The following is a 57,671-nucleotide window of genomic DNA, read 5'->3' on the forward strand; positions in this document are numbered from 1 at the left end:
AAAGAACCTCGCGTGCAACTGGAAGATCTTCTGGGAAAACTACAACGAATGCCTGCATTGCCCATCGGTTCACCCGAGCCTGTGCGACATGGTCCCGATCTACAAACAAGGGATCATGTCTGCCTCGGAAGCACCCGACTGGACGCCCGGGGCGCCAAGCGCGGATCAGGTGCTGAAGCAGGGAGCCAGCAGCTGGACCGTCAGCGGCAAGCCGTGCGGGCCGGAATTTCCGAACCTGACAGCGCAGCAGCGCGCGAATGGCTTCAATTTCGTCACGCTCTATCCGACGATGTTCATCGTCGCACATGTAGACTATGCACGTGCGGTCAGCCTGACACCGGTCAGCCCCGAGGAAACGAAGCTGACGATCGAGTGGTTCTTCCCGAAGGAGACCCTCGCTCAGCCCGGCTTTGAGCTGGCTTCGGTGACGGATTTCGCGACGACCGTCGTGCTGGAAGACGGTGAGGCCTGCGAGATCAACCAGCGCGGGCTGAAATCGTCGCGCCACTCCAAAGGCCGTCTGATGCCGCAGGAGTTCGACATTCACAACTTCCACAAATGGGTCTTGGGCCGACTGGCCGAGGCGGAGGTATAACATGAACATTCGGACCGTTCCGAACGACTGGGACCGTCGTGGCTTGCCCGGCTGGGCTTATAGCTCCCAGGCGCTGTTCGACCTCGAACGTATGCATGTCTTTCTGAACCACTGGCAGCTTGTCGGCCATGTGAACGACGTTCCGTCCCCCGGGGACTGGTTCACGTTCGACCTGCTTGGCGAACGCGCCATCGTGATGCGCGGCAAGGACAACATCGTGCGGTCGTTCCACAACCTGTGTCGCCATCGCGGCGCCAGGGTCGTTGACGGCGGGCAGGGGCACTGTAAGGGCGCCCTGGTCTGCCCGTTCCACGGCTGGGTCTACAACCTGGACGGAACCCTGCGCGGTCCGGCGCGGCCCGAGACCTTTGGCGACATGGATCGGTCGAAGTTCAATCTCAAGCCCATCGAGATGGACATCTGGCACGGTTTCATCTTCCTGCGCTTCCTGCCGGGGCCTCAGCCTTCGGTTGCCGAGTACCTCGCCGACTACGATCAGGACTTCTCTGATTTCCGTGCAGAAGAACTTCTCCCGGTCGCGCAGGCGGGGTGGGAAACGATCCTTCCGGTCAATTGGAAGTCCGTGCGCGATGTCGACAACGAGGGCTATCACGTCGCCATGGCGCATCCTGGACTTCAGGATCTTTATGGCCGGAGCTATCGGGACATCGTCCACGCAAACGGCCTCGCGAGTTCATACGCGACGTTCGGAGACACGCCCGGCCGTCTGTGGTCCGTCAGAAACTACATCAAGATGTCCCCCGTTCAGGAATGGCTGCCAGAGCGCCTGCAAAAGGCCTGGAACTACTATGGCGTATTCCCGAATGCGGTCTTCATCTTCACGCCGGAAAGCGTGCAGTTCTACCATGATCTTCCGATTTCGCCGGGTCAGACGCGCCTCACCGGCCGAATCTATCGGCGGCAAAATGAATCCCGGCAGCAGCGATTGGCGCGCTATCTCGTCTACCGCATCGACCGTGAAACCTCGGCAGAGGATCAGCAGCTTTCGATCTGGTCGGACGAATCGATGAAATCCACCGCCTTCGATGACTTTCACCTGTCCGATCTGGAATTCGGGGTCAGGAATCACCACGAAAATCTTCGCAAGATCCTCCCGGTCCTGAACCATCGGGAACCTATGCCCGAGGAGCGCATTGCTTCCCTTAACAAAGAATTGCTTGGCGCGGGCAACCACGACGCTTAACATCTCGTTAAGAAAACAGGACCGGCGAAGTCGGCCACTTCAACAGGGGAGAAATGCGATGAGAGTAAACAGACGGGGGGCGCTGACCGTCCTTGGCGGGGCGCTTGCACTTCCTTACGTACGCCCGTCCTGGGCGCAGGCTGGAACGGTCAATGTCTACAACTGGGCCGACTACATCGGCGAGACGACCCTGGCCGATTTCGAGGCTGCCACTGGCATCGGCGTGGTATACGATACCTATTCCTCGGCTGAGGAAATGCAGGCCAAGATGCTGGCAGGCGCAACGGGTTACGACGTTGCCGTCACCGCCGGGATGAGCCAGCCGCAAATGATCCAGGCCGGCGTCTATGCCAAGCTCGACAAGTCGAAATTGCCCAACTGGAAGAACCTCGATCCGGAAATCCTGCGGATTGTCGATGGATAGGATCCCGGCTCGGACCATTCGATTCCCTACATGTGGGGCTCGGTCGGATTCACCTACAATGTCGACATGGTGAAAGAACGCATCCCAGATGCCGACTTCCAAAGCATGGATCTTGTGTTCAAGCCCGAGAACGCAGCGAAGCTTGCCGATTGCGGGATCTCGATCCTCGACAGCCCGACCGACATCATGCTGATGGTGCTGAGGTACCTCGGCCTCGACGGAGATACGACGAACGTCGCCGATTACGACAAGGTGGTCGAGGCATTCAAGCCGATCCGGCAGGACATCCGCACCTTTGACAACCAGAACTATCTGAACGCAATTCCCAACGGCGAGTTGTGCGTGATCAACAACTGGTCTGGCGACTATGCTGTCGCTAAGTCGCGCGCCGCCGAAGCCGGCATCGAGATGAACCTTGCCTATTTCGTGCCCAGAACCGGGGCGCCGGCGTGGATCGATGTGATGTCGATCCCGTCTGACGCACCCAATGTCGACAATGCCTATGCCTTCCTCGACTACCTCTTGCAGCCAGAGGTGATCGCGGCCTGCACGAACTACACCGCCTATGCCAACGCGAACCTTGCATCGAAACCCTTCGTCGATCCGGCGATCCTTGCCGACCCCGCCGTCTATCCTGATGAAGAGACGATCAAGCGTCTCTGGGCCCCGAAACCCCTGAACGAAGAGCAGGACCGCGCCATCACGCGGGCCTGGACCGCGATCAAGACCGAATGATCGGGTGAAGTATGCAAATGCCCAGTCCGCAACCTGTCTCCGCGCCAGTGAACACCGCTGGCGCGGACCCCTTCGTTCGTATTGAAGCTGTCACGAAAAGGTTCGGCAGCTTCACCGCCGTCGATGACGTGTCTCTCTCTATCTACAAGGGCGAGATCTTTGGACTTCTTGGTGGATCCGGCTGCGGGAAAACCACGCTGCTCAGGATGCTCGCGGGATTCGAAGATCCAACCTCGGGCCGCATCTGGCTGGACGGACAGGACATGACGGGTGTCCCGCCTTACGAGCGCCCCGTGAACATGATGTTCCAGTCCTACGCGCTCTTCCCGCACATGACCGTCGAAAAGAACGTGGCCTATGGGCTGAAGCACGAAAGGATGACGGATGCGCAGCGCAAGGACCGCGTGCGCGAGATGCTGGACCTTGTTCAGCTGACCCAGTTCGCGCATCGCAAGCCGCACCAGATTTCCGGTGGACAGCGGCAGCGAGTGGCGCTTGCACGCGCGCTGGCGAGGGCACCGAAGCTTCTTCTGCTGGATGAACCGCTCGCGGCGCTCGACAAGAAACTGCGTGAACACACGCAGTTTGAATTGATGAACATTCAGTCGCAAACTGGCGTTACCTTCGTCGTGGTCACCCACGACCAGGAGGAAGCCATGACCCTGTCCGACCGGATCGCGGTCATGGACAAGGGACAGGTGCGCCAGATCGGTACCCCGAACGATGTCTACGAGTACCCCAACAGCCGCTTCGTTGCCGGCTTCATCGGGTCAATCACGACCTTTGAAGCGACCGTGCGCAAGATCGAAGGGCAGAACGCGATACTGGATGTGCCGGCCATGGGCGGGGTCAAGATCGGGCGTAGCGTTCCCGGCCTGACCGAAGGCGAGAAAGTGACGCTTGCCCTTCGGCCCGAGAAAATCAGGCTCGGCCGCGAGCGACCCGATGACCCGAATTCCTTCAGCGGCGTGGTCTCGGGCCTCGGCTACCTCGGCAAGGATTCGCTCTATCGCATCGCGCTCCCGGATGGGCAGATCGTGACCGTCAACTCTGTCAACGCCCGCCGTGTGGGCGAGGACGAGCGTGTGGCCGACTGGGAAGACCAGGTCTGGCTGAGCTTCGATCCGACTTCTGCAATCCTGCTGCGGAACTAGGCCATGGCTGCGATAGAACAGTCCGACGTGCCACCGCACCGCAAGGGTCTGGTCAGCTGGTTCAACCGACGGGGCTGGTCCGACATCATCATCGCCACGCCCTATATCTGGCTGCTGGTCTTCTTTTTCCTGTCCTTCATCATCGTCGTAGCGATGAGCTTTGCGACAAGGACGCCGACCGCACCTCCGTTTTCCTTCGGGGGTGAGCATCCGCTGATCAACCTGGATGGCTACAAACGGCTGTTCCAGGACAGTCTCTATATTCGTGCTTTCCTGACTTCCGTGGTCAATGCGCTGATTGCCACGGCGCTTTGCCTTCTGATCGGCTATCCGATGGCTCTTGGTCTGACGCGTGTGTCGCGGGCATGGCGGAACATCCTGCTCATGCTGGTCATCCTGCCGTTCTGGACCTCATTCCTGCTGCGCGTCTATGCATGGATGGGTCTGATGAGCAACAACAGCTGGTTCAACCGCGGCCTGACCTCGATCTGGAACTGGGTCGTCCCCACGGACTGGGCGCTGCGGTCAATCCCGATGATGAACACGAACTTCGCGGTCGTTCTGGTCATGGTCTATTCCTACCTGCCCTTCATGATCTTGCCGCTCTTTGCAAATCTGGAAAAGCTGGACCAGACGCTGGATGAAGCGGCAATGGACCTGGGTTCGCGTCCGTTTCAGGTCTTTCGTGACGTGACGCTGCCTTTGTCGATCCCTGGCATCATCGCCGGCGGCTTGCTCGTTTTCATCCCTGCAGCGGGCGAACTGATCATCCCTTCGCTGGTCGGCAATTCCTCGCAACCGATGATCGGCCGCGTGATCTCGGATGAATTCGCCAGTGCGCGCGACTGGCCCATGGCATCCTCTGTCGCGGTCGCCCTGCTGCTGCTGCTGGTCTTGCCGATGATGCTTTACACGCATTTCGACGCCAAGGCCCAGGAACGGATGAAGGACGAGCCATGAACCGCCGCCCCATCTTCCTTATCACCGTGCTGTGTTTCGGGTTCGCGTTCTTCTACATCCCGATCCTGTCGATGATTGTCTACTCCTTCAACGCCTCGCGCCTGGCGACGGTCTGGGGCGGCTTCTCGACGAAGTGGTATGCCACGCTGTTCAGCAACAAGCAGGTAATCAGTGCAGCGATCCTGTCGCTGCAGATCGCGCTCCTTTCCGCCACCTGCGCCACGATCCTAGGCACGATGGCTGGCATCGCCCTGGCGCGGTTCAAGAAGTTCCGTGGACGCGTGCTGTTCTCGGGGCTGATCACCGCGCCGCTTATCATGCCCGAGGTCATCACCGGCATCTCGTCGCTGATGCTGTTCATCCTGATGGCCCAGTGGATCGGCTGGCCGGCGAGCCGCGGCTTTACCACGGTTACCATCGCCCATATCACCTTCTCGATGACCTTCGTTGCGACGATCGTCAGTTCGCGCCTGATCGCTGCCGATCAGGCGATCGAAGAGGCGGCGATGGACCTTGGCTCAAAGCCCTGGCAGGTGATGAAGGACATTACCCTGCCGATCATCAGCCCCGCGATCCTGTCGGGTTGGCTTCTGGCCTTCACCATCTCGCTGGACGATGTGGTCATCACCAACTTCACTACCGGGCCCGGCAACACCACGCTGCCACTCCTGATCTGGTCGAAGGTCAAGCTTGGCGTAACGCCTGACATCAATGCACTTGCCACAATCATCGTCTGCATCGTCGGCTTGGGGGTCATTATCGCCGGGATAGTCATGAACCGCGCCGAGAAGCGCCGTGATGCAGATATCCGCCTGGCTTATCGCGCAAACGAGTAAGGCATGGACGACGCTGTTCTCGCACAACTGATGCTGCCTCCTGGACTGCCCGGCTCTGGCCGTCTGCGATACGCCGCAGCGATGCAACTGAACCGGGCGGGCCGACTTTCACCAGAGGCGCTCGAGGTCTTCCGGATCTGCTCGCCTCGCGATGGTGAAGACCCAATGATCCTGCTTGGTCAGCGGGGGCTTGCAAGGGAATTGCCCGCTCCCTCCGCATCATCGCCGGAACAGTCGCTTCATGCCCTTCTGGATGAGGTGGATGTCTATCTGTCTGGTCTTGCAGGCCCGGGGACTGGTGAGTTGCGCGCGGGGCTTGCAATGGCGCGTGGCAAGCCGATCAGCCTTCCAAAACCGCAGAAGTCGGCGGTGGTGGACGCTCATCTGCAGCAAGCGCTCGTCCAATTGCGCGCAACGCACCCGTCGCTGGCGCTGGCCATCGCGGCGGCGGCCCCGCTGCTGAAATGGGTCACTTATGACGCCTACCCGGCGGAGTTGATCGGCGAAAGTTTCCGAACGGGGCACGCCTTTGCGAGCCTCGTTGGAGAAGAGGCGCCCTTCCGGGCCGAGGATTTCGACATCGGTCTGTTCCTGATCGCGCCGCACGTGCTCTACCGCGACCACAATCATGCTGCACCAGAGCTTTACGCACCTCTCACAGGCCCCCACGGTTGGCGCTTCGGACCTGATGCATCGCTTGTCATCAAACCCGCGCATGAGCCGGTTTGGAACGACCCGTTCGCGCCACATCTGACCAAGGTTGGCCCTGTCCCCTTCCTGTGCCTCTTCGGGTGGACCCGCGACGTGATGCAACCCGCTACTGTCCTGCCGGCCACTGACTGGCCGCAGCTTGAATCCCTGCGCATCACACCCACCGGAACCTTCGAATGACCTCCGACCTTCTCATCGTAAATGCCCGCATCCGGACGATGGATGCGGCGCGACCCACTGCCGATGCCTTGCTCATCCGGGCAGAGCGCATCGTTGCCCTCGGTACGGAAGCCGAGGTGACGACACTGGCCGCTCCAGATGCGCGCAGAATCGATGCCGGAGGCCGGCTGGTCCTGCCGGGCTTCCAGGACCCGCATATCCATCTTCTGTCCGGGGGCACCGACCTTGCGACAGCCGCGCCTCTGTATGAGGTCTCGACAATTGCGGAACTCCAGGCAGCCATGGCCGCCCATGCGCAGAAGGTCCCACACCTCGAGCTGGTCGTAGGCTCCGGGTGGCAGCCGGGCCATTTCGGCGACGACAATCTGACGCGCCACGTCATCGATGCGGTCATCGCTGATCGCCCCGCGGTGCTTTACGACAGCTCCTTCCACAATGCCTGCCTCAACTCTCGGGCTTTGCTGATGGCAGGGATCACGAAGGGCATCGCTGACCCGATGAACGGGCATTTCGTTCTGGACGAAGCTGGCGAGCCGACCGGCATGCTCCATGAAGACGCAATCCAATGGGCGCTGGAGCGGCTTCCCCAGCTGACCGACGCGGACTATCTTGATGGTCTTCGCGCAGGCCAGGCGCATGCGAACCGCCATGGTATCACCGGCGTGATCGATCCCCGCGTGACCGAGCTTGAAACCCGCATCTATGGCATGGCGGTCGAACGGGGCGAACTGACCCTTCGGGTCTGCGGTGCCGCACTGGTCAAGGAGCAAGATACGCCGGAAGAGGCTGTCGCGCGGCTTTCGGCCATGCGCGCCGCCCATCCCGGACCGGATTTCTGGGTCCAGTCCGCCAAATTCTTCATGGACGGCGTGTTCGAAAACCGCACGGCCGCTCTGCTGGCACCCTATGCCGACCCTCCGGGCGGCAACTGCCCGACCATGTTCACGGCCGAACAGACCAAGGCGCTGATGGTTGCCCTCGATGCCGCGCGGTTCCAGATTCACGTCCATGTCATCGGCGATGCAGCCGCACGTACGTCAATCGAGGGGCTTGAGGCTGCGGTCGCCGCGAACGGACGTTGGCCGGCCTGCCATCAGCTGACTCACCTCCAGCTTGTCGATCCTGGCGACTTTGCCCGAATCGCAAAGGTCGGGGCGATGGCAAACATCCAGACACTCTGGGCGCAACTGAGCCCGACGATCCCGGACATCGCGCTGGACATGATCGGCCCCGCACGCCGCAGTGAGGTCTATGCCTTTCGGCGGATGCTGAACGAAGGCACCGGCTGGTGCCTGTCCTCGGACTGGCCTGTTTCAACGCTCAATCCCTTCGAGATCATCGAAACCGCTGTGACCCGGCAGGCCCGCCGAGACGAAGGGCCGAAAGAGCCGTTTCTTCCTTGGGAGCGGCTGACAGTCGAAGAGGCGGTCCTTGGCTATACCGCCCATGCGGCCACGGCCTGCTGGCGCGGCGACTTCACCGGGCGACTGCTGCCCGGTTTCTCTGCGGATCTCATCGTTCTGGATCAGGACATCTTCGCTTGCGCGCCAGACGAGATTTCGGCGACGAATGTGCTGCTCACGCTCTTCAAGGGGCGTGAAGTCTGGCGGGCGGAGGTGTTCGATGGCTGAGCAGGACGAGGAGCTGTACGGCGACAAGCTGGTCCGTATCCTTGCAGCGATCTGGGGTGAAGGCTTCCTCTCGCCGGGTGGCCGCGACGAGGTCGCCCGGCTGGTGGCAGGCTGCGACCTGATCGGCAAATCCGTGCTGGACATCGGTTGTGGTGCGGGAGGAATCGATATCGCGTTGGTCGAGTCCCATGGCGCTGGCTACGTCACCGGGATCGACGTCGAGGATGGCGTGATCGGTCATGCCCGCCGTCTGGTCGAGCGGCGTGGGCTGACCGACCGGATCGGACTGACGAAAGTCGCCCCGGGGCCCCTGCCCTTTCCTCCCGGCACATTCGACATCGTGTTCTCAAAGGATTCGATCGTCCACATTCCCGACAAGCACGCCCTGATGCGCGAGGTGTTCCGCGTTCTGAGGCCGGGTGGATGGTTCATCGCCTCTGACTGGCTCATCGGCCACGACGGGACGCCCAGCCCGGCAATGGCGGCTTACATTGCCGCCGAGGGCCTCGACTTCGGCATGGCGTCGCCTGCACGCTATGCGGATGCGATGCACAAGGCAGGTTTCGAGCAGGTCTCGACCATAAGCCGGAACACCTGGTATCGCGACGTCGCGAAGGCCGAGTTGGAGCGGCTCAGGGGCCCCCTCGGCGCGGAAGTCACCCGTGAACTCGGGGCAGACTTCGTGGCCCACAATGTTGAAATCTGGGAGCGAATGGTTCCGGTCCTCGAAGCTGGCGAGCACTGCCCGACCCACCTCAAGGCGCGCAAGCCAGCCTGACAGGCATCGCTCGTGCGTTAAGGCTTTCTTCACCAAGCACCGCGAGGCTTGCGCCATGACCCGCAGCCGCGCCTTCTCGGATCGACCACTGCCGCTCTTCTCCGACATCGGGGACGAAGCCGATGCGGCCCCGCTGCCACAGCGCTTGCCATCCTATGTCGCAGGTCACCGTGAGCGTCTGCGTACGCGGTTCATCGCCGGAGGCGCGGATGCCGTTCCGGATTACGAACTGCTGGAACTCCTTCTTTTCGATGCAATGGCCAAGAAGGACATGAAGCCGCTGGCACATCGCCTGATCGAGGCCTTCGGTGACCTGAACGGCGTCATCACCGCCAGCGAGGCGCGCCTGCGCCAGCAGGAGGGCGTGGGCGATGCAGTGCTCGTCCGCATCAAGCTGGCCGAGGCGATTGCGCGGCGAATGGCACGGTCGCGCGTCATCAACCGCCCGGTTCTGTCCTCTTGGGATGCGCTTCTCGACTATTGCCATACCGCCATGTCACACCGAGAGACCGAACAGTTCCGCATCCTGTTCCTCGACCGAAAGAATGTCCTGATCGCCGACGAGGAACAGGCACGGAGCACGGTGGATCACGTGCCAGTCTATCCGCGCGAGGTGGTGAAACGGGCGCTGGAGTTGAACGCGAGCGCGCTGATCCTCGTCCACAACCACCCCTCTGGCGATCCCACCCCGTCCGAAGCCGACATTGCCATGACCGCACAGGTGCAGGATGCCGCGGCGGTTCTTGGCATCGTTCTGCACGATCATCTGATCGTTGGCCGCTCACGCGAGGTCAGTTTTCGGGCACGGGGCTTTCTCTAGGCGCGCGCAGCCAGACCTCGACGCGCCGGTTGATCTGACGCCCGATCGCAGTCTCGTCGCAGGCCATCGGCAGCGCCTCGCCAAATGCGTCGATCGAGGTCTTGACCCGCAGGTCGCCCAGATCGGGCACCGCATCGGCGACTGCGTTGAAGACAACCTCGGCCCGTTCGCGCGACAGTTCAAGGTTTGCAGCCGGATCACCTGATCCGTCCGAGAAACCGACGAAGACAAGCTCCCGGTCGCTGAAGTGACCGGTCTCGATCAAGCGGACAAGATCAACCAGGTGATCCCGTGACGAAGCGTCGAGACGGCTTGTACCGTCCTCGAACCGGAAGGTGGCCGAAATCCTCTCCGCTCCATGCATGGAGGAGGTCAGGCGCTGAGCTTCTGCCAGGCCTGCGTCACCAGCAGCGCGGATCACGTTCACCAGGCGGTGACCGTCGCTCACAAGATCGGTCTGCTCCATCCCGCGGCCAAGAAGGCCGCCTTCGGCAAGTGCGGCGTTCGCCGAGGGCGAATTGACGAACTCGAGAAACTCGCGCCCAAGCAAGGGCAGATGCCGCTTGGCGGTCAACAAGTAGAATGGTTGAGCCAGGGGATAGTCTTCGGCCTTTACCGAAAGAGCGGACGGCTCGAGCAGGAAGCCACAACTGTCCGTCAAGGGCATGACCCGTGCCATCCCTGCATCGGCAGAAGTAGTTACCGCAATCCCCCAAGGATCGCGCGTAACCGCAGCCGCAAGGGCGGCCGCATCTTCGTGAGTTTCGCCGACGATGAGGGGCTGACCCAGTCGCGTTTCCAGCGCGGCCCGGAAGCCGGACTGCGGCGCCAGCGCATGCACGACCACCGGCATGTCGGGCCCACCCAGCTCGGACCAGTTCGTGACCTTGCCAGACAGGACGCGCGCAAGGTCCGCCGTCGCCAGTTGCGCAATGGGGTTCTTGGGCGATACCACGGCGACGAGTGCCTGTACGCCAAGGGTCGTGGCAATCAATCCGGGTTCCGGCAGATCGGCCAGATCGAAATCGGCAGCAGCGCTCCTCAAGGCTTCGACCGCGGGGCCAGGCGCTGCGGGCGTAAAGCTGAACCGAGCCAGAACGATCTCTTCGTCCGGATCGTAGATGGTATGGACAGCTCCTGAACCCGTCACTTCGGTGCGCAGCGCCAACCCGCGTGCCTGGGCAAAGGCAGCCAGCAGACCGGGCAGCAGCCGCGCGCCCTTGTCCGGGCTGCCGGTTACGCGCAACTCTGCGACATAGCTCGTCAAGTCCGGGCAGCCCGGACCATCGCAGATGACGCCCTGTGCATCGACAGTCAGCAGGCCGTAGCGGGTCATGATGCGATAAAGTTCGCCGTCGAATCCCTGCAGACTGCCTGACAGCGCCAAAGTGCCATCCCGCGACGTCAGCGTGATGTCTTGGGCCGCAGCAGCAACAGGAAAGGCGATCAGCGCGGCAAGGATTGCCGCGCAACGCATCAGGAAAACTCTCAAGAAGTGCTGCCTCTGCCCCGGTTCGAATGCCCGCCAGCGGTATCAGTCCGCCGCAGCGAGTTTCGTTCCCGGACGCAGATTTTTCAACTCAAGATACTGACCGATTGCATCGCAGCCGGGCATGGAGACAGCGAGGTCAGTGGTCGTTACTTCACCCCGGCCCGCCTCGAGCAGTTCGCCCACGAGATCTCGATTGCAAGTTTCTCGTGTCACTGCCGCTTCGACCAGGACCGGAACCTCGGATGCTCCCGTCGGGAAGGTATAGATCTCTGCCAGCAATGGTGCTGGAACCTGATCGTTCCCCAGCACAGACAGGAATCCGTGCCGCGGCAGAAGCCGGTTGTCCGGCTTGCCCGGATTTGCTGCCGAGATATGACCGGGATCGCCGAAGTCGGCGCCATCCTCGAACGCGTTCACCTGGAACGCCTGCGCGCCCAGCCATTGCACCCCGAAGCGGCGATAGGCATCGGCCTCCGGCACATTGACCGTTGCGACCGCGCTGGTGCCGTCGTGGAACAAGGCCGTAACGTCAGCGGATTCTGTCATGGCCGGAAGCGAGGCGGCGAGAATTCCGGCGGCATTCGTGCGGTAGGTGACGGTCAGCGCCGCGTGGCGCAGGACGACACGCTGATCAGCATGGCAGGGCGACGACAACGAGATGTCCAGCATCGCTCCAGCCACGACCGCGACATCAAGACGAGTCTCGCAATCGGGGGACGAAAACTCGGACCGGGCTTCAGGCTCCGGAAGAGCCATTGGCGGCAAGACCAAGGGCTGCTGTGTATTCCCGGGCACGATCAGCGGCAGTTCATCACCGATCCCGGGTTCGACCATCGAGTTCGATTTCGGCAACTCGGCCGAGAGTTGGACGATATCCTTGGGGATCGGCTTTGCGTCACGTGCAGTTTGCTGCGATGCCGGCGTGTTGCTTTGCACCACATGGCCAGATCCGATTGCAATGCCGATCACGACGGCAATGCGAACGATCCGTTTGTACCTGTCTTCCATCGGACACCCCAGGCCCACCCAGATTGCGACGCTAGGGCGTGAATCCGGCTGATCCGTGGCTTAAGGGCGTTTTGATTCCATCATCGAAACGCGGAATGCGGCAGGTTTCCCCGCCGAATCCCGATTCTGGTCACGTTTTCGTCAAATAGAGGCGCGTCAGACAAGCTTGCCGTGGCAATGCTTGAACTTCTGGCCAGAGCCGCACGGGCAGGGGTCGTTGCGCCCCGGATTGCCCCATGTCGCGGGGTCGGATTCGTCAAATCCGGCAAGTCGCGTTCCCGCCGGCTCGGCATCGCCCGCCATCGCCGGTTCAGGTTGAGGCTGTGGCGCCTGCGCGCGTTGCATCGCCTGCTGCTGCGCGATCAGTTGCGCCATCATCTGCTGCTGCTCTTCCGCCGTCAGCGGACGCACCTGCGCCAGCTTCTGGGTAACTTCGCTACGCAGCGAGTTCAGCATGCTTTCGAACAGCTGGAAGGCTTCGGTCTTGTATTCGTTCAATGGGTCACGTTGCGCATAGCCGCGGAACCCTACGACCGAGCGCAGGTGCTCGAGCCGCAATAGGTGCTCGCGCCACTTGCCGTCGATGGTCTGCAGCAACAACTGCTTCTCGATGCTGCGCATGGTCTCGGGACCGAAAGCCTCGAGCTTTTCCGCCATCATCTTGTCAGCGGCCTCGGTGACGCGCTCGCGGATCACATCTTGGTCGACGCCTTCTTCGGCGGCCCAGGAGGCGACCGGCAGATCGAGGTTCAGATGCTCGCGCAGCGAAGCCGCAAGACCGGCCGCATCCCACGAGTCGGCATAGGACTTTGGCGGCATGTGCAAGTCGACCAGATCGTCGATCACCTGATCGCGCATATCCGCTACGATTTCCGACAGATCCTCGGCCCGCATGATATCCAGACGCTGGCCAAAGATCGCCTTGCGCTGGTCGTTCATCACGTCGTCGAACTTGAGAAGCTGCTTGCGGATGTCGAAGTTTCTACCCTCGACCTTCGCCTGCGCCTTTTCCAGCGACTTGTTCACCCAAGGATGAACGATCGACTCGCCTTCCTTCATCCCGAGCGTCGACAGAACCTTGTCCAGCCGCTCTGACCCGAAGATGCGCATGAGGTCATCTTCCAGCGACAGGAAGAAGACCGACCGGCCCGGGTCACCCTGACGGCCCGAGCGGCCGCGCAGCTGGTTGTCGATGCGTCGGCTTTCGTGCCGTTCGGTCGCAAGAACGAACAGGCCTCCGGCATCCTTGACCTTGTCTTTCTCTTCCGCGTGCTCCGCCTCGATGCGGGCGCGCACCTCGTCAGGGTGCAGATGCGGATCGGCGGCAATGGCCTCGAGCACCTTCATCTCGACGCTGCCGCCCAACTGGATGTCGGTCCCACGGCCCGCCATGTTGGTCGCGATTGTTACCGCGCCCAGACGGCCCGCTTCGGCCACGATCTTGGCTTCCTGTTCGTGCTGGCGGGCGTTCAGCACATTGTGCGGAATGCCCTCTTTCTTCAGCAGGTCCGACAGGATCTCCGATTTTTCGATCGAGGTCGTGCCCACAAGGATCGGCTGGCCCTTGGCATGGGCCTCCTTGATCTCCTTGACGATCCCCTCGTACTTCTCGCGCGCGGTTCGGAAGACCTGGTCGTGTTCGTCCTTCCGCTGGACCGGGCGGTTCGTCGGGACCTCGACGACACCAAGGTTGTAGATCTCGGCGAATTCCTCGGCCTCGGTCGCCGCAGTACCGGTCATGCCGGACAGCTTTTCATAGAGGCGGAAGTAGTTCTGGAAGGTGATGCTGGCCAGAGTCGTGTTTTCTGGCTGGATCTTCACGCCTTCCTTGGCCTCGATGGCCTGATGCAGACCATCCGACAGGCGACGACCGACCATCATGCGGCCAGTGAATTCGTCGATCAGCATGACCTCGTCGTTGCGCACGATGTACTGCTGGTCCTTGTGGAACAGCGTATGGGCGCGCAGGGCCTGCGTCACGTGATGGACGATGGTTGTGCTTTCCGGGTCGTAGAGCGACTGGTTCTCGGGCAGGATACCGGCCTTCTGCAGCAGTTGCTCGATCTCTTCGTTGCCCTCTTCGGTATAGGTCACGACGCGGGTCTTTTCGTCGACCTTGTAATGCTCGGGGTTCAGGCTGGGGATGAGCTTGTCGACCGCGACGTAAAGCTCGGACCGGTCCTGCGACGGGCCCGAGATGATGAGCGGCGTGCGGGCTTCATCCACAAGGATCGAGTCGACCTCGTCGACGATGGCGAAGAAGTGTCCGCGCTGAGCCATCTCCTCGATCGACCCCTTCATGTTGTCGCGAAGGTAGTCGAAGCCCAGTTCGTTGTTGGTCGCATAGGTGATGTCGGCCTTATAGGCGACACGCTTTTCCGCGTCGGGCTGCTGCGGCACCACGACACCGGTGGTCAGGCCAAGTGCGCCATAGACCTTGCTCATCCATTCGGCGTCACGACGGGCAAGGTAGTCGTTGACCGTCACGACATGCACGCCCTTGCCGGGCAGCGCGTTCAGGTAGGCCGGGAAGGTCGCGACAAGGGTCTTGCCCTCGCCCGTCTTCATCTCGGCGATGTTGCCCTGATGCAGGAAGATGCCGCCCATCAGTTGGACGTCGAAGGCGCGCAGGCCAAGCGCGCGCTTCGCGGCCTCGCGGCAATTGGCGAAAGCTTCCGGAAGAAGATCGTCAAGGCTTTCGCCTTTGGCGATGCGTTCCCTGAACTCAGCCGTCTTGGCGATGATCTGTTCGTCGGTCAGCGCGGCGAACTCCGGCTCGAGCGCGTTGATCTTCGCCACGATAGGGCGCACCGACTTGACCTTGCGGTCGTTCGGGGTGCCAAAGACCTTCCGCGCGAGCGTTCCGAGACCCAGCATTTCTTCTCCGCCTGGCCGTTCCTGACAAGATCGTGTGAGGCCCGGGCCTTGCCCGCCCTCACCGGCTTCCATAGAAGAGCCAACAAAGGCGCAGGCGCCCCGTCTCACGCGACCAAGGCGATGTAAGGGGCATGGGCCAGAGTGTCAACGTCGCTTAGGGAAGCGGCCTGTTCAGGAGAAGGTGAATATGCGGAAACTTGCAGGTTTCGGGGCTGCTCTGGTTCTCGGCACGGCGCTTGCCACGGGCACGGTCGCCCCTGCTCTGGCCGAAGGCGAAACCGCCGATACGGTGGTGGCCACGGTCAACGGCACCAACATCACCCTCGGACAGGTCATCGCCCTGGGTCAGCGCCTGCCCCAGCAATACCAGAACATGCCGGACGATGCGCTTTTCAACGGCATCGTCGACCAGCTTGTTCAGCAGACGGCACTTGCCCAGTCGCTCAACGGCAAGCTGACCAAGGCGGACGAGATCAACCTCGAGAACAACCGTACGGGCTATCTCGCCGGCAACGTCATTCAGGCCGCAGCAGCTGCGGCGGTGACGGACGAAGCGCTGCAGAAGGCCTATGACGCAAAGTACGCGTCGGTTACCCCGGGCACCGAGTATCACGCCGCCCATATCCTCGTCGCTGACGAGGCAAAGGCAAAGGATCTCAAGGCGCAGATCGATGGCGGCGCTGACTTTGCAGAGCTTGCCAAGGCCAATTCTTCGGACGGCTCGGCCGCCAACGGCGGTGATCTGGGCTGGTTTGGTGTTGGCATGATGGTCAAGCCGTTCGAGGATGCTGTGGTCAAGCTGCAGCCCGGCCAGGTGTCCGACCCGGTGCAGACCCAGTTCGGCTGGCACATCATCAAGCTCGACGAAACCAGACCCGCACCCGTTCCGACGCTCGACGAAGTGAAGGCCGAACTGGCCAACGAACTTCAGACCCAGGCGGTCGAGGCGAAGGTCAAGGAAATCACCGACGCAGCGAAGATCGAGAAGGTCCAGGGGATTGACCCCAAGCTGCTGCGCGATCAGAACCTCATCGCGAACTGATCCGGCGCGGAGGAACGGGAATGGGCAAGACCGACTGGAAGGCTGAAGCCAAGGCACTGAAGAAGAAGGTGGCCAGGCTTCGTGAAAAGGTCGGCGAAGTGGTGCAGGATCTGCCCAAGATCAAGACACCCAATCCCGTTTCTCCGCTTGCCCCGGCTGGCGGTTTTCCCGATCTCCCGGTGATCGACGGAGTGGAATTCGCCGCCGTCGCCGCAGGAGTCCGCTATGCCAACCGGACAGACGTGATGCTGGTGCGGCTTGCTCCGGGTACCGCGATTGCCGGGGCCTTCACCCGCTCTTCTACCCGCGCGGCCTGCGTGCTCGACTGCCAGGACAAGCTGGCATCGGCGGTTCCACCCCGCTCGGGGGCGGCAATCGTGGTGAACTCGGGCAACGCCAATGCTTTCACGGGAAAAGCCGGGGTCGCCTCGGTCAGGGCCGTCACAGGAGCCGTTGCCAAGGCTCTTGGCGTGCCTGCCTCGCGGGTCTTTTCCTCGTCGACCGGCGTGATCGGCGAACCGCTGCCCCATGACCGTATCGTTACAAGCCTCGACGAGGCGGTTGGGGGGCTTGATGCCGGCGGCATCTCGATGGCCGCCCGTGCGATCATGACCACCGACACCTTCCCAAAGGGGGCTTCGGCGACCGTGGCCGGTGATGGCGGGACGATCCGCATCGCAGGAATTGCCAAGGGCTCGGGCATGATCGCGCCCGACATGGCGACCATGCTCGTCTACATCTTCACTGACGCAAAGATCGCCGCGCCGCTCTTGCAGAAGATGGTGTCACGGCAAGTGGACGACACCTTCAATGCGATCACTGTGGATAGCGACACCTCGACTTCGGACGCGCTGATCGTTGCCGCAACCGGCCGCAGCCCAGCAGCCGAGATCACGGCCCGCTCTGCGGTCGCCAAACCGTTCGAAGCGGCGCTGAGGGCGGTCATGCTTGACCTTGCCCAGCAAGTGGTTCGCGACGGCGAAGGCGCGACGAAGTTCGTAGAGGTCCGGGTCACGGGTGCGGCCAGTGCGGAAGATGCGCACAAGGTCGCGATGAGCATCGCGAACTCGCCTCTGGTCAAGACCGCGATCGCCGGACAGGACCCGAACTGGGGCCGGATTGTTGCCGCAGTGGGGAAATCCGGGGCGAAAGCCGACCGCGACCGTTTGTCGATTCGGTTTGGCGACATTCTGGTCGCTGAAAAGGGCTGGCGCGCGACGAGCTACCATGAGGAAGACGGTGCGTCCTACATGAAACTGCCTGAACTGGTCATCTCCGTGGACCTCGGTCTGGGCAAGTGCGCCAAGACGGTCTGGACTTGCGATCTGACGCATCGCTACATCGACATCAATGCCGATTACCGGTCCTGAAGGGGCTGGGATGAGAGTCGTCCTTGTCTCGGCAGTCGCCTTGATCGACAGCGAGGGGCGAGTGCTTCTCGCGCAACGGCCAGAAGGCAAGTCCTTGGCAGGTCTTTGGGAATTTCCCGGCGGCAAAGTTGAGCCGGGAGAGACACCGGAGGCGGCGCTCATCCGTGAGTTGAAAGAAGAACTTGGCATCGACACCTGGAAAAGCTGCCTCGCGCCTCTGACCTTCGCCAGCCATTCCTACGAGGATTTCCACCTGCTCATGCCGGTTTTCGCCTGCCGCCGGTGGGAGGGAATCACTTCTCCGCGAGAGGGTCAAAAACTCGCTTGGGTCCGCCCGCAAGCGCTGCGGGATTACCCCATGCCCCCGGCCGATTTGCCGCTGATACCGATCCTGCGCGATTGGCTTTGATACGAAAGTATTGGTTTGGCGGTCCTTCGCCTTCTTTTTTTGCTTACTTTCTACTAATAGATGAAATTTTGGTGATGATTTCTTGAACGATCTCTGGCTAGATTGTTTCCAGAATGACGGCAAAAGGGGGAGAGGAATGCTGAGGACGATTTCTTTGGGGAGCTGCGTTTCAGTTCAGGGTGTTCTGGTCAACCAACTCGCTGATGGGAAGGTTGTGGTTAAGGTCGACGAGAAGACATTTGTCGGCTTTCCGGTGCAGACGATCCGCAAGTCCTGAACTCGCGGCAAACGAGCAGAATGAAAAAGGCCGGGTGTTGGGACCCGGCCTTTTTCATTGTCTGTCAGGCGTCGATCAGGCGAGCTTGCGCTCGACTTCCTCGCGCTCGAAGATTTCGATGACGTCGCCTTCGCGGATATCTTCGTAGTTTTCGAAAGCCATGCCGCATTCCTGGCCCGAGATGACTTCCTTGACCTCGTCCTTGAAGCGCTTGAGCGTCTTGAGCGTGCCTTCGTGGATGACGACGTTGTCGCGCAGCAGGCGTACGCCAGCAGAACGACGCGCCACACCTTCGGTGACAAGGCAGCCCGCGACCTTGCCCACGCCAGAGACCTTGAAGACCTCCTTGATCTGGGCATAGCCGATGAAGTGCTCGCGCACCTCGGCCTTGAGCAGACCCGACGCGGCGGCTTTCACATCGTCCACAAGGTCATAGATGACGCTGTAGTAGCGAATCTCGACACCCTTCTGGTTCGCGCTCTGCCGGGCCGAGGCATTGGCCCGCACGTTGAAACCGATGATCGGGCAGTTCGAGGCTTCCGCCAGACCCACATCGGTATCGGTGATCGCACCGACCCCGTAATGGAGCACGCGCACGCGCACCTCTTCGTTGCCGACCTTCTCCAGCGCCTGCACGATGGCTTCCGCCGAACCTTGCACGTCGGCCTTCACGATCACTGGCAACTCGGCCACGTTGGCATCCGCCTTGGCCTTGGCCATCAGCTGTTCCAGCGTTGTCGCCGCACCAGCCGCCGCACGCTTGTCCTTGGCCGCCTTCTCGCGATAGGTGGCGATCTCACGCGCCTGCGCTTCGGTTTCGACCACGTTCAGCGTATCACCGGCTTGCGGCGTGCCGTTCAGGCCCAGGACCTCGACCGGAACCGACGGGCCGGCTTCGCCAACCGTCTCGCCTCGATCGTTGATGAGCGCGCGCACCTTGCCCCACTGTTCGCCGACAACAAAGATGTCGCCGCGCTTCAGTGTACCGCTCTGCACCAGAACGGTGGCGACGGGGCCGCGACCGACATCGAGCTTGGCTTCGATGACGGCGCCTTGCGCCGGCCGCTGCGGGTTGGCCCGCAGGTCCAGAAGTTCCGCCTGAAGCGCGATGGCATCCAGAAGGTCATCCAGGCCTTGCCCGGTTAGCGCCGACACCTCGACGTCCAGCACATCGCCCGACATCTTCTCGACGATGACTTCGTGCTGCAGCAGGTCGGTCCGCACCTTGTCCGGGTTAGCCGAATGCTTGTCGATCTTGTTGATCGCCACGATCATCGGCACCTTTGCCGCCTTGGCGTGGTTGATCGCCTCGATCGTCTGCGGCATGACCGCATCATCCGCAGCCACAACCAGCACGACGATGTCCGTCACCTGAGCGCCCCGCGAGCGCATCGAGGTAAAGGCAGCGTGGCCCGGGGTGTCGAGGAAGGTCAGAACCGCGCCCTTGTCGGTCGTCACCTGATAGGCGCCGATATGCTGGGTGATCCCGCCAGCCTCGCCCGAGACGACGTTGGTCTTGCGCAGCGCGTCAAGCAGCGACGTCTTGCCGTGGTCGACATGGCCCATGATCGTGACGATCGGGGGCCGCGGTTGCAAGTCCTCGGGCTTGTCGGCAACGCTGTCGATTGCCTGTTCGACGTCTGCATCGGTCACGCGCACGGCGTGGTGGCCGAATTCCTCGATCACCAGTTCGGCGGTATCGGCGTCGATGGTCTGGTTCATGGTGACCATCATGCCCATCTTCATCAGCGCCTTGACCACATCCGCGGCCCGTTCGGCCATGCGGTTGGCAAGTTCCTGCACGACGATGGTTTCCGGCAGCTGCACGTCGCGCACCTGCTTCTCGGCCTTTTGGCCAAAACCCATCGCCTTCTGGCGAGCTTTTTCCTGCTTGCGCTTCATTGCGGCAAGGCTGCGGGTCCGCCCGCCTTCGCCATCAAGCGCGGCCGTCAGGGTCAGCTTGCCGGCGCGGCGATCATTGTCGCCCTTCGCCTTGGCGCGGGCATCACGGTCGCCGCCACGGTCATCGCGTTCGCGATCGGTCTTGCGCGGGCTGAGGCCGGGTTTGGCCGAACCGGGCGCAGCTGCACCGCGCGCCGGGGCTTCCTCGGCAGGAGTCGCAGCCGGCGCACGTGCCTCCGTCTTGGCAGGACGTTTCTGTTCCTCGGCTGCACGGCTGGCGCGAATCTCGGCCAGCTGGCGCGCGCGCTCTTCCTCTTCGGCCTTGGCACGCGCTGCGGCAGCGCGTTCGCGCTCTTCGCGTTCCTTCGCCTCGATTTCTTCCCGCTTGCGCTGACGTTCCTCTTCGCGCGCAGCTTCCTCGGCAGCACGTTGCGCGGCTTCGCCGGCCTCGCGCGCCTTGGCGTTCCGCAGCGCCGCGAGGCGGCGTTCCATTTCGGCATCCGAGATGCCGGCCGGCCGTTTCGACGGATCGCCCAGATGCGCAGCACCGGTTGCCGCCCCGGTTCCGGCCGTGCCGGGCTTGGGCGGGGCAACCACGCGCTTGCGCTTGGTCTCGACCACGACGCTCTTCGTCCGGCCGTGGCTGAAGCTCTGCTTCACCTGACCTGAACGGGGGCCGCCAAGGCCAAGAGGTTTCTTGCCGTCAGTATCGCTCATGCGTTCTTCGTATCCTTTTCGACGGACTTACCGTCGGTCTGCTTGCGTAGTCCTGCAAGCTTTGCCGCTTCCTCTACAACACGCTCGGTGAGTCCGCCAGCCGCAAGCGCGCCGTGTATGGCATGATCCCGGCCGAAGGACAAACCCAATTCCCGGGATGTCAGACAACCGATGAATGTATCGGGGCCTTCAGGCGGGCGGAGCTTGGATTTGCCGCGCTCCGATCCGTCACTGGCCTGGATCAGGATCCTGGCTTCACCTTTGGTCAGCCAGTCCTTCACCTTCTCGAAGCCGGTCACCGCAGATCCAGCCTTTCGAGCAAGAGAGATAAGATCGATAACACGCCGCGCAAGCTGCGCCTCGATTTCATCCACCAGATCGGGCGGAACGGTTACGCTTGTCTTTGCCGCACGGCTGAACAGCCCCTTCTTCACCGCCTTCTCAAGCGCGGCCCGGTCGGCGCTGACATAGTAGCCCCGGCCGGGCAGCCGGCCCAGGAGATCGGGGACGACCTGCCCCTCCGGTCCCGTGACAAAGCGGATCATTCCAGGCTTCGGCTGGCTGTCGCCCGTGACGATGCACCGGCGTTCCGGCCCATCCTCACGATCCTTTTCCCGACCTCCGCGTGTCACGGGGTACACCTCCGAGGCCTGAAATCAGGCCTCGGCCTCCTCATCTTCGCCTTCCGCGGCATCTTCGGCCTCAGTCGGGTCGACCCAGCCCAGCATCACGCGGGCGGTCATCACGAGGTTCTGCGCCTCTTCCAGGCTCATGTCGAACTTCTCGAGCAGGCCCTCATCTTTCACCCGCTGGCCGTTGACCGTGGTCCAGCCGCCGGCCAGTTCCCAGTCGGCGCAGGTGGCGAAATCTTCCAGCGTCTTGATCCCGTCCTTGCCGAGCGCTTCCAGCATCTGGGGCGTCAGGCCCTCGAAGTTGATTAGGCTCTCGTCCACTCCAAGGGCGATAGCGTTCTCCATCGCCTTCTTGTTTGCGGCTTCAAGGTAGTCGCGGGCGCGAGCCTGCAGTTCCTCGGCCGTGCCCTCGTCGAAGCCGTCGATCGACAGAAGTTCGTCGATATCGACATAGGCCACTTCCTCGAGGTTGGTGAAACCTTCGGAAACCAGCAGCTGTGCCATCATCTCGTCGACGTCCAGCGTCTCCATGAACAGGTTGGTGCGCTCGGTGAACTCGGCCTGACGGCGGGCCGATTCGTCGGCTTCCGTCATGATGTCGATGTCGAGACCGGTCAGCTGGCTGGCCAGACGCACGTTCTGGCCGCGACGGCCGATGGCGAGCGACAGCTGCTCGTCCGGCACCACGACTTCGATCTTGCCGGCGTCGTCATCGATCACGACCTTGGAAACTTCAGCGGGCTGCAGCGCGTTCACAAGGAACGTCGCCTGGTCCTGGTTCCACGGAATGATGTCGATCTTCTCGCCCTGAAGCTCGTTCACCACGGCCTGCACGCGGCTGCCACGCATACCCACGCAGGCGCCGACCGGGTCGATCGAGTTGTCATAGCTGATGACGGCGATTTTCGCGCGCGAACCGGGGTCACGGGCGACGGCCTTGATCTCGATGATGCCGTCGTAGATCTCCGGCACTTCCATCTTGAACAGCTCGGCCATGAACTCCGGCGCGGTGCGCGACAGGAAGATCTGCGGCCCACGGGCCTCGCGGCGAACGTCCTTGATGTAGGCGCGGATGCGGTCGCCGATGCGATAGGCTTCACGGCCGATCTTCTCGTTGCGGCGCAGGATGGCCTCGCCGCGACCGTTCAGGTCGATGATGATGTTGCCGTATTCCTCGCGCTTCACGGTGCCGTTCAGGATAGTGCCCTTGCGGTCCTTGAATTCTTCGTACTGGCGGTCGCGCTCGGCTTCGCGGACCTTCTGCAGGATGACCTGCTTGGCCGACTGCGCGGCGATGCGGCCAAGATCCACGGGCGGAACTTCATCGATCACCTCGTCGCCGACCTTCGGATCGGCGAGGTAGTTCTTCGCCTGCTTGACGGTCAGCTGCGCCTGATAGTTCTCGACCGCGTCATCCTCGACGACGGTGCGGATGCGGGCAAACGTGGCGCGGCCGGTCTTGCGGTCGATCTTCACGCGGATGTCGAGCTCACTGCCGTAGCGCGACTTGGCGGCCCGGGCGAGGCTTTCTTCCATCGCCTGGATGACCAGGTCGGGGTCGATCATCTTCTCGCGCGCGACGGCCTCGGCGGTCTGGAGAAGTTCAAGCTGGTTGGCAGAGGTGATCGCCATGTCGGTTCTCCCGGGAAGGTCTCAGTGTTTCGTCTCGGGCGCGTCGAGGTCATCCTCGCCGTCGTCCCCATCGGTTTCTTCGATCTCGTCGTACTTCGACTCGTCGATCACGCCGCTGGCCTTTCTCTGGCGCAGCATCTCGGCAATCAGTTCGTCGGTCAGGATCAGCTTGGCATCCGACAGCCAGTCGAACTTCAGGCCGATGGTCAGCGTCTCGGCGCCTTCCTCGATCTCGATAAGGATCTCGTCGCCTTCGGTGCCACGCAGGAACCCCTTGAAGCGGCGGCGGCCGTCGATCAGTTCGCTCGTCTCGACGCGGGCCTCGTAGTCGCGCCACATGTCGAAATCCTTCAGCCGGGTCAGCGGCCGGTCGATGCCGGGCGAGGACACTTCGAGGATGTAGTTGTCCTCGATCGGATCCTCGACATCGAGGATCGCCGAGACGGCCGTCGAGATCTTCGCGCAGTCCTCGACCTCAATCCCGCCTTCGGGGCGGTCGGCCATGATCTGCAGCGTGCGGGTCTTGCCGCCCATCAGGCGGATGCGCACGAGTTCAAAACCCAGATCCTCGATCGTGGGGGTCACGATCTCGGCCAGGCGGCGGTCGATGGCAGTTTTCGCGATGAGATCGGTCATCGGTGTTCCAGAAATGAAAAAACGGGCACAGCGGCCCGTTGCGACTTTCGGTAGTCTCGGGTTTGGACCCCGAAACAGCTGTTGGAGGCGTTATAATCCCCTGTCGGCGAATCGACAAGGGGAATTCCGCCCTGATCTTTTCAGCGTTTTCGGAACACGATCACCAGCCCGCGATCATCCCGGTGCGGATGGTTCGCCCCCTCGTAAATCGGAATGTCACGGAACCGGACCGGCTCAATCCGCCCCTGCGCCACCAGTTTCGCCAGTTCAGAGCCGAAGCGCGCACCGTCCAGCACCGCGGGGATCGTTCCGCAGACGAACAGTGCCCCGGGCCTCGTGATCCGCAGCAGTTCCGGCAGGCATTCCGGGCCGACATGGCCATGGGTGAAGGTTCCGCACGAAATGACTGCACCATAGACCGAATCCGGAAGGGCGATGGGCTTGGTCAGGTCGCCAAGAATGTAGTCCCGATACAGGCCTTTGGCCTTGGCCTGCTCCAGCATCTCGGGCGTGATGTCGAAGGCATCGACCGTCAGGCCCTGCAGATGCTCGCCGACCAGTCCGGTCCCGGCGCCGGCATCAAGGACAGGCTCGTCACCGGCGAACTCAGCTTTCAGGATCGCGGCAATTTCCCGCGGGGCGACATAACCCCAGGCGGCACCGAAGCTTTCGTCATAGGTTTCGGCCCAGTCGCCATACATACGGCGGGCATCCTCGGGTCCGTTGATTTCGTAGGCTTCCTCGAGGTCGTATCCCGCTTGGGTCATCTGCTGTCTCCGCATCGCCATACGGGACGCGGTCTAGACCCGAAACGGTGACAGGGCGATGACAGGCAGCTCAGCCGCGGAGCGCATCCATGACACGGACCAGCTCCGAGCTGATGCCAGGTTCCGAAAGCGCATGGCCTGAAAGCGGGACAAGCCGCAGGTCGGCCCTCGCCCATCCCTGACTAAGCTGCCATGCTGCCAGGGGTGGGCAGATCATGTCGAAGCGGCCTTGGATGATATGGGCTGGGATGTGTTCGATCCGGCTGCGGTTGGCGAGGATCCAGCCGTCATGCTCAAGGAAACCCGCGTTCTGGAAGTAATGGTTCTCCAACCTTGCAAAAGCGCGGGCATACTCCGCGGGACTTTCCCCCAGACCGGCTTCGAAATGAACGGAAGCAAGGGCATTTTCCCAATTGGCCCAGTACCGCCCAAAGCGCGTCTCTTCCATCAGGTTGCCGGAGAAGAGACGGCGGTGATAGGCGCCGATCAGATCGCTGCGTTCGTCTTCGGGAATCTGCCCGATGAAGCGCGTCCAGAGATCGGGAAAAAAGGCCCCCGCCCCTCCGCCATAGAACCAGCGAAGCTCGGCCAGGGTCATCAGGAAGACCCCACGCAGAACCAGATGTTCCACACGGTCAGGATGGCTGATGGCATAGATCAGCGCGAGCGTGGCGCCCCAGCTGCCGCCAAAGGCCATCCAGCGATCGATGCCCAGAGTTTCGCGGATCGTCTCGATGTCCGAGACAAGATGCCAGGTAGTGTTGTCGCGGACGCTGGCATGGGGGCGCGACCGGCCGCAGCCCCGCTGGTCGAACAACACGACACGATAGACCGAAGGGTCGAAATACCGCCGCATCGCCGGGCTGCAGCCGCCGCCCGGACCACCATGCAGCACGATCACCGGCTTGCCCGCGGGATGGCCGCATTGCTCGACGTAGATCCGGTGCCCGTCGCCCATGTCGATAACGCGCTGATCGAAGGGCTCGATCGGCGGATAAAGGTATTCGACTGCGCGCTTTTGGCCTGATCTCTGGTCCATGTTCGCACTATATAACGCCGAAAGTTCTTCTCGCTACAAACCAAACGCAGGGAATTGCCATGTCCGTCAGCTCCATTGACCCAGGCGAAGTCGCCAAGTTCGAAGCGATGGCGGCTGATTGGTGGGACCCGACGGGCAAGTTCAAGCCGCTCCACATGCTGAACCCATGCCGGCTGGACTACATCACCACCCAGATCGCCGCGGAATTCGACCGGGATCTGACCGCCCCACGTCCCTTCGCCGGCCTGCGCCTTCTCGACATCGGCTGCGGCGGAGGGCTCTTGTCCGAACCCATGGCAAGGCTCGGAGCCGATGTCGTTGGCGCGGACGCAGCGGCGCGCAACATCCCTGTCGCGGAACTGCACGCCAAACAGTCGGGCCTCTCAATCGATTACCGCCATACCACGGCCGAGGATCTGGCCGAGGCAGGCGAGCGTTTCGATGTGGTCCTGAACATGGAAGTGATCGAGCACGTCGCCGACCCGCTCGCCTATCTCACCGCCTGCCAGACCCTGTTGAAGCCCGGCGGGCTGATGATCTGTTCGACGCTGAATCGTAACCCCAAGAGCTATCTGATGGCGATCATCGGGGCCGAGCAGGTCATGCGCTGGCTGCCGAAGGGCACCCATGACTGGTCGAAGTTCATTACACCAGACGAGCTTTACGATCTGATCCGCAAGGCGGGACTCGATCCGGTGGACCGCAAGGGCATGGTCTTCAGTCCGCTTGGATGGAGCTGGCACCTTTCGGCGCGTGACCTTTCGGTGAACTACGTGACCGCAAGCATCAAACGCTAGAATATCCGCGTCAGGCTGACTCTGCGTCGTCCGGAACGAACTGGGCGACGATGCCTGCCCGATCCGTTACCACGAAATCGGCGCCCAGCTGCTTTGCCTCACGCTCTTTCTCCGGCGCGCTTTGCGGTCCGGCTCCGTGTTCGAACTGCCAAAGGACGACCCCGATACGCAGGTCCGGAGCTGCGGCCCGCAACCGGCGCAGATGGATCAGAGAAACACGCGACGGATTGGGGTCGAGAAAACACAGCATGACGCATTGCATTCCGGCGAAATCGGAGGGTCGGCTGCGCCCGGTCGTAAGGCCCAGGCGCGATTGAACTCGCCCGTCGATACCGTAGGATCGAAGTGTCTGTGCCAGTATCGCCGCAGAAACCTCGTCCAGCCTGCTTCTGCCTCCGATGCAGATGACGGTCACGCCGGCACTGTCTGACCGTTCGCGCGCTGCGAATTCCTCGGTCGCCACGACCTCGAGATCCTCGATCATCGCCATCGCCGCGCCGGCAAGCCGATCCTGCTGTTCCGCCGTGAGCAATCCGCGATCCAGGTCGAGCTGCCCCAGCTGCAGCGCTGGCAAGCCAACCTTTTCGTAAAAGTCGGCAAGCGGCATCTGTTCAAGCTCTTCTTCGGCGCGACTGGTCGCCTCGACCGCATCGCCGGCGAGCAGTCGCTGGTAAAGCCGTGCCTTCGGCTCCAGAACCGGGTCATCGCCGAAGAGAATGCCGAACAGCTCGAACTGCGGAATGTGGCGGCCCAGAACCACAAGGCAGACGGTGAGCGGTGTGGACAGAACAAGGCCGGGCGTCCCCCAGATGAACGTCCAGAAGATCGCGGCGATGATGATGGCGAGCGGGCTGACCCCGGTGCGCGAACCGTAGAGCCACGGCTCGATCACGTTGCTAGTAACAAGCTCGACCACCGCGAACAGAGCCGCCGTCCAAAGCACGGCCTCCCATCCCGGCGACACTGCGAAGGCCAGAAACAGCGGAAACACTGCCGCCAGCACCGAGCCGATATAGGGTACAAAACGCAGAACCAGCGTCAGCATGCCCCAGAGCAGCGCATTGGGAACGCCGATGACCCACAATCCGATGCCGATCGGAAGCGCGTAGATCGTGTTCACCAGAAGCTGCATCACAAGATAGTTTGCGACCCGCCCGCCCGCCTCTTCCAGAAGCTCGGTTGTCCGGTGCAGGTCATTCGAACCGACAAGACGAATGAACCTGTCGCGGAGTTCGTCCTGTTCGAGAAGCATGAATATCACCAGCACGAACACCAGACCAATCGTCGCGATGGGGCTGATGAGCGGCAGGACAAGGCTCGACAGAAGCTCGAGCGGGTGCTGGGATTCGATGATCTCGACTGGCAAAGGCTGCCTGGGATGCGTGAGCGGCGCAGAGGGTTCTGTCGCCGATGGAACCGCCGCCCCGATTTCCTGGTTGATGGCAGACAGCATGTCGGTCAGGCGCGATACGACGCCGCTCCCGCTTCCTGCGTCCCGGATCGCATCCACCTTGGTTATGATATTCGCTTGGAATGTCGGCAGGTTGGCGGCCAACTCGCCCAACTGACCGACCACGACCAAGAGGAATAGCGAGATCACGACAAAGGCCGCGACCACGACGGCGATCACCGTCAAGAGCTGTGGCATGCCGGCGCGCCGCAGGTAGGCCACCGCGGGGCTCAGGGCAAAGGCGATCAGCATGGCGATCGCAAGCGGCAGAAACACCTCGTGCGCGACGTGCAGCACGGCAGCGACGCCAGTGATGGCAGCCAGTTGTGTCAGAGTGATCCGGCGAAAATCGCCGGACCAGGCCGGAATGGCATCGATGCTCTGACTAGGAATCTGGACCACCTCGCAAGGGCGAGTGATCCGCCCCTGGAAAAGGCTAGATCAGAGCATCGCGCCCGTCCATTGCTGCGTCATTCCGTTTGCGAGGATTTCGCCCAGAGGTTTACGTCCTTCTCTTCGGCGATCTGGTCGATCTGGGCCAGTTCCTGTGACGTGAAATCGAGATTGGCGATCGCACCTGCGCAATCCACGACCTGTTCAGGTTTCGATGCGCCGATCAGGGCCGAAGTGATGCCGCCCTCACGCAGGACCCAGGCCAGCGCCAGTTGCGCCAGCGTCTGGCCGCGCGTCTTGGCGATCTCATCGAGCTTTCGCACCGACTCGATCGCACGGGGCGTGATGATCGCCGGATCAAGGCTTTTTCCTTGTGAAGCCCGGCTGCCTTGCGGGACACCCTTCAGATACTTGCCGGTCAGAATGCCTTGCGCCAGTGGGGTAAAGGCGATCGACCCGATGCCAAGTTCCTTCAGCGTGGTCTTGAGCCCGTCGGTTTCGACCCAACGGTTGAGGATGTTGTAGCTCGGCTGGTGTATCAGGCACGGGGTGCCAAGATCCCTCAGGATCGCGGCCGCCGCGCGAGTCTTCTCGGAGTTGTAGGACGACAGCCCCACATAAAGCGCCCGGCCAGACCGAACGATATGGTCCAGCGCCATCATCGTTTCTTCGAGTGGCGTGTCAGGATCGAAGCGATGGGAATAGAAGATGTCGACGTATTCGACGCCCATGCGCTTCAAGGACTGGTCGCACGACGCAATCGTGTATTTCCGGCTGCCAAACTCGCCATAGGGCCCGTCCCACATCAGGTAGCCGGCCTTCGACGAGATGATGAGTTCGTCTCTAAAGCCGCGGAAATCAGTCCTTAGTATTTCACCGAAGGCCTCTTCTGCGCTTCCTGGCGGGGGGCCATAGTTATTGGCCAGATCAAAATGGGTGATGCCATGATCGAAGGCCGCCTGGCAGATCGCGCGCTTGGTGTCATGCGGCGTGTCATGGCCGAAGTTGTGCCACAGTCCCAGAGAGATCGCGGGCAGCTTCAATCCGGATGTGCCACAGCGGCGATAGATCATCCGGTCATAGCGGTTGGCGGCGGGGATGTAGGTCATGCGGCTCTCCCAAAAAGGCGCGGGCGGCAGCCGGGTGGCCGCCGCCCCGTTATTCCTGTTCTAGCGATCAGACGAAGCGGTTCCAGAGATTCTCCAGCCGCTCTTGCCGGCCAGAGCGCGGCTCGGGACGGATGTTCTTCGCGAGAACGTCCGCTGCGATGGCATCCAGACTCGAGCCAAGCATCGTCTTTGCCGCCGGAGTGTCCCAGCCTGCGTAACGCTCTTTCCTTGCCGCTTCCATCTCGCCCGATTCCAGCAGCGCCGCCGCCGCCTTGAGCCCGCGGGCGCAGACATCCATGGCGCCCATATGCGCAAGGATCAGGTCGGCCGGGTCGATCGACTGGCGGCGGATCTTGGCATCGAAGTTGGTGCCGCCAGTGGTGAACCCGCCCGCGCGGAGCACCTCATAGTAGGCAAGCGCCACTTCGGGCACGTTGTTCGGGAACTGGTCCGTGTCCCAGCCCGACTGGTAGTCGTTGCGGTTCATGTCGATCGACCCGAACACGCCCAGAGCGGCGGCTGTGGCGATCTCGTGCTCGAAGCTGTGGCCGGCAAGGATTGCGTGCCCCTGTTCGAGGTTCAGCTTCACTTCCTTCTCGAGACCGTACTTCTGCAGGAAGCCAAAGCAGGTCGCCGCGTCATAGTCGTACTGGTGCTTCGACGGCTCCTGCGGTTTCGGCTCGACCAGGATCGTGCCCTTGAAGCCGATCTTGTGCTTGTAATCGACAACCATGTTCAGGAAGCGGCCCATATGGTCCAACTCCTGCTTCATGTCGGTGTTCAGCAGGGTCTCGTAACCCTCACGCCCACCCCAGAGCACATAGTTCTCGCCGCCCATCTTGTGCGTCGCGTCAAGGCAGGACTTCACCGTCGCGGCGGCAAAGGCAAATACTTCGGGGTCGGGGTTGGTCGAGGCGCCGGCCATCCAGCGGCGGTGGCTGAACAGGTTCGCCGTGCCCCAGAGCAGCTTGACGCCTGTCTGGACCTGCTTTTCCAGCATGTAGTCGGTGATCTCGTTCAGCGTCTTGAGGTTGTCGGCGAAATTGCCGGTCTCGGGGCGAACGTCGGCGTCGTGCCAGCAGTAAAACGGCACATCGAGGATGCGGAACATCTCGAAGGCCACGTCGGCCTTGATCCGAGCGGTCTTCATCGAATCCTGCGGATGCCAGGGCCGCTCGAAGGTCTGACCGCCGAACGGGTCGCCCCCTTCCCAGGCAAAGCTGTGCCACCAGGCGATTGCAAAGCGCAGGTGATCCTCAAGCCGCTTGCCCAGCACTACTTCGTCCTTGTTGTAGTGCCTGAAGCCGAATTCCTTGTCGGAGTCCGGTCCGACATAGCTGATGGCCGGAATGTCTTTGAAGAAGTTGGTCATGTCAGTCCCTTGATGGCAGATTGGGAGGCGCGGTAGCGGGCATGTCCCGCGTCAAACGTGGAAGTCAGCGCAGGATCGGGGTCGATCGTGCGGGCGATGGCGGGAAGTGTCGCGATTTCGGCACCGGCACCGGTCGCGGCCATGAGGCCAAGACGGGCTGCCCCGAATGCGCCGCCGAAATCCCCCGCGACCGGCAATTGCACTGGGCAATCAAGTGCCGTTGCGATCGCCTTCAGCCAGTAATCCGAACGCGATCCACCACCGACAGCGAGCAGCCGGTCAAAGCGGGTTCCAGTCGCGGCCAGCGCGTCGCGGCAATCGCGGAAGGCGAAGGTCACCCCTTCGAGAACCGCGCGGGTCGCCGCGGACCGGTCTGTCGCATGCTCCAGCCCGATGAATGCGCCTCGGATCGCCGCATCGTTCAGCGGTGTGCGCTCACCCCCCAGATAGGGCATGAACAGGGTCTTTCCTGGTGCCTTCAGGTCTCCCAGGCTTCCCGTCAGGCTGGCCGCCGACTGCCCTACCAAACCAGCAAACCAGTTCAGCGCATCCGTCGCCGCAAGGATGACGCCCATCTGGTGCCATGTTCCGGGCAGCGCATGGCAGAAGGTATGCACCGCAGTCGCCGGATCAGGCTGATAGCCGTCATTGGCGGCGAAAAGCACGCCCGACGTCCCGAGCGAGACGAAGGCATCCCCGGCTCGCACGACCCCGACACCCACACCTGAGGCGGCATTGTCACCGCCACCGCCTGCAACGACCACGTCGGAGGGCAAGCCCCATCGCACCGCGAGGGGTTCCCGCAGGATGCCAGATACCTGCGATCCCTCGACAAGCCGCGGCATCGCCGACCGGTCCAGGCCGGTAACTGCAAGCAGTTCGTCCGACCAATCGCGACGGCCGGTGTCGAGCCAGCTCGTCCCGGCGGCATCCGACATTTCGGCAACGTGTTCACCTGTCAGCCACAGCCGAAGATAGTCCTTCGGCAGCAGCACTTTCGCCACCCGTTCGCGAATCTGCGGTTCGTGACGCTCGACCCACAGCAGCTTGGGTGCGGTGAAGCCGGGAAAGACGATGTTTCCCGTCAGTCGGCGGAACATCGGATCGCCATCCAGCTCGGCCGCCTCCTCATGGCTGCGCGTATCGTTCCAAAGGATGCAGGGCCGCAGCACCTCGTCGGCGGCATCCAGGAGGGTCGCGCCGTGCATCTGGCCCGACAGCCCGATGCCGCGCACCTTGCCCAGACCATGTGCCGCGAGCTGGTCCATCACCGACTCAGTCGCGGCGATCCAGTCGGCGGGGGACTGTTCGCTCCACCCTTCATGGGGTCGCGAAACGGTCAGAGGGGCCGTGGCTTCCGCCACGACCTTCTGCGCATCGTCAATGAGAACCCCTTTGACACCCGAGGTTCCCAGATCAAGACCGATATACATCACACGGCCTGCGGGGGTTTCTTGCCCATGATGATCATGCCGAGGATGTCATCATCGGTGACCTCGTTGACATTGACCGTTCCGACCCGCTGACCGTTCTTCATCACCACGGCACGATCGCACAGCTTCATCACGTTGTGGATGTCGTGCTCGATCAGGAAGATGCCGAGGCCCTGGCGCTTCAACTCCTGAATCAGCTCGGACACCATCTGCGTCTCGTGCGGGCCAAGAGCAGCAGTAGGTTCGTCCATGATCAGGATCTTGGCGTTGAAGTAGACCGCACGTGCAATGGCGACCGACTGCCTCTGCCCGCCGGACAGCGCCGAGACCGGCTCCTTGAACTTGCGGAAGTTCGGGTTCAGCCGCCCCATGATCTTGCGGGTTTCCGCCTCCATCTGGGAATCGTCGACGAAGCCGAGCGGCGTCACCAGTTCCCGGCCCAGAAAGAGGTTGGAAGCGGCATCGAGGTTATCCGCCAGGGCAAGGGTCTGGTAGATCGTCTCGATGTTCAGAGCCCGCGCATCGCGCGGATTGCTGATGTTGACCTTCTGCCCGTTGATGAGGATTTCTCCCGAGTCGGCGTGATAGGCGCCCGAAAGGCACTTGATCAGGGTCGATTTGCCGGCACCGTTGTGACCGAGCAGACCTACGACCTCGCCGGGGTAGAGGTCGACCGATACATGGTCGACCGCCTTGATCCCGCCGAAGGCGATCGAGATGTCGCGCATCTCGACCAGGGGGGTTCCGCGATTGCTTGTCATGGCGTCATCCCCTCTCATTTCAATGCTCCAGAGCGCTTGCGGTACTGGATGTCGATCCAGACGGCGACCACCAGAACCAGCCCGACGACAATGTTCTGGAACGGGCTGTCGACGCCCACCATCGCCATGCCGGATTGCAGCGACTGCATGATGAGCGCACCGAGCAGCGCGCCATAGATCGTGCCGATGCCACCCGATAGTGCCGTGCCACCGATCACCGCAGCAGCAATGACGCGCAGTTCGTCCAGCGTGCCGATGTCGTTGGTGTGGTTCTGCAGGCGGGCCTGCGCCACGATCGCCGAGAGGGCGCAGAGGAAGCCCATCAGCGCAAAGACCTTGACCGTCAGAAGGCGCGTGTTGATGCCGGAAAGCTCCGCAGCATCTGGGTTACCCCCCGCGGCGAAGATGTAGCGGCCAAAGCGCGTCTTCCTTGCGACCACGGTCATGACGATCGTCAGCACGATCAGCATCAGCACCGAAATCGGCATGCCGAACCCTTCGGTATAGCCTTCGGGCATGACCTCGCCGCGGGCCTCGAACATGCGCTGCAGCCGGGCAGTCGGTATGTCGTAGCTGTTCAGGATCCCGACGAATCCGAGGATGGCGCCGACAAAGATCACCGACATGGTGATTTCTGCCCAAATCGGCTTCACCGCGAATCCGTGGCGGGCCTTGCTCTTGCGGGCCTGGAACTGGGCCAGGATCGCCGCGACGGCGCCGAGGCCCCCGACAATCCACGACAGGGTGGCGCCGAGCGTCCCTTCTGAACCGCCGAGCTTGAGGAAGGTCGGGTCCAGCGGACCAAGCGTCTGGCCCGAAGTCATGTACCAGCCGACGTTCCGCCAGATCAGCAGACCGCCGAGGGTCACGATGAAAGCGGGAATCTGCTGGTAGCCGACAAGCCAGCCGTTGAACGCCCCGATCAAGGCGCCGGTCAGCAGACCGGCGATGATGGCCAGCGGCGTGATAGCCACGCTGCCCAGCGGAAGCCCCATGACCTGCGGCAGGATCCACACCTGCATCAGCCCCATGACAGCCGAGCACAGCGCCAGGAGTGCACCTACGCTCAGGTCGATGTGGCGCATCACGATGATGAACACCATCCCCGTCGCCATGATGGCCACGCTGACAGTCTGGATCGTCAGGTTGAAGATGTTCCTCGGCGAAAGGAAACGACCGTCAGTGACGAAATAGAAGACCGTGCAGATGAGAATGAACGCGATCACCATTCCCAGAAGCCGGGTGTCGATTCCCAGCGTCTCGAACAGATTCCGTCTGGATTGGGGTGGGGGAGTGTGGGTTGCCACTTCGGACATGTCCATGCCTTTCGAAAGACCGGAGCCTCGCGTGGGCCGCGCGACGGCTGTTGAAGAACGCCCCGGCCAGCGGGGGCCGGGGCGTTCCGTCAGTCAGATCGCGGGGATCAGTTGCAGGGGGCCGGGCCGTTCGAGACGCCCTGGCAAAGTTCATCCTTGGTGATCCAGCCCGCATCAACCACGACACCCAGATTGTCCTTGGTGATCGGGATCGGCGTCAGGAACACCGCGTTCACCTCATTGCCACCCGGGGTCTTGAAGGTCTGGACATTCGGGATGGCCTTCGGATCGGTCTTGTTGGCAAGCGCCACCGCAACGGTCGCGGCCTCCTTGCCGAGTTCGCGCGCATCCTTCCAGACCGAAACGGTCTGCGTGCCGGCGGCAACGCGGTTCAGAGCGGCCTTGTCGCCGTCCTGACCCGAAACCGGGATGCCCTGCATGCCTTGGGCTGTCAGCGCCGCCACGACACCGCCGGCGGTCCCGTCGTTCGAAGCGACGACGGCGTCAACCTTGTTGTCGTTCTGCGTCAGGATCTGTTCCATGTTCTTCTGGGCGTTCGCCGGCAGCCAGCCATCGGTATAGGCTTCGCCCACGATCTTGATGTCGCCGGCATCGAGCGCCTGCTGCAGCACTTCCTGCTGTCCGCCGCGCAGGAAATCGGCGTTCGGATCGGTGTTCGAACCCTTGATCATCACGTAGTTGCCCTTCGGCGCGGCGGCCAGAACGGCACGGGCCTGCATCCGGCCAACCTCGACGTTATCGAACGTGATGTAGAAGGCGCGCGGATCCTCGATCAGGCGGTCATACGAGATAACCGGGATGCCGGCATCGATGGCTTCCTGAACGGCCGGGCCGATCGCGGTGGTATCCTGACCCAGGATGATGAGGGCGTTGACGCCTTGCGAGATCAGCGACTCAACGTCGGCCAGCTGCTTGGACGAGGACGACTGAGCGTCAGTCGAAACATAGCTTGCACCAGCGGCATCGAGGGCTGCTTTGATGGCGGCCTCGTCGGTCTTCCAGCGCTCTTCCTGGAAGTTCGACCAAGACACGCCGACCGTCAGCGCCATGGCGGCATTTGCAGCCGAGAAGCCGACAACGGCGACCACGGCAGCAAGAATGGATTTACGCATTTATATCCTCCCTGTGGATGTGGCCTGCGAATGGCCGGTCCGACGGATTCGTCGGCACGCGGGGAAAATCGCTCGAATAATTTCAGTTGTCAAAATAAAAATTGCCAGCAATTCTCACCATGCTGGCAAATTGAGCAACCCTTCGCTGCTTTGCGGCATGACGCAACCGCAATTTGGGTCAAAACTGCTGTCTTTACTTCGGGGGCCGAATAAATGAAGGCGCGGATGCGGGTGGCAACTGAGGGTCGATCGGGCTGTGGTCCGGTCATCCCGCCTCTGTCCGAAGGGCTGCGTCCGCTCCGCCAGCAGGTCTTCGAACGCATCCGCGCAGCAGGAACGATCGCCCGTGTCCAACTCGCCAAAGATCTGGATGTGAGTCCGGCATCGGTCACGACCATCACCTCCGAACTCATCGCGGTCGGGTTGATCCAGGAGGTCTCGGCCCCGCGCGAGGGCGGCGAGGGCCGGGGGCGTCCGGCGGTCGCGCTCGGGGTGCGGCCGACCGCGCACTATGTCGTAGGACTGAAGATCTCGGATCAGGACTTGTCGGCCGTGATCGTCGACTTCGCCGGAAATCGTTTGGCCGACCATCGGATCGATCGCAGGCCTGTCGCATTGACGTCGGCCGAAGTGCTGGATGCAATTGTAGGTCTTGTCGACGCCGCCACCCTCAAGGCGGGCATGACTCGCCGTGACCTGTCGGCTGTCGGGATCGGGATGCCGGGATATATCGATAGCCCGGCCGGACGGGTGATCTGGTCCTCGGTCCTGTCAGACCGGGGTGTGCCGCTGGCTTCACTGGCTTCGGCGCACCTGGGCCTGCCGGTCACGATCGACAACGATGCCAATCTCTGCGCCATGGCCGAGCTTTGGTTCGGGGCAGGGCGGATGCTGCCAGACTTCGCGGTGGTCACCATCGAACAGGGTCTCGGCATGGGCATGGTGCTGAACCACAGGCTCTATCGTGGCGCACTCGGGCTTGGGATGGAACTTGGCCACACCAAGGCTCAGCTTGACGGCGCCCTCTGCCGATGTGGTCAGCGCGGCTGCCTCGAGGCCTATGTCGCAGACTATGCTCTGGCGAGAGAGGCGACGACCGCGCTCAACTGGGTTTACAAGGACGGGCAATCGATGATCGTCCTTCTGGAAAGCCTCTACGACCACGCCAAGGCCGGCAATCATGCGGCGCGCTCGATCTTCCGCCGCGCAGGACGCTATCTGGCCGTCGGTCTGGCGAATGTCGTGAACCTGTTCGACCCGCCGCTGATCATCCTAGCCGGGGCCAGGCTGAGGTTCGACTACCTCTACGCCGCAGATACGCTCGCCGAGATGGAAGCGATGGTCATCGAAACCGGTCGGCCGCTGCCGCGGATCGAGGTTCATGCCTGGGGAGACATGCTCTGGGCGCATGGCGCCGCGGCACTTGCCCTTTCGACCGTTACCGAACGCCTGCTGTCAGCGACATCGGATATCGCGGCACAATAGGCGGGCGAATTCCGCTCAAGCCTACCACATCTTGGCGTCTGGCAATTGCCGCGAACCGGGCGACATGCAATTGTCGATCGGAGTGGATGGGGGCTGATTTGACGCAGCGGCGGGCAAGGGATTTGGCCTTGGCATGGGGCAGCGCGACAATTCTTGCGCTGTCACTTGTCGGTGCTGCCCAGGCGCAAGACACCATCACCTTTGAGACACCAGGCGCCCCGCCAGAGCTTGCCAAGGAACTGCGCGCCGCCTCTGTCGTCCTGCAATCGCAGCGCGACGGCGCGACTACCGCTCAGGACCTGTTTTCCGCGGCCAGGGCCGAGTATGCGCGCCTGATCGGAACGCTGTACGCACACGCCTATTACTCTCCCATCATCAACGTCAGGATCGACGGACGCGAGGCGGCGTCGATCGCTCCCCTCGACGCACCGGCGCGCGTCAACCGCATCGCCGTCACGGTTACCGCCGGACCGCAGTTCGAGTTCAGTCAGGCCCGGATCGCACCCTTGGCGCCCAATACTGCGCTACCCAAAGCATTTGCCACGGGCAAGCCCGCAGAAACAGGCGTGATCGTCGATGCAGCGGATGCCGCTGTGGGTGGCTGGCGGGATGTCGGCTACGCCAAGGCAAAGGTGGGCGACCAGTCTCTGACGGTCGATCACCGCCAGGAAACGCTCGCCGCCGACATCCGCATGGCCCCGGGGCCGCAACTGCGGTTCGGCAAGTTCAATGTCACGGGACAGCAACGCATGCGCGAAGAGCGCATCCGTGCCATCGCCGGTTTCCCCGAAGGCCAGGTCTTCAGCCCCGAGGCCCTGAACAAAAGCGCCGACCGCCTGCGCCGGGCAGGGGTGTTCCGATCCGTCTCGCTGACCGAATCCGACGCGATCGGCCCTGGCAACACCCTGGATGTCGACACCTTGCTGGTCGAAGACCGTCTGCGCCGCTTCGGCTTCGGCGCAGAAGTGTCGAACTCCAGCGGGCTTGACGTGACCGGTTACTGGCTGCACCGCAACCTGTTCGGTGGCGCCGAGCGGCTGCGCTTCGACTTCCAGGTCGACAATGTCGGCGCGCAGGATACCGGCGAGGATTACATGATCGGCGTGACGCTTGAGCGTCCCGCCACATTCACGCCCGACACGCTCGCCAGCCTTTACGCCAACGCCTCGCGCATCAACGACGAGGATCAGACGATCGACCTCTTCGTGACGGGCTTTGCTGCCACGCAATTCTGGAGCGATGCTCTCACTCTCCGGGCGGGGCTGGAGTACCGGGCAGAACGTGTCAGTGACATTACAGGCGACTATGACTTCGATGTGCTCGCTGCCCCCTTGGGCGCGACCTACGACCGGCGCAACAGCAAGTTCGATCCGACAGACGGCTATTTCGTGAATGGGCAGATCAGCCCTTTCCTTGGTTTCGGCGACACGGATTCCGGCGGGCGGCTGACGGTCGATGCCCGCGCCTACAAGGGCTTCGGCGCAGAAAACCGCGTAGTCCTGGCCGGTCGCGTGCAAATCGGATCGATCCTTGGCGCCGCGATCGAAAACACGCCGCGGGATTACCTGTTCTATTCCGGCGGCGCCGGCACGGTGCGCGGTCAGCCCTATCAGTCGCTCGGGGTCTATGCGATCGCGCCTGACCTTTTGACGGGCGGCAGCCAGTTTCTGGGGGCCTCGATCGAACTTCGCACGATGATCACCGAAAAGATCGGCATTGTCGGCTTCTATGATTTCGGAAGCGTCGGCGTGACCCAGCTCATCAACGACCCCGAAGGCGGCGAGCAGGCAGGCGCCGGACTCGGCCTTCGTTACGCCACGAGCATCGGCCCTATCCGCTTCGATATCGGCTATCCAGTGTCGGGCGATACCGGCGATGGCGTGCAGTTCTATCTTGGCATAGGGCAGGCCTTCTGATGCGGCGCGTATTTGCCTTGGTCCTCTGCCTATTCGCGTCGCCGGTTCTTGCGCAGTCCGAGGATGACCAGGGTATTCTGACCCGGTTTCTGCAAAACCAGCTCTCCGGCGCCGGACGCGAGGTGCGCATAACCGGTTTTCAAGGGGCATTGTCGTCACGCGCGACGATGCAGCAGCTTACCATCGCGGATTCCGAGGGCGTCTGGCTGACTCTGAACGATGTGACGCTTGACTGGAACCGCGCTGCCGTCCTGCGCGGCAACATCTCGGTCAACGAACTGACCGCGCAAGAGATCGTCGTTGCCCGTCGGCCGGTCAGCGAACCCAGTCGGCCCTCGCCAGAAGCTTCGGGGTTTTCCCTGCCGGAACTGCCGGTCTCGATCGACATCGCCAAGCTCGGCGTAGCCCGGCTGGAACTTGACGAGCCGGTGCTTGGAACTGCGCTCGAGGCGACGCTGAATGCCTCGATGAAGCTCACGGGAGGTGAGGGGCAGACGGACCTCTCGCTGATGCGCACCGATGCCGGACCAAAGACCATCATCAGGTTGAAGGCCAGCTATGCCAATTCGACGAGGCTCCTTTCCCTGGATCTTGATGCCCAGGAAGCGGCTGGAGGCTTGGTCGCGACGCGTCTCGGCCTGCCAGGCGCACCGGCGACGGAGTTTTTTGTCAAAGGCGACGGTCGCATCGACAATTTCGCCGCAGACATCCGCCTGGCAACTGACAGCGTCAATCGACTGACCGGCAAGATCACGCTTCAAAGCCCGCAAGGAGGTGATTCTGCATTCACCGCCAGCCTTGGTGGAGATCCGGTGCCGCTGTTCCTGCCGGAATATGCGGATTTCTTCGGACATGATGTCAGCCTCAACTTGGCCGGTACGCGGGCGACAAGCGGGGCGCTAGACCTTTCGCAGCTGTCGGTGCGCACCAAGGCAATGACGATCGACGGCAATCTGGCACTGGGCTCCGACGGGTTGCCCGAGCGCTTCTCGCTTCAGGGCCAGATCGCGCATGACGACGGTTCGATCGTGGTCCTGCCGGTTGGCGGCGGCTCACCACCGTCGCTGCGCAAGGCTGACCTGACGCTTCGCTTCGATCCTGCGGTGGACGAGGGCTGGCGCGGACAGGCTACGGTCGCCGGATTTGCACAGCCGGCCATTGCCATCGACCAGCTGATGCTGACCGGATCAGGGCGGATCGGGCGAGGTCCGGCCGGCAACACCGTCGGCGCAACGCTCAGCCTGATCGCATCGGGCATCAAGGCCAAAGATCCAGGCCTAAACCAGGCACTTGGCGGAGCAACCACCGGCCAGATCAAGCTTGCCTGGCAGGAGGGACAGCCGCTGCGCCTGTCAAACCTGACGCTTGCCGGATCGGATTACACGCTGAAGACCCAGGGCCGGATCGGCGGCCTCGATGCCGGTATCAGCCTTGATGGGGCTCTGCAGGCCGATCTGCGCGATTTGACGCGCTTCTCCGGTCTGGCCGGGCGGCCGCTTGGCGGGGCGGCGATCCTTCACGCAGATGGCAATGGCAGCCTGTTGGGCGGAAACTTCGATGTCACCGGAACGCTGTCTGGGACCGCGCTGCGCATCGGCATTCCCGAGGTCGACAACCTTCTGGCAGGAACATCCGCTATCGATTTTTCGGTTGCCCGCGACGGTTCGGGCACGGCCATCCGGCAGTTCGATCTTGCTGCCGCTAACCTTTCCGTTCGGTCATCCGGGGAACTCAAGAGTTCCGGAAGCGACCTGACGGCAGACCTGGCCTTTGACGATCTCCGGACACTTGGCGCGCCCTATCGTGGCGCGCTGAAGGGACAGGCTCGCTGGACCGGAACGCTTGACAATGGCCGCGCGACCCTCACCGCCCAGGCAAGCAATCTTGGCATTGGCGAACCGACCGCCGACCGCGTTCTGGCCGGTGCGACGGCCCTGAACATCGACATGCGGACTGTGAATGGTACGCCGCGGCTGGATGGTTTGAAGCTCTCCAATCCGCAGGTTGCAGTGAATGTCACACAGGCCAAAGGCGATACCCCGCGACGGCTGAATGTCGACGGGCGGCTGAAGGACCTTGCCCTGCTTCTGCCGGAGTTCCCTGGACCGGCAACTGTCAGCGGAACGATCACGGAAAGGCCCGATGGCTACGCAGTCGATCTTGGCGCAAAAGGCCCCGGCCAGATTGATGCGGGTGTAACCGGAACCGTCGCTCAACGATTCGATCGCGCCGACCTTGCGCTTCGCGGCACGGCACAGTCAGCGCTCGCGAACCCGTTCATCACGCCTCGAACCGTAGCAGGGCCCCTGTCCTTCGACATGCGGCTGAAGGGTCCGCTCGCCCTTCGCTCGCTCTCTGGGCGCATCAGCCTCGCGAATGGCCGCGTCTCGGCGCCTCTGCTTCGGTTCATCGTCGAAGGCATCAGTGCCCAGGCCGATCTGGCCGGTGGCCGTGCCAAGATCGAGGCCTCGGGTCGCATCAATGCCGGCGGGCAGATAACCGCCAGCGGCACTGTCGGGCTTGAGCCGCCGTTCCAGTCGGATCTGGCAATCGCGCTGCGCGAAGCCGTGCTGCGCGACCCAGAACTTTACGAGGTTCGCGTCAACGGCGATGTCCGGGTGACCGGCCCGTTGACCGGCGGCGGATCGATTTCCGGGCGGCTGTTCCTGCCGGAAACCGAGATCCGCGTGCCGAATGGCAGCATTGCCGGAACCGCCGAGATTCCCGACTTGCAGCACGTCAACGAACCTACTGCCGTGCGGGCGACCCGCGAGCGTGCGGGTCTGGTTGCCGGACCGGGGGATCGGGGGAGGTCGGGCAGCACGCGTCCCTTTGCGATGGACGTGACGATTGACGCCCCCAACCGAGTTTTCGTTCGCGGACGTGGGCTTGATGCCGAGCTTGGCGGTTCAATCCGCCTGGGCGGAACCACGGCCAATCTTGTACCCAGTGGCAGGATCGGGCTGATCCGGGGGCGGTTCGACATACTCGGCCGTCGTCTTGATCTCACCGAGGCCGAACTGACACTTGAGGGCGACTTCAATCCCCAGCTGCGGGTCGTTGCCTCGACTTCCGGCGACGGCATCACGAGTTCGGTCGTGCTCGAAGGCCGGATCAGCGAGCCGACCGTCACCTTTACCTCTTCGCCGGAGTTGCCGCAGGAAGAGGTGCTGGCGCATCTCCTGTTCGGTCGCGACCTGACATCGCTTTCGCCGTTTCAGGCGGCACAGCTGGCAGGTGCCGTGGCGACGCTGGCGGGGCGCGGCGGCGAGGGGATCCTAGGGTCCCTGCGGCGCGGATTCGGTCTGGATGATCTGGATGTAGGCTCCGATAGTACTGGCGGGACATCGCTGAAGATCGGCCGGTATTTGTCGGACAGGATCTACACCGATGTGGCTGTCGGTTCGAAAGGGACGACAGAACTGAACCTGAACCTCGATCTCGGGCGAGGTGTGACCATCCGAGGGTCGGCCGATTCGGAAGGCGACACCTCGCTCGGCATGTTTGTCGACCGCAGCTACTGAGCGCCGGGCTTCGGCGCAGGCGGGTCGGCCTCGGGGCGCAGCACGGAATTGAGCGCTGCGCCAAGAAGAACAGAGTAGACGCTGAGCCAGAACCACATCAGCAGCACGACCACCGCACCGATGCCGCCATAGATGTGGTTGTAGCCGGCGAAGCGGGCCAGATAGAACATGAAACCGCGCGAGGTCACGATCCATAGCACACCCGCGAGCAACAAGCCCGGCCAGATCAGCGGACGGACGTTCTCGGGGTGGTTTGGCCCGAAGCGATAGGCGATCCACACGCCGACAATCACAACCGAAAGCCCGAGCGCTTCGTTTGCCCGCTCCAGCCATACCGCTGCAGTTTCACCTAGCGGCAGGATGGCCAGTGCAAGCGGCACGATGACGCCAGCGAGAATCGAGGCCAGCGCCACCGTCATCAGCACCAAGGTCAGCATCACCGCCTGCAGCACGTGCCAGATACCCTCGCGATGAACATGGCCGTAGGCTTCGTCCAGCCCCTGGATGAGGGCTCCGGCCCCGGCACGCGCCGACCACATGGCGAACAGGGTCGAGAGGACTGTGGTCCAGCCAAGGGTGCCGCCATTGGCAGCGACGAGGGCGCGGACCTGCGATTCGATCAGCTCGTAGGACTCCTTCGGAAGCAGATCCTTGAGTGCCACCATCTGGTTGTAGATGACCTGCGGGTCCGAGGCGAAGCCCAGGACCGCGATCAAGGCTGCAATCGCCGGGAAGATCGCCAAGAAGCCGAAGAATGCCACCCCGGCAGAGGTCAGCCCCAGCTTCGCCTCGGCGTTGCGGAGCCAGAGCCGCCAGACAACACCCAAGAGGACATGGATTATCCGCATGTTTCCGCTGTTGGCGCCGTGGGGAGGGCGTAAGCCCTTGATGGCGATACCGCCTCAGTAAATGCGATGCTGCGCCGCCGCGTCAATTGTCGCCCGGAACTTTACGTCAACGGGTGTGCCGAAACGGAACGACTCCAATCCTGTTGCTTCCGGCCCTGGGGCCCGATCTGGGCCGAGGCACCCCACCGGGCCAGCCTCGACCCAGCGAAACAGCACGCGGCGCAGGGCCGGCGTATCGTTTTCGGCAATCGCGAACCGCAATTGTCGCAAGGCCTGCCGCATATCGGTTGAAGGCAAGCCGATCTCTCTGGCCAGCAGAATGCGGGGATGCTGTGTCGGTTGGGTTTCGACGTCGATCAAGAGCTCTTCGTGGAGCTTGTCGCCGGCCCGGAGGCCGGTCATGCGGATCTCGATATCGCCATCTGGGCAACGATCGTCGCGAACCGTCATTCCCGACTCCCTGATCATCCGCCGCGCAAGGTCGGCGATCCGCACCGGATGCCCCATGTCGAGAACATAGACCCCGGCTCGTGTCGCAGACGGGAAGCCGAGCACCGCAAGAACCAGACGGGCAGCCTCGGCTGGGGTCATGAAATAGCGCGTCACTTCGGGATGGGTTACGGTCACGGGGCCGCCCCGCTCGATCTGTCGGCGGAAAAGCGGAACGACAGAGCCGGATGAACCAAGGACATTGCCGAAGCGCAAGATCGAAAAGCCTGTTGCGGGATGGCGTCTGGCAATGTCCTGAACCACCATCTCGGCAAGGCGCTTGCTTGCGCCCATCACGCCAACAGGTCGTACCGCCTTGTCCGTTGAAATCAGCACGAACCGCCGCACGCCCGCCTTTACACTGCATTCGGCCAGGATACGGGTACCGAACACGTTGTTCGCAACTGTCGCAGCGGGGTTGGTTTCGGCAATCGGGACATGCTTGTAAGCGGCTGCGTGGATCACCGAATGCACGGAATGCCGAACAAGTATTTCCCTGAGCAGGGCGGCGTCTCCAATCGACCCCAGAACCGGGATCAGCCGGCAGGCCGGTTTGGTTTCCCGAAGCTCGGCATCGATCGAATAGAGAGCGGCCTCGCTGTGGTCGAGCATCACCAACGCCGCCGGGCCGCAGCCAATCAGGTTGCGGCACAACTCGGACCCGATGCTGCCGCCTGCCCCGGTCACCAACACGGTCTTGCCAGCGACAAGCCGTGCCACGTCGGCCAAGTCGGGATGGACTGGCGCGCGGGAAAGATAAAGGTCGGCGGGTATCGCTGTCAGGTCCACGCATTGGCGATCAGTGCCGACAAGCTGGGCAAAGGAGGGAATGACCCGAACAATAAGGCCCGATGACTGCAACCTGTGTATCAGCGCCTCCAACCGGGAAGGTGGTTCTGACGGCATGGCAAGGATGATGTGCCTCGCATCCCATCGCTGACGCAGGCTTTCGAGTTCGGTCGGGGGCCGGACGCAAAGGCCTGCCAACCTTTGCCCGATCCGCGCCGCCTGATCGTCGATCAGCGCGACTGGGCGGATCAAGCGGTCGCGCTTCAGTGCCAGCGCAAGCTGGATCCCGGTCTCCCCCGCGCCGTAGATGATGACCGGGCAACGGGGCTGTTCCCAACGCAAGATCATCAGCAGAAGCCTGAGCAAGAGCAGCCTCAGACCGACGGAAAGCAGCAGAAAGCCGAACATGAAGGCCACAAGAGCGTCCGGTTCTCTCAAGCCGATTAGCCATAGAGGAAGACTTGTGGCCAGCACGAGTGCAGCACTGCGCGGCAGCCCGTCCTGATCATAGGCAGCCAACTTGACATTGTGCAGGCCAAGCGCCGCGGCAGTCGCCGGAACCACGATGGCGAGAAGGCCAGCCTCGACCGGCAGATTGCGAAGGCCGGAATGAAGATATCCCGCCACACCGAACAGGCTCGTCTGCGACGCCAGAAGGTCCAGGGACAAGAGCACCGCCCGCTTCGATCGGCGGCTCATCCCGGATAGATATTCGGCAAGACGGAGGGCCCTCATTTGACACGGATCAGCCGGCAAACTGGCAACCAGGCCGTCGCCATTAACAGAAGCAAATCGAGAAGGACCGTCCGGCGCCGCTGATAGATGAGGTCGATCCGGGCTTTGCGCGGAATGCAGCGCCGAACGTAGACCCTATCCGTTTCCTGCGCGGTTCGGCAGGCGCCAAGCAGCCGCTCCTCGTGCCGATGAAAGCCGAGCGAGGCAAGGCCGGTGACCCCCGGCCGACTGCGTAGCACTTGGGCATAAAGGGCGGGATAGCGTTCAACGTAGATCCGAAGCGGTGGGCGTGGGCCGACCAGGCTCATATCTCCGCGCAGCACGTTCCAGAGCTGCGGAACCTCATCGAGCCGGGTCCGCCGGAGAAACCGGCCCAGCGGCGTTATCCGATGCACCTGATCGCCGCCGCAGATGACCGGGGCTTCCGGCGCCTGCGCCATCGTTCGCAGTTTCAGCAGCCGAAAGGCGGTATCGGGTGACTTCATCCGCTCGCTGACATGCAAGATCGGCCGCCCATCGCATAGCAGGACAAGGCACAGGAGCATCACCAGCGGTGCCGCCAACACCAGCAACAAGGCGACCGAAACAACCACATCCATCACCCGCTTGGCTGGCGTCATACGCAAACCGCTGCCAGCGTGCGCCATTCCGCAACCATCACGGCTGCTTCGGCCGGTGCAATCGCCTTGCCGATCGTCGATCGAAGCAGACTGCAATCGACCCGAACACAGCCTACATCTGCCATTCGGTCAGAGAAACGCCATCGCCTCTGATCGGCGTCGGCCAGTTCGGCCATGCCCAATGCCGGCGCCTGAGCGACGTTCAGGCGCTGTGGCAGGGAACGGCCCGAAACGCAAAGCGCAAGCAGATGTGCCAGCACTGTCGCAAGGGTCCGGGGCCCGATCCAGCTGCGCACAGGGCCCCCGTCGGACCCGTCTCCCCGGTCGAGGACAAGGTTGCCGCTGGAAGCACCGATCAGGCCATCGGCGCCTACCACATTTCCGAGCCTCAGAAAGCAGACCTTGTCGGCTCCGGATAGCTCGCGCTCCTGACGGAGCTTTGACCAGCCGTTCCGGGTTTGGGGGGACAAAGCTGCCCGTTCCGACATCATCTCGGAGGAAGAGCCGTAGACTGCAACTGATGATGCAATCAGAAGCGGCGCAACGTGAAGCTGGGCGAGCCGCAGCGCCTGGCCATCCATGTGGATGTCCGAGACCTGCCTACAATCGCGACCTGTGCCGCGCGCGAGATGAAGGATGGCGCGAGGAGGCGGATCAAGAACGGGAAGGGTATCGCTGCCCATGTCCCAGACTATCCAGTCGGGCCGAGATTCGACCGAGCGGGAGGACCAGACCGGACGGAATTCAACAGGTGGACTAACTGCCCAGGCCTTGCGCAACAGCGTTCCGACGCGTCCCGTCGCACCGGTTATCAGGACATTCGGCAGATGTGATTGCGCCATCCTGGCCCTCCGACTTTGGGCCAGCATCCGCACTTCGATTTACCGAAGGCTTAACCGTGACTCAGTCTTCGCTATCAAGCCGCGTTCGCAGTTCCCGAAGAACCGGAAGCACGGTCCGCAGCCGGTCCGCGCCGATTGTCTGTGCCACATCGGCGATGACCGGCGTGATCGCCTGAACAGCTGCATCGCGGGCTGCGCGACCGGCCGGGCTGATCGCGACGAATTTCCGCCGCGCATCGTCCCAGTCGGGCCGGATATGCACATGGCCCGCCCATTCGAGCTTGCTGAGCGTGTTGGTCATCGCCCCCCGCGTGACGTGGAATGCCTTCGCAAGCTGGGCCGGCGTACGTTCCTCGCCCACACCGGCGAGATGGTTCAGCACACTGAACTGCGACAGCTCCATCCCCTTCGGCAAAGCCCTCGCCAAGCGGCTGCGCGCGAGCTGATCTGCGATGAGGAGCTCGCTGAACAAGGCGATAGCGATGTCTTCGATCTTTTCCGCCATCAGGGCCCCTCGAAGGGCCGGTCATGGGAGATCGAGGGCACGCGCGCACGAGCCCGCTCAACCTCTGCCGGATCGATTTCGGCAAAGGTGACGCCCGGTTCGCTTCCTGCATCGGCCAGAACTTCGCCCCAGGGTGCGATGACCAGGCTGTGGCCATGGGTCTTGCGGCCCTTGCCGTCAGTTTCGGGATGGAAACCGGTCTGTGCCGGAGCAAGAACGAAGCAGCCAGTCTCGATCGCGCGGGCCCGCAACAGCACATCCCAGTGCGCGGCACCTGTGATATGGTTGAAAGCGGCAGGAACGGTCAGAAACTGTGCTCCCGCCTGCGCCAGCCGCCGGTAGAGCTGTGGAAAGCGCAGATCGTAGCAGACGGTCATTCCGATCTTGCCAAACTGTGTCTCGGCCAGAACCGCCTTGTTGCCCGGCCGATAGCCCGAGGACTCGCGATAGACCTCTGATGCCGACACGTTGACGTCGAACATGTGAATCTTGTCATACCGCGTCGCGATTAGGCCGTCAGGGCCGACGAGGAAGCTGCGGTTGGCGAAACGGCCATCGGAATCCGCGGTCAGCAGGCCAAGCGATCCGATCAACAGCCAGATGCCATGCCTGGCCGCCTCTTCCCGAAGTGCTGCCAGGGTTGGATCGTCTTGCTCGTGATGGAAGACCTGCCGCTGCCGCTCGCGGTTCGACGACAGTCCGTTCGTACATTCCGGAGTAAGGACAAAACTCGCGCCTCCGGCAGCGGCCTTGCGCACCAAGTCGAGCGTCACCGGCAGATTGATCGCCGGATCATCGCAGACATTCAACTGCACCAGACCCGCTCGCATCGTCAGGCCGCCAGCATCGGATCGAGTTGGCCCGAGCTATCCAGCGCATAAAGATCGTCGCAGCCACCGAGATGCACCTCACCGATGAAGATTTGCGGGACGGTCCGCCGGCCACCGGCGCGGGTGACCATCGCTGCCCGGAGATCCGGGCTGCGGCTGACGTCGATCTCGTCAAATTTCACGCCCTTCTGGGTCAGCAGCCTTTTCGCGGCATGGCAGTAGCCACAGGTCGGGGTCGTGTAGATTTCCACTTTCTGCATGGGCATTTCCCTTCAGTCCAAAGGACTATAGGTATTTAGGCCCCTTTCGCAACGCGTGCCAGAACCGCCACGGATACCGCCGTTGCGCCCGCAGCAAGGCAGACCTCCGTTCCAGCTGCCAGAGTTGCGCCGGATGTCATTACGTCATCGACCAGCACAACATGACGGCCGCTGATCCCCGCGCGATGACGTGGGTTGATACGCAACGCGCCTTCAAGATTGCGAAAGCGCCCCTCCCTGTCGCGTCCTTCCTGCGACGGCGTCGCCCTCTGGCGCAGAAGCAGGTCGGGGATATGCCGACGGCCCGCCATACGCGCCAACGCAGAAGACAGAAGCGCTGCCTGATTGTACCGCCTGTCCAGGAGCCGCAGCCAGTGGAGCGGAATTGGCGCCAACACGCTATCGGGCCGCAACAGATCCTTGGCCGCGCGATACATCCATGCTGCGGATGGCCGTGCCAGATCCAACCGGTCGCCATGCTTCAGCGCCAGAACAAGCTTCCGGCCATTCGCCTCGTACACGAGGGCCGCGCGCCCCTGCTGCCACGGTCGGGCGATGGTCAGGCAATCGTCGCAATGGACCGAATGGCCTGGATCCTCGCCAGGAAGTGGCGTCCCGCACAGATCGCAAACAAGCCCGTGGATGAACCTCGTCTCCCTCCAACAAGGTCCACATAACGCGAACTCGGCCTGGACCGGAGCATCGCAGGTCATGCAATGAGGAGGGTAGAGAAAGCGCAGCGCGGCTTGAAATCCCCAAGGCTTCATTCTAGCTGCGCCTCATGTCATCGCCACCGCCATTGACCGACCGCACGGCCCTGCTGCGAAACCGCCGCCGGGCAGACCGCGATCCCGCCCTGTTCCTGCAGGAGCGTGCGGCGGATGAGATTCAGGAAAGGCTGGCTGAGGTTAACAGAACCTTTACGACCCCGGCGATCGTGTCCGCCTTTCCGCAAGTCTGGCGCGATCGGCTGCCGGGGGCACGCATCATCTCGGATGACGAGGTGCTTTCGCTGGAGCCTGGCGCACATGACCTCGTGATCCACGCGCTTTGCCTGCATTGGGCCAACGACCCCGTGGGCCAGCTGGTGCAATGCCGGCGTGCGTTGCGGAACGACGGGTTGTTCATGGCTGTGCTCTTCGGCGGTTCGACTCTGTCCGAGTTGCGGGCATGCCTGTCTGAGGCGGAAGTTGCCCTGACCAACGGCCTGTCTCCACGCATCCTGCCCATGGGCGAAATCCGCGATCTGGGCGCTTTGCTGCAGCGTGCCGGTTTTGCGCTGCCGGTGGCTGATGCGGCGACAACGACGGTGACGTACGCAGATGCCTTCCGGCTGATGAGGGATCTGCGGGCGATGGGAGAAGGCAATGCGCTTGCCCAGCGGCTACGCCATCCGACGCGCCGCTATATGTTTGTCGAAGCCGCAGACCGCTATGCCCGGCATTTTCCTGCCGAAGGAGGCCGCATTTCCGCCAGCTTCGAGATGATCTACCTGACTGGTTGGGCTCCCGACGAGAGTCAGCAGAAACCTTTGCGCCCCGGTTCGGCCAAGATACGGCTCGCCGATGCGCTTCGTGTGCCGGAACAGCCGCTTCCGCACGACCCTGCAACCTGATCGGGCGTTGACCGCCGGGACGGGCGGGTTATGTCGGGGAAAGCCCGGAAAGAAAAGGATTGAACAGATGCCGGACGACAGAGCCGCCCAGATTGCCCCGATCCCTGTGCGGCCAGGCGAGGGTCGGCTTGCCAATGCCCCCGCCAATCATCCACCTTTGGCGAAAGCGCGGATCGGCATCCTTCTGGCCAATCTCGGCACCCCTGATCACTACGATTACTGGTCGATGCGCCGCTATCTGAACGAGTTCCTGTCGGATCGCCGCGTCATCGATTACCCTGCGTGGAAATGGCAACCGCTTCTGCAGCTGATCATTCTGACCAAGCGCCCCTTTACCTCGGGCGCGAATTACAAACTGATCTGGAACGAGGAAAAGGACGAAAGTCCCCTCATGACGATCACCAAGGATCAGACTGCCAAGATCGCGCAAGCGGCAGCGGAGCGTTTCGGCTCTGACGTGATGGTTGATTTCTGCATGCGCTATGGCAACCCCTCGACGCAAAGCAGGGTGCGGGCGATGGTGGCGGCGGGGTGTGAGAAGATCCTGTTTCTGCCGCTTTATCCGCAGTATGCCGGCGCTACCTCGGCCACTGCGAACGACGAGTTCTTCCGCGCACTTACGAAAGAAAAGCGCCAGCCCGCGGTGCGAACCGTGGCCGAGTATTTCGACCATCCGCTGTACATCGACGCCCTCGCCCAGTCGGTCGAACGGGCCTATGCCGCGTTGGACAGCCGTCCTGACGTGCTTGTGGCCAGCTATCACGGGATGCCGAAACGCTATCTGATGGAAGGCGACCCCTATCACTGCCAGTGCGCCAAGACGACCCGGCTGCTTCGCGAACGGCTGGGCTGGGCAAAGGACGACATCGACATGTCATTCCAGTCGGTCTTCGGCCGCGAAGAATGGCTGCGGCCCTACACGGTCGAGCATGTGGCCGAACTGGCAAGGCAGGGAAAGACCAACATCGCCGTGATCGCGCCGGCATTCTCGGCCGATTGCATCGAGACGCTGGAAGAGATCAACGGCGAGATCCGCCACGCCTTTGAAGAGGCTGGCGGCAAGCAATTCACCTATATCCCCTGTCTGAACGACGAGGATGCACATATCGCGGCCCTGATGGCCGTCATCGAGGCAAACCTCGCGGGCTGGATCGGCTAGGCCGGTCCGGCCTGGCACCGCATCGGGCCAGGAGCAATGCTACCCCGAAAATGAAAAAGACGGCGGGGCAACCCCGCCGTCTTTTCCATGATCTGAGATCAGGATCAGTTCGCAGCGACCGCAGCGGCAACCAGCAGGAGCAGGAGCAGCGGGATCACGATGCCAGCCGACGACGAGCTGGTTTTTTCTTCGACAACCACCGGCTCCATGACCGGCTCAGCGACGCCACCGGCGAAAGCCGACGTAGCAGCAGCCGACAGCGCAGCGGCGAGAACGAGTTTCTTCATGTTAACCTCCAGATATTGCACGCCACCGAATATTTCAGAGGACGATGACGCGCACCCAAGCTGTACCTCGTATGCTTTTCATAAGCAGCTTGAGCGACAGATTGCAACGTGACTTCGCTGAGATAGCACTTCGACAGTGCCCGTGTCGTCAAATTAGCAACACCTGTGTGCCGACTTTGGCCAGTCCGTACAGCTCCAGGATATGTTCATTGTACAGCCCGACGCATCCGCTCGACGAACGGCGGCCGATCTTGCGCGTGTCGTGGGTCCCGTGGATGCGGTAGGCTGGCCATGACAGATACAGGGCGCGAACGCCAAGAGGGTTCTCGGGCGATCCTCCGGGAACGACCGTCGGCCAGTCGGGATGCATGGCGAGTTGGGTCGGCGTCGGGCGCCAGGTCGGGTTTTCGACCTTCTGCACGACCTCGGTCCGGCCACGACGGGTCAATTCTTCGCTCAGTGGCACCGACGACGGATAAAGACGGTAGACGCTCAGATCTTCCGACCAGAAATGCACGGCCCGCGAGGTAAGATCACACAGGATCACGCCGTTGGTGGTGTTCTCGAAGTAGTCCTGCCACTTGGGCATGCGGAAGCTGGAAATGTTCGATTTGTTCGGCGTGACAGTGGTATCTGCCTCGGTGGTATTCTGAAGGCCGGTTTGCTGCGCGAAGGCCGGCGCGGCAGCGGCAGCTGCCAGAACGGCGACGCCACCACGCAGGAAAGCCCGGCGGCGGATCCGGTCGGGGCTATCGTAATTCATTGATACTGCTCCAGTTTAGGCTCGTCATGATCAGGCATTCGCCTTGATTTCGCGCAAGATACACTTCAAAGAGGGGCGAAACAATTCAAACACATGGCATCGGCATTCCAATGCCAGATTGCATGGGGGTTTGAACCCGGTCGCGGCTTTGGCTAAACGACGTCCAGCCGATGCGCCGGAGACCTTCGATGAAACTGCTTCCCGTTCTGTTGCTTTGCACCTCGCTCGCCGTGACAGGCTGTGTCTCGACTACTGGAGCGAGTCAGGGTGCCAAGCAGATCACGCCCGAGCAGGCGGCGGAAATGCAGTACCAGGTGCTGGATTCGATCAACTCGCTGCGCACCGCAAAGGGACTTGCCCCCGTCCAGCTGAATGCCCAGCTCAACGCAGCGGCTGCCACCCATTCTCGTGACATGGCGGTCCAGAACCGGCCCTGGCATTTCGGCTCTGACGGCTCATCGCCGCTGGATCGCGTTCGGCGCGTGGGCTATTCGGGCACGCTTCTGGGTGAAAACATCTCGGAAACCTACGAAACCGCACTGGAAACGCTGTCTGACTGGATGGCGCAGCCAGACACCCGTGCGGTTATCCTCGATCCGACCGCGACGGAAATAGGATTTGCCTGGTTTCAGGAACCGAGCGGCAAGATGTGGTGGACCCTTGTATCGGGAACCGCGGCAAACATCGGCACGCCCGCATCGCAACTTGGATAGGCCTATTCCGCCCGTGGTCGGGCGGCCCTGGGTCAGGGCATGATGAGAATCGGCGTTCCCGGCTTGACCATCGAGTAGATCCGTTCGATCTCCTTGTTGGTTACCGCGATGCAGCCTGCGGTCCAGTCGCCTTTGTATTTGCCCTTATAGCCAGTGTAGCCGTGGATCATGATGTCCCCGCCCGGCTCTTTTCCCTGCGACTTGGCGTAGTTGTAGTCGTTCTCATCGGGATAAGAGACGCCAAGCGACAGGTGATAGCGGCTGCGCGGGTTCTTGTAGCTGATGCGATAGCTGCCTTCCGGCGTCTTGCCGTCACCTTCGAACTGCTTGTGGCCGACCGGCTGAAAACCCAGTGAAATATCATATATTTCAAGGATCTCAGAGTTGTGCAGCAGGTACATGCGGCGATCGCCCTTATGCACCTCGATCCGCGTGACCTCTGGCCCGTTGTAGCGCTTGAACTTTGAACCGCCGCAAGCCGAAAGGCCAAGCGCAATTAGCGCGATCAACGCAAAGCGGAGTACCCATTTCATCGCCCGACAGTCCTAAGTTCATTTTTTTCCGCCTGATAGCGCAAGTTTACGCGAAGCGCAAAGACATGCGTCTCACGGGCGCGTGAGACGTGCCGTCAAGCTGTAGATTTGCTGAATCGCGCGGCAAGTTCGACATGGGGGGACCAGCGGAACTGGTCGACCACCTGCACCCAGTCGATCCGATAGCCCGCCTCGACCAGCAGGCGTGCATCGCGGGCAAATGTCACCGGGTTGCATGAGACGGCGGCAACGACCGGGACCTTCGATTGCGCCAATCGCTCGGTCTGCGCTTCGGCCCCTGCGCGCGGGGGGTCGACGACGACGGCATCGAAGCGGTTCAATTCGTCGGGTTCCATCGGACGTCGGAACAGATCGCGCGCCTCGGCTGTCACCAGCTTCAGCCCGGCGGCCTGCCGCCATCCTTTTTCCAAAGCAGCCACCATCTCGCGGTCACCCTCGACCGAATGAACCTCTGCCCCGCGCGCGAGCGGCAGGCTGAAAGTCCCGCAGCCTGCGAAGAGGTCAGCGATCCGTCCGGCACCCGCCACGGCATCGCTCACCGCCGCCAATAGCGCGGCCTCGCCCTCGGCCGTGGCCTGAAGAAAGGCGCCGGGAGGAGGCGTGACAGTTGCCCCGTCAAACCGCTGGACCGGTACGGCCCGCAACGCAACGACCTCGCCGTTCCACGAAAGCCTTGCAACTGCATGGCTTTCCGCAATCCGCGCAAGCTCGAGTAGCTGATTGGCGTCAAGATCCTTGCCGCCCTTCACCACGATATCCGCACCCGCAGCAGATCGGGTGATCGTCAGCGCCAGCTCGGTGGTGCGCGATCCTCCCGCCTTGACCAGAGCTTCGAGCGCCGGAAAGGCCGCCACAAGGTCCGGATGCAGCAATTGGCAGCCCGGGACCGCGACGATCATCTCGGAGGCGCGCGCGTGAAACCCCAGAAGAACACCGCCCTTGGTCTTTCGTCCGGCAAGAGTCGCCCGCCTCCGCGAACGCGGAGGCGAAACCTGAATAGGCCGGAATGGCGCCGACAGACCTTGCCCGGCCAGAGCTGCCTTAACGATCTCCTGCTTCCAACTGGCAACGAAGCCGTCGGAGGCGTGTTGCAACATGTAGCCGCCGCACGTCCGGGCATGTGCGCAGGGCGGGCGAACGCGATCGGACGACGGCGTCACGATCCGCACCTCGGTAAGTCGGTCGCCCGAAAGCTCGCCCTCCACCACTTCGCCCGGAAGCACCTGCGGGATGAACACGGCACCTTCAGGTCCGGCGGCGATCCCATCGCCAAGATGGCCCAATCGGTCGACGGTCAGTCTCACTCGGCGGCTTCCTGTTCCTCGGTGCCAATGAAGCCGCCGGATTGGCGGTTCCAGTAACGTGCGTAAAGCCCTCCGCGCGCCAGAAGCTGGTCATGCGTGCCTTCTTCAACGATGCGGCCCTCGTCCATGACGATGATCCGGTCCATCGCCGCGATGGTGGAAAGCCGGTGGGCAATGGCGAGGACCGTCTTCCCCTGCATGACCCGCCCAAGCGCATCCTGAATGCTCGCCTCGACCTCGCTGTCGAGCGCGGAGGTGGCCTCATCGAGCACAAGGATCGGCGCATCCTTGAGGAAGGCGCGTGCCAGCGCGATGCGTTGACGTTGCCCACCCGACAGTTTTACCCCACGCTCGCCCAGATAGGCATCGTAGCCCTTGCGGCCCTGATGATCGACCATGTGGTTGATGAAATCGTGCGCCTCTGCTGCCTTCGCGGCCGCGATCAGATCGGCTTCCGAAGCATCGGGGCGTCCATAGAGGATGTTGTCGCGGGCCGAGCGGTTGAACATCGCCGTTTCCTGCGTGACCATGCCAATCTGCCGGCGGAGCGATTCCTGCGTCACGTCGCGGACATCGTGTCCGTCGACCAGAATCCGACCGTCTTCGGTGTCATAGAGCCGCAGCAACAGCGACACGAGCGAGGATTTTCCTGCCCCCGACGCCCCGACGATGCCCAGCTTTTCGCCCGGCCGGATGGTCAGGTTGATATCGCTGACACCGCCTCTCCGCCGACCATAGGCGAACGAGGCTTTTTCGAACCGGATCTCGCCCTGGACCCGCGCAAGCTCCGTCGCGTCGGGCTTGTCATCCAGCGTATGCGGTACCGACAGCGTCCGCATCCCATCCTCGACTTCGCCGATGCTGGTGTAGATCGAGATGAGTGTGAAGCTGACCCAGCCCGACATCTGAGCGATCCGCATCGAGATGGCTCCAGCGGCCGCGATTTCACCTGCCGTCGCCGCGCCCTGCTGCCAGAGCACGACCGTTCCGCCAATCAGCAAGACAGGTAGCACTCCCGCCAATGTCATCAGCGAATAGCGGAACCAGGTCGAGATGACACCGAATTCAAGCGACCGATCGCGGAACACTTCCATCGCCTGGAGGGCGACTCGGTCTTCGAAGGCAGCATGGGCAAAGAGCTTCACCGTCTTGATGTTGGTGATCGTGTCCACAACCTGCCCCGACACCATCGCCCGCGACGACGCGCGCGCGGCCGAGTTCTCGCGGACCTTGGGCAGGAAAAACTTGATGAGGCCAATATAGGCCACAAGCCAGACCGCCAGAGCGAAAGCGATCTTCCAGTCGATCACCACAAGGTAGATGACCGATCCGATGATGGAGGCCAGCGCGAAGGCGACCGTATTGATCATCTCTGTTGCGACGTCGGTTACCGCGCGGGCCGCCTGCATCTGCTTCTGGGCAATTCTCCCGGCGAAATCATTGTCGAAGAAGGTCACTGCCTGCCCGAGCGTCCAGCGATGCAGACGGCTCAGCACCAGCGGCATGACATTCGGGCCGATGATGATCGAGTTCGAGGCCGAGGACAGGCCAAAGGCCAACGGGCGCAGCACAAGGTAAAAGAGCAGGAACACCAGCACGAGCCCCATGTGCTCGGCGATGAAGCCGACCGGCCCCTTCTGTACCGCAGCGTCGATCACCCAGCCGAGGATCGTCGCCGAGACCACCTCGGTCGCGCCGGCCAGGGCAGAGATACCGGCAGCCAGCCAGAGCATCGGCCAGGCACCGGCCAGGCACCACTTGAAGAATGCGCCAAGCTTCTGCGGGGGCGGTCCTTCGGCAGGAACGAAGGAATCGATCAGCCTGCCGAGGCGTAACAGTCGACTCAATGCGCGGCCTCCTCAGTTCCCAGAAAACCACCGGATTGCCGCGACCAGAAGCGTGCGTAAAGACCGTTGCGGGCGATCAGGTCGTCATGCGTCCCCTGCTCGGCGATCTTGCCATCCTCCAGCACGACGATGCGATCCATCGCCGCGATGGTCGAAAGCCGGTGGGCAATGGCGATCACAGTCTTGCCCTCCATTACCCCATAGAGAGTGTCCTGAATCGCCGCCTCGGCCTCGCTGTCCAGCGCAGAGGTAGCTTCGTCCAGAATAAGGATCGGGGCATCCTTCAGGATGACCCTGGCGATGGCGATACGCTGGCGCTGCCCCCCCGAAAGCTTCACCCCGCGTTCACCCACATGCGCGTCGTATCCCCGCCGACCCTTTGGGTCTTCAAGCCGCAGGACAAAATCATGCGCTTCGGCGCGCTTTGCCGCGAGGACCATCTCCGCCTCCGTGGCATCGGGCCGCCCGTAAAGGATGTTGTCACGGACCGAGCGATGGAGAAGGCTCGACTCCTGCTGAACGACTCCGATCATCTTGCGCAGGCTGTCCTGCGTGACCTCGGAGATATCCTGACCGTCGATCAGCACCCGACCGCCTTCGCAATCGTAGAAACGCAGGATCAGCTTCACCAGCGTCGACTTGCCCGATCCCGACTGGCCGACCAGACCGATCCGCTCGCCGGGCCGGATGGTCAGATCAACGCTCTGCAGCCCGCCCGAACCACGCCCGTAATGATGCGAAATCCCCCGCAGTTCAATCTTGCCTGCCGAAAGGCGCAACGGTCGGGCACCCTGGCGATCGGTCAGCGAAACCGGCGCAGTGATCGTCTCCATCCCTTCCTGCACAACGCCGAGCGACTGCATCAGGTTGGTCGTCGCCCACATGATCCAGTAGGTCATGTTGTTCAGCCGCAGGACAAGTGCGGTTGTTGCCGCCACGACTCCAATCGTTGCTTGCCCCTGATACCACAGAAGGATCGCCCAGCCGCTTGCCG

The 57,671-nt window shown here is 62.4% G+C and carries 52 protein-coding genes (2 of these 52 running past the window's edge); 22 read left to right on the plus strand and 30 right to left on the minus strand.

The window, feature by feature from the left end:
- The 11 genes in view from L0V05_RS04750 to radC are tightly spaced (at most 58 nt apart) and all read left to right on the plus strand, a layout consistent with a single transcriptional unit that may run on beyond the window.
- Positions 1-595, plus strand: the 3' portion of a protein-coding gene (locus tag L0V05_RS04750; protein ID WP_234868934.1) for an aromatic ring-hydroxylating oxygenase subunit alpha. The gene continues 542 nt to the left of window position 1, outside the view; the window shows 595 of its 1,137 coding nt (coding positions 543-1,137); its start codon lies beyond the left edge, outside the window; its stop codon occupies positions 593-595.
- A gap of 1 nt (position 596) precedes the next feature.
- The gene (locus L0V05_RS04755; protein WP_234868935.1) at positions 597-1,799 is read left to right on the plus strand and encodes an aromatic ring-hydroxylating oxygenase subunit alpha; all 1,203 of its coding nucleotides are present in this window, start codon (positions 597-599) and stop codon (positions 1,797-1,799) included.
- A gap of 58 nt (positions 1,800-1,857) precedes the next feature.
- Complete coding sequence (locus L0V05_RS04760) at positions 1,858-2,223, plus strand: ABC transporter substrate-binding protein (RefSeq protein WP_234868936.1); 366 nt, start codon at positions 1,858-1,860, stop codon at positions 2,221-2,223.
- Between the two features lie 21 nt (positions 2,224-2,244).
- Positions 2,245-2,958 (plus strand): extracellular solute-binding protein, encoded by a 714-nt coding sequence (locus L0V05_RS04765; protein WP_319937744.1) that lies wholly within the window; start codon positions 2,245-2,247, stop codon positions 2,956-2,958.
- A gap of 11 nt (positions 2,959-2,969) precedes the next feature.
- Positions 2,970-4,112, plus strand: coding sequence for an ABC transporter ATP-binding protein (locus L0V05_RS04770; protein ID WP_406565951.1), 1,143 nt, complete (start codon positions 2,970-2,972; stop codon positions 4,110-4,112).
- Positions 4,113-4,115: 3 nt separating this feature from the next.
- A complete protein-coding gene (locus tag L0V05_RS04775; RefSeq protein WP_234868939.1) occupies positions 4,116-5,072 on the plus strand; it encodes an ABC transporter permease in 957 nt (318 codons plus the stop codon).
- A complete protein-coding gene (locus L0V05_RS04780) occupies positions 5,069-5,908 on the plus strand; it encodes an ABC transporter permease subunit (RefSeq protein WP_234868940.1) in 840 nt (279 codons plus the stop codon). The genes L0V05_RS04775 and L0V05_RS04780 overlap by 4 nt, the downstream gene beginning before the upstream one ends.
- Before the next feature lie 3 nt (positions 5,909-5,911).
- Entirely contained in the window at positions 5,912-6,799 is an 888-nt protein-coding gene (locus L0V05_RS04785) for a dimethylsulfonioproprionate lyase family protein (RefSeq protein WP_234868941.1), read from the plus strand.
- The gene (locus L0V05_RS04790) at positions 6,796-8,430 is read left to right on the plus strand and encodes an amidohydrolase (protein ID WP_319937734.1); all 1,635 of its coding nucleotides are present in this window, start codon (positions 6,796-6,798) and stop codon (positions 8,428-8,430) included. Before L0V05_RS04785 ends, L0V05_RS04790 begins: the two co-directional genes overlap by 4 nt.
- Positions 8,423-9,208, plus strand: coding sequence for a methyltransferase domain-containing protein (locus tag L0V05_RS04795; protein WP_234868942.1), 786 nt, complete (start codon positions 8,423-8,425; stop codon positions 9,206-9,208). Before L0V05_RS04790 ends, L0V05_RS04795 begins: the two co-directional genes overlap by 8 nt.
- 55 nt (positions 9,209-9,263) lie before the next feature.
- Positions 9,264-10,028 carry a RadC family protein gene (gene radC, locus L0V05_RS04800; protein WP_234868943.1) on the plus strand — a complete coding sequence of 255 codons (765 nt, stop codon included), beginning with the start codon at positions 9,264-9,266 and terminating at the stop codon, positions 10,026-10,028.
- Here radC and L0V05_RS04805 read toward each other — a convergent pair.
- The 3 genes from L0V05_RS04805 to secA all read right to left on the minus strand — a co-directional run bounded on the left by L0V05_RS04805 (position 10,000) and on the right by secA (position 15,405).
- Positions 10,000-11,505: a phosphate ABC transporter substrate-binding/OmpA family protein gene (locus L0V05_RS04805; protein WP_234868944.1), complete on the minus strand. Its 1,506-nt coding sequence runs from the start codon at positions 11,503-11,505 to the stop codon at positions 10,000-10,002. The genes radC and L0V05_RS04805 overlap by 29 nt on opposite strands.
- 57 nt (positions 11,506-11,562) lie before the next feature.
- Positions 11,563-12,528: a hypothetical protein gene (locus L0V05_RS04810; RefSeq protein ID WP_234868945.1), complete on the minus strand. Its 966-nt coding sequence runs from the start codon at positions 12,526-12,528 to the stop codon at positions 11,563-11,565.
- Positions 12,529-12,684: 156 nt separating this feature from the next.
- Positions 12,685-15,405, minus strand: a complete 2,721-nt coding sequence (secA, locus tag L0V05_RS04815) for a preprotein translocase subunit SecA (RefSeq protein ID WP_234868946.1) — start codon at positions 15,403-15,405, stop codon at positions 12,685-12,687.
- 187 nt (positions 15,406-15,592) lie between these two features.
- Between secA and L0V05_RS04820 the strand changes: the two genes are divergently transcribed.
- From L0V05_RS04820 to L0V05_RS04835, 4 genes are all read left to right on the plus strand, one after another.
- A complete protein-coding gene (locus L0V05_RS04820; protein WP_234868947.1) occupies positions 15,593-16,447 on the plus strand; it encodes a peptidylprolyl isomerase in 855 nt (284 codons plus the stop codon).
- 20 nt (positions 16,448-16,467) lie between these two features.
- Entirely contained in the window at positions 16,468-17,817 is a 1,350-nt protein-coding gene (gene argJ, locus L0V05_RS04825; protein ID WP_234868948.1) for a bifunctional glutamate N-acetyltransferase/amino-acid acetyltransferase ArgJ, read from the plus strand.
- Positions 17,818-17,827: 10 nt separating this feature from the next.
- Positions 17,828-18,226 carry a (deoxy)nucleoside triphosphate pyrophosphohydrolase gene (locus tag L0V05_RS04830; RefSeq protein WP_234868949.1) on the plus strand — a complete coding sequence of 133 codons (399 nt, stop codon included), beginning with the start codon at positions 17,828-17,830 and terminating at the stop codon, positions 18,224-18,226.
- A 136-nt stretch (positions 18,227-18,362) separates the two neighbouring features.
- Entirely contained in the window at positions 18,363-18,503 is a 141-nt protein-coding gene (locus tag L0V05_RS04835) for a hypothetical protein (protein WP_234868950.1), read from the plus strand.
- 75 nt (positions 18,504-18,578) lie between these two features.
- On the opposite strand, the gene infB is transcribed toward L0V05_RS04835, so the two are convergent.
- The 6 genes from infB to pip form a co-directional block, all read right to left on the minus strand.
- Complete coding sequence (infB, locus tag L0V05_RS04840; RefSeq protein ID WP_234868951.1) at positions 18,579-21,122, minus strand: translation initiation factor IF-2; 2,544 nt, start codon at positions 21,120-21,122, stop codon at positions 18,579-18,581.
- A complete protein-coding gene (locus L0V05_RS04845; protein WP_234868952.1) occupies positions 21,119-21,754 on the minus strand; it encodes an RNA-binding protein in 636 nt (211 codons plus the stop codon). The genes infB and L0V05_RS04845 overlap by 4 nt, the downstream gene beginning before the upstream one ends.
- A gap of 24 nt (positions 21,755-21,778) precedes the next feature.
- Entirely contained in the window at positions 21,779-23,386 is a 1,608-nt protein-coding gene (gene nusA / locus L0V05_RS04850) for a transcription termination factor NusA (protein ID WP_234868953.1), read from the minus strand.
- A gap of 21 nt (positions 23,387-23,407) precedes the next feature.
- Positions 23,408-24,022: a ribosome maturation factor RimP gene (gene rimP / locus L0V05_RS04855; RefSeq protein WP_234868954.1), complete on the minus strand. Its 615-nt coding sequence runs from the start codon at positions 24,020-24,022 to the stop codon at positions 23,408-23,410.
- Positions 24,023-24,162: 140 nt separating this feature from the next.
- Complete coding sequence (locus L0V05_RS04860; protein WP_234868955.1) at positions 24,163-24,789, minus strand: class I SAM-dependent DNA methyltransferase; 627 nt, start codon at positions 24,787-24,789, stop codon at positions 24,163-24,165.
- 70 nt (positions 24,790-24,859) lie between these two features.
- Positions 24,860-25,828: a prolyl aminopeptidase gene (gene pip, locus L0V05_RS04865; RefSeq protein ID WP_234868956.1), complete on the minus strand. Its 969-nt coding sequence runs from the start codon at positions 25,826-25,828 to the stop codon at positions 24,860-24,862.
- A 59-nt stretch (positions 25,829-25,887) separates the two neighbouring features.
- Here pip and ubiG point away from each other — a divergent pair, with 59 nt between their 5' ends.
- Positions 25,888-26,625 (plus strand): bifunctional 2-polyprenyl-6-hydroxyphenol methylase/3-demethylubiquinol 3-O-methyltransferase UbiG, encoded by a 738-nt coding sequence (ubiG, locus tag L0V05_RS04870; RefSeq protein ID WP_234868957.1) that lies wholly within the window; start codon positions 25,888-25,890, stop codon positions 26,623-26,625.
- Positions 26,626-26,635: 10 nt separating this feature from the next.
- Here the strand turns inward: ubiG and L0V05_RS04875 are convergent, their stop codons facing one another.
- The 7 genes from L0V05_RS04875 to xylF all read right to left on the minus strand — a co-directional run bounded on the left by L0V05_RS04875 (position 26,636) and on the right by xylF (position 35,592).
- Positions 26,636-28,477, minus strand: a complete 1,842-nt coding sequence (locus tag L0V05_RS04875; protein WP_234868958.1) for an AI-2E family transporter — start codon at positions 28,475-28,477, stop codon at positions 26,636-26,638.
- A 68-nt stretch (positions 28,478-28,545) separates the two neighbouring features.
- Positions 28,546-29,577 carry an L-glyceraldehyde 3-phosphate reductase gene (mgrA, locus tag L0V05_RS04880; protein WP_234868959.1) on the minus strand — a complete coding sequence of 344 codons (1,032 nt, stop codon included), beginning with the start codon at positions 29,575-29,577 and terminating at the stop codon, positions 28,546-28,548.
- 67 nt (positions 29,578-29,644) lie between these two features.
- Positions 29,645-30,949 carry a xylose isomerase gene (gene xylA, locus L0V05_RS04885; RefSeq protein WP_234868960.1) on the minus strand — a complete coding sequence of 435 codons (1,305 nt, stop codon included), beginning with the start codon at positions 30,947-30,949 and terminating at the stop codon, positions 29,645-29,647.
- Positions 30,946-32,382: a xylulokinase gene (xylB, locus tag L0V05_RS04890; protein WP_234868961.1), complete on the minus strand. Its 1,437-nt coding sequence runs from the start codon at positions 32,380-32,382 to the stop codon at positions 30,946-30,948. Before xylB ends, xylA begins: the two co-directional genes overlap by 4 nt.
- Positions 32,382-33,143, minus strand: coding sequence for an ATP-binding cassette domain-containing protein (locus tag L0V05_RS04895; protein ID WP_234868962.1), 762 nt, complete (start codon positions 33,141-33,143; stop codon positions 32,382-32,384). The genes xylB and L0V05_RS04895 overlap by 1 nt, the downstream gene beginning before the upstream one ends.
- Before the next feature lie 14 nt (positions 33,144-33,157).
- Entirely contained in the window at positions 33,158-34,459 is a 1,302-nt protein-coding gene (locus L0V05_RS04900) for a sugar ABC transporter permease (RefSeq protein WP_234868963.1), read from the minus strand.
- 107 nt (positions 34,460-34,566) lie between these two features.
- Positions 34,567-35,592, minus strand: a complete 1,026-nt coding sequence (xylF, locus tag L0V05_RS04905; protein ID WP_234868964.1) for a D-xylose ABC transporter substrate-binding protein — start codon at positions 35,590-35,592, stop codon at positions 34,567-34,569.
- A gap of 213 nt (positions 35,593-35,805) precedes the next feature.
- Between xylF and L0V05_RS04910 the strand changes: the two genes are divergently transcribed.
- The 3 genes from L0V05_RS04910 to L0V05_RS04920 all read left to right on the plus strand — a co-directional run bounded on the left by L0V05_RS04910 (position 35,806) and on the right by L0V05_RS04920 (position 42,517).
- On the plus strand, positions 35,806-37,077 hold the full coding sequence (locus L0V05_RS04910) for an ROK family transcriptional regulator (protein ID WP_234868965.1): 1,272 nt from the start codon (positions 35,806-35,808) through the stop codon (positions 37,075-37,077).
- Positions 37,078-37,205: 128 nt separating this feature from the next.
- Entirely contained in the window at positions 37,206-38,993 is a 1,788-nt protein-coding gene (locus L0V05_RS04915; protein ID WP_234868966.1) for an autotransporter assembly complex protein TamA, read from the plus strand.
- A gap of 167 nt (positions 38,994-39,160) precedes the next feature.
- On the plus strand, positions 39,161-42,517 hold the full coding sequence (locus L0V05_RS04920) for a translocation/assembly module TamB domain-containing protein (RefSeq protein ID WP_234868967.1): 3,357 nt from the start codon (positions 39,161-39,163) through the stop codon (positions 42,515-42,517).
- Here L0V05_RS04920 and L0V05_RS04925 read toward each other — a convergent pair.
- The 8 genes from L0V05_RS04925 to L0V05_RS04960 form a co-directional block, all read right to left on the minus strand.
- Positions 42,511-43,365, minus strand: coding sequence for a YihY/virulence factor BrkB family protein (locus tag L0V05_RS04925; protein WP_234868968.1), 855 nt, complete (start codon positions 43,363-43,365; stop codon positions 42,511-42,513). The two genes, L0V05_RS04920 and L0V05_RS04925, sit on opposite strands and share 7 nt — an antisense overlap.
- A gap of 54 nt (positions 43,366-43,419) precedes the next feature.
- On the minus strand, positions 43,420-45,342 hold the full coding sequence (locus tag L0V05_RS04930; protein ID WP_234868969.1) for a polysaccharide biosynthesis protein: 1,923 nt from the start codon (positions 45,340-45,342) through the stop codon (positions 43,420-43,422).
- Positions 45,343-45,374: 32 nt separating this feature from the next.
- Entirely contained in the window at positions 45,375-45,998 is a 624-nt protein-coding gene (locus L0V05_RS04935; protein ID WP_234868970.1) for a sugar transferase, read from the minus strand.
- Positions 45,995-46,840: an NAD-dependent epimerase/dehydratase family protein gene (locus tag L0V05_RS04940; protein ID WP_234868971.1), complete on the minus strand. Its 846-nt coding sequence runs from the start codon at positions 46,838-46,840 to the stop codon at positions 45,995-45,997. The genes L0V05_RS04935 and L0V05_RS04940 overlap by 4 nt, the downstream gene beginning before the upstream one ends.
- A gap of 61 nt (positions 46,841-46,901) precedes the next feature.
- Positions 46,902-47,345 carry a MarR family winged helix-turn-helix transcriptional regulator gene (locus L0V05_RS04945; RefSeq protein WP_234868972.1) on the minus strand — a complete coding sequence of 148 codons (444 nt, stop codon included), beginning with the start codon at positions 47,343-47,345 and terminating at the stop codon, positions 46,902-46,904.
- Positions 47,345-48,175, minus strand: a complete 831-nt coding sequence (locus L0V05_RS04950; protein WP_234868973.1) for a carbon-nitrogen hydrolase family protein — start codon at positions 48,173-48,175, stop codon at positions 47,345-47,347. Before L0V05_RS04950 ends, L0V05_RS04945 begins: the two co-directional genes overlap by 1 nt.
- A gap of 2 nt (positions 48,176-48,177) precedes the next feature.
- Complete coding sequence (gene grxC / locus L0V05_RS04955; RefSeq protein WP_234868974.1) at positions 48,178-48,435, minus strand: glutaredoxin 3; 258 nt, start codon at positions 48,433-48,435, stop codon at positions 48,178-48,180.
- Positions 48,436-48,470: 35 nt separating this feature from the next.
- Positions 48,471-49,202, minus strand: a complete 732-nt coding sequence (locus tag L0V05_RS04960; RefSeq protein WP_234868975.1) for a ComF family protein — start codon at positions 49,200-49,202, stop codon at positions 48,471-48,473.
- Between the two features lie 14 nt (positions 49,203-49,216).
- On the opposite strand from L0V05_RS04960, the gene L0V05_RS04965 reads away from it, so the two are divergent.
- Both L0V05_RS04965 and hemH read left to right on the plus strand, forming a co-directional pair.
- Entirely contained in the window at positions 49,217-50,050 is an 834-nt protein-coding gene (locus L0V05_RS04965; RefSeq protein WP_234868976.1) for a methyltransferase domain-containing protein, read from the plus strand.
- 67 nt (positions 50,051-50,117) lie between these two features.
- The gene (gene hemH, locus L0V05_RS04970; RefSeq protein WP_234868977.1) at positions 50,118-51,209 is read left to right on the plus strand and encodes a ferrochelatase; all 1,092 of its coding nucleotides are present in this window, start codon (positions 50,118-50,120) and stop codon (positions 51,207-51,209) included.
- A 104-nt stretch (positions 51,210-51,313) separates the two neighbouring features.
- Here the strand turns inward: hemH and L0V05_RS04975 are convergent, their stop codons facing one another.
- Together L0V05_RS04975 and L0V05_RS04980 are read right to left on the minus strand one after the other, a co-directional pair.
- On the minus strand, positions 51,314-51,496 hold the full coding sequence (locus L0V05_RS04975) for a hypothetical protein (protein ID WP_234868978.1): 183 nt from the start codon (positions 51,494-51,496) through the stop codon (positions 51,314-51,316).
- Between the two features lie 148 nt (positions 51,497-51,644).
- Positions 51,645-52,259, minus strand: coding sequence for a L,D-transpeptidase (locus tag L0V05_RS04980; protein ID WP_234868979.1), 615 nt, complete (start codon positions 52,257-52,259; stop codon positions 51,645-51,647).
- 188 nt (positions 52,260-52,447) lie between these two features.
- Here L0V05_RS04980 and dalA point away from each other — a divergent pair, with 188 nt between their 5' ends.
- A complete protein-coding gene (gene dalA, locus L0V05_RS04985) occupies positions 52,448-52,972 on the plus strand; it encodes a divisome-associated lipoprotein DalA (protein WP_234868980.1) in 525 nt (174 codons plus the stop codon).
- A 32-nt stretch (positions 52,973-53,004) separates the two neighbouring features.
- On the opposite strand, the gene L0V05_RS04990 is transcribed toward dalA, so the two are convergent.
- The 4 genes from L0V05_RS04990 to L0V05_RS05005 form a co-directional block, all read right to left on the minus strand.
- On the minus strand, positions 53,005-53,505 hold the full coding sequence (locus L0V05_RS04990) for a L,D-transpeptidase family protein (RefSeq protein WP_234868981.1): 501 nt from the start codon (positions 53,503-53,505) through the stop codon (positions 53,005-53,007).
- Positions 53,506-53,600: 95 nt separating this feature from the next.
- Positions 53,601-54,830, minus strand: coding sequence for a class I SAM-dependent RNA methyltransferase (locus L0V05_RS04995; RefSeq protein ID WP_234868982.1), 1,230 nt, complete (start codon positions 54,828-54,830; stop codon positions 53,601-53,603).
- Positions 54,827-56,677: an ABC transporter ATP-binding protein gene (locus L0V05_RS05000; protein ID WP_234868983.1), complete on the minus strand. Its 1,851-nt coding sequence runs from the start codon at positions 56,675-56,677 to the stop codon at positions 54,827-54,829. Before L0V05_RS05000 ends, L0V05_RS04995 begins: the two co-directional genes overlap by 4 nt.
- Positions 56,674-57,671: the 3' portion of an ABC transporter ATP-binding protein gene (locus tag L0V05_RS05005; protein WP_234868984.1), read on the minus strand. It continues 847 nt past the right edge of the window; 998 of the gene's 1,845 nt are visible here — the last part of the coding sequence; its start codon lies beyond the right edge, outside the window — the gene reads right to left on this strand; its stop codon occupies positions 56,674-56,676. Before L0V05_RS05005 ends, L0V05_RS05000 begins: the two co-directional genes overlap by 4 nt.

Origin of the sequence: Alitabrizicola rongguiensis, from assembly GCF_021491355.1 — a bacterium.
GTDB lineage: Bacteria > Pseudomonadota > Alphaproteobacteria > Rhodobacterales > Rhodobacteraceae > Aliitabrizicola > Aliitabrizicola rongguiensis.

Coding starts and splice junctions, on each gene's coding strand:
- L0V05_RS04755 (WP_234868935.1), top strand. CDS start 597: ATGAACATTCGGACCGTTCCGAACGACTGGGACCGTCGTGGCTTGCCC.
- L0V05_RS04760 (WP_234868936.1), top strand. CDS start 1,858: ATGAGAGTAAACAGACGGGGGGCGCTGACCGTCCTTGGCGGGGCGCTT.
- L0V05_RS04770 (WP_406565951.1), top strand. CDS start 2,970: ATGCAAATGCCCAGTCCGCAACCTGTCTCCGCGCCAGTGAACACCGCT.
- L0V05_RS04775 (WP_234868939.1), top strand. CDS start 4,116: ATGGCTGCGATAGAACAGTCCGACGTGCCACCGCACCGCAAGGGTCTG.
- L0V05_RS04780 (WP_234868940.1), top strand. CDS start 5,069: ATGAACCGCCGCCCCATCTTCCTTATCACCGTGCTGTGTTTCGGGTTC.
- L0V05_RS04785 (WP_234868941.1), top strand. CDS start 5,912: ATGGACGACGCTGTTCTCGCACAACTGATGCTGCCTCCTGGACTGCCC.
- L0V05_RS04790 (WP_319937734.1), top strand. CDS start 6,796: ATGACCTCCGACCTTCTCATCGTAAATGCCCGCATCCGGACGATGGAT.
- L0V05_RS04795 (WP_234868942.1), top strand. CDS start 8,423: ATGGCTGAGCAGGACGAGGAGCTGTACGGCGACAAGCTGGTCCGTATC.
- radC (WP_234868943.1), top strand. CDS start 9,264: ATGACCCGCAGCCGCGCCTTCTCGGATCGACCACTGCCGCTCTTCTCC.
- L0V05_RS04805 (WP_234868944.1), bottom strand. CDS start 11,505: ATGCGTTGCGCGGCAATCCTTGCCGCGCTGATCGCCTTTCCTGTTGCT.
- L0V05_RS04810 (WP_234868945.1), bottom strand. CDS start 12,528: ATGGAAGACAGGTACAAACGGATCGTTCGCATTGCCGTCGTGATCGGC.
- secA (WP_234868946.1), bottom strand. CDS start 15,405: ATGCTGGGTCTCGGAACGCTCGCGCGGAAGGTCTTTGGCACCCCGAAC.
- L0V05_RS04820 (WP_234868947.1), top strand. CDS start 15,593: ATGCGGAAACTTGCAGGTTTCGGGGCTGCTCTGGTTCTCGGCACGGCG.
- argJ (WP_234868948.1), top strand. CDS start 16,468: ATGGGCAAGACCGACTGGAAGGCTGAAGCCAAGGCACTGAAGAAGAAG.
- L0V05_RS04830 (WP_234868949.1), top strand. CDS start 17,828: ATGAGAGTCGTCCTTGTCTCGGCAGTCGCCTTGATCGACAGCGAGGGG.
- L0V05_RS04835 (WP_234868950.1), top strand. CDS start 18,363: ATGCTGAGGACGATTTCTTTGGGGAGCTGCGTTTCAGTTCAGGGTGTT.
- infB (WP_234868951.1), bottom strand. CDS start 21,122: ATGAGCGATACTGACGGCAAGAAACCTCTTGGCCTTGGCGGCCCCCGT.
- nusA (WP_234868953.1), bottom strand. CDS start 23,386: ATGGCGATCACCTCTGCCAACCAGCTTGAACTTCTCCAGACCGCCGAG.
- rimP (WP_234868954.1), bottom strand. CDS start 24,022: ATGACCGATCTCATCGCGAAAACTGCCATCGACCGCCGCCTGGCCGAG.
- L0V05_RS04860 (WP_234868955.1), bottom strand. CDS start 24,789: ATGACCCAAGCGGGATACGACCTCGAGGAAGCCTACGAAATCAACGGA.
- pip (WP_234868956.1), bottom strand. CDS start 25,828: ATGGACCAGAGATCAGGCCAAAAGCGCGCAGTCGAATACCTTTATCCG.
- ubiG (WP_234868957.1), top strand. CDS start 25,888: ATGTCCGTCAGCTCCATTGACCCAGGCGAAGTCGCCAAGTTCGAAGCG.
- mgrA (WP_234868959.1), bottom strand. CDS start 29,577: ATGACCTACATCCCCGCCGCCAACCGCTATGACCGGATGATCTATCGC.
- xylA (WP_234868960.1), bottom strand. CDS start 30,949: ATGACCAACTTCTTCAAAGACATTCCGGCCATCAGCTATGTCGGACCG.
- xylB (WP_234868961.1), bottom strand. CDS start 32,382: ATGTATATCGGTCTTGATCTGGGAACCTCGGGTGTCAAAGGGGTTCTC.
- L0V05_RS04895 (WP_234868962.1), bottom strand. CDS start 33,143: ATGACAAGCAATCGCGGAACCCCCCTGGTCGAGATGCGCGACATCTCG.
- L0V05_RS04900 (WP_234868963.1), bottom strand. CDS start 34,459: ATGTCCGAAGTGGCAACCCACACTCCCCCACCCCAATCCAGACGGAAT.
- xylF (WP_234868964.1), bottom strand. CDS start 35,592: ATGCGTAAATCCATTCTTGCTGCCGTGGTCGCCGTTGTCGGCTTCTCG.
- L0V05_RS04910 (WP_234868965.1), top strand. CDS start 35,806: ATGAAGGCGCGGATGCGGGTGGCAACTGAGGGTCGATCGGGCTGTGGT.
- L0V05_RS04920 (WP_234868967.1), top strand. CDS start 39,161: ATGCAGCAGCTTACCATCGCGGATTCCGAGGGCGTCTGGCTGACTCTG.
- L0V05_RS04925 (WP_234868968.1), bottom strand. CDS start 43,365: ATGCGGATAATCCATGTCCTCTTGGGTGTTGTCTGGCGGCTCTGGCTC.
- L0V05_RS04930 (WP_234868969.1), bottom strand. CDS start 45,342: ATGAGCCGCCGATCGAAGCGGGCGGTGCTCTTGTCCCTGGACCTTCTG.
- L0V05_RS04935 (WP_234868970.1), bottom strand. CDS start 45,998: ATGACGCCAGCCAAGCGGGTGATGGATGTGGTTGTTTCGGTCGCCTTG.
- L0V05_RS04940 (WP_234868971.1), bottom strand. CDS start 46,840: ATGGCGCAATCACATCTGCCGAATGTCCTGATAACCGGTGCGACGGGA.
- L0V05_RS04945 (WP_234868972.1), bottom strand. CDS start 47,345: ATGGCGGAAAAGATCGAAGACATCGCTATCGCCTTGTTCAGCGAGCTC.
- L0V05_RS04950 (WP_234868973.1), bottom strand. CDS start 48,175: ATGCGAGCGGGTCTGGTGCAGTTGAATGTCTGCGATGATCCGGCGATC.
- grxC (WP_234868974.1), bottom strand. CDS start 48,435: ATGCAGAAAGTGGAAATCTACACGACCCCGACCTGTGGCTACTGCCAT.
- L0V05_RS04960 (WP_234868975.1), bottom strand. CDS start 49,202: ATGAAGCCTTGGGGATTTCAAGCCGCGCTGCGCTTTCTCTACCCTCCT.
- L0V05_RS04965 (WP_234868976.1), top strand. CDS start 49,217: ATGTCATCGCCACCGCCATTGACCGACCGCACGGCCCTGCTGCGAAAC.
- hemH (WP_234868977.1), top strand. CDS start 50,118: ATGCCGGACGACAGAGCCGCCCAGATTGCCCCGATCCCTGTGCGGCCA.
- L0V05_RS04975 (WP_234868978.1), bottom strand. CDS start 51,496: ATGAAGAAACTCGTTCTCGCCGCTGCGCTGTCGGCTGCTGCTACGTCG.
- L0V05_RS04980 (WP_234868979.1), bottom strand. CDS start 52,259: ATGAATTACGATAGCCCCGACCGGATCCGCCGCCGGGCTTTCCTGCGT.
- dalA (WP_234868980.1), top strand. CDS start 52,448: ATGAAACTGCTTCCCGTTCTGTTGCTTTGCACCTCGCTCGCCGTGACA.
- L0V05_RS04990 (WP_234868981.1), bottom strand. CDS start 53,505: ATGAAATGGGTACTCCGCTTTGCGTTGATCGCGCTAATTGCGCTTGGC.